The sequence below is a fragment of the Spiroplasma endosymbiont of Nephrotoma flavescens genome, from assembly GCF_964030835.1.
Taxonomy (GTDB): domain Bacteria; phylum Bacillota_I; class Bacilli_A; order Mycoplasmatales; family Nriv7; genus Nriv7.
This window is the reverse complement of record NZ_OZ034982.1, coordinates 980,414-1,038,084: the sequence shown is the minus strand read 5'-3', so window position 1 is coordinate 1,038,084 and position 57,671 is coordinate 980,414. Positions and strand designations below refer to the sequence as shown.

Below are 57,671 nucleotides of genomic sequence, written 5' to 3'. Positions count from 1 at the left end.
TACAGGGGGGAGTTCATCAGGAAGTGCGGCGTTGGTTGCTTTGGGTGTTGTTCCGTTTGCCTTGGCAAGTGATACGGGTGATTCAATTAGAAAACCAGCATCGTATACAGGGATTGTTGGTATTAAACCAACTTATGGGCTTATTTCTCGCTATGGGTTATTTCCCTATGCACCGTCTTTAGATACTGTTGGTGTACTTGCTAATACTGTTCGTGATTGTGCAATTGTTATGGATGCGACAGTTAAGTTTGATGCGAATGATTTGACTAGTCAGCAAGCAAAGGAAAAAGATTATTTGCAAAATCTTAGTCTTGATATTAAAAAATATCGTTTGGCGACTATTAAATCGGTTAATGATGGTTTGCGACCGTTAACGGGAGTTTTGTGGTCTTCGGTAATTAGTAAATTAAAAGAGCAAGGTTTACTTATTGAAGATATTGATTTTCCCCTTGATTTATTAAAGGCATTATTACCAGTTTATATGGTTATTTCGTTTGCGGAAGCTACTAGCTCGCAAAGTAATTTAACAGCAATTAATTTTGGGAAACGAATTAGTAAAGATGATGATTCTTATCAAAATATTATGATTAAAAGTCGTAGTGTATTGGGAAAGACAGTTAAAAGAAGATATGTTATTGGGGCATATGCTTTGGCACAAGCAAATCAACAGGAATTATTTTTGCAAGCAAAAAAGGTGCGACGAAAAATTGTTGATCATTTTGAAAAAATTTTTACTGATTATGATGGACTGTTATTGCCAGCAGCTGGTGGTGATGCTCCGACAATTGAGAAAACTATTAATCATAAATTAGAGTTAAGTGATGTTAATAACTTAACAAATGATGCGTTGTTATTAGCTAATTTTTCGGGTGCGCCTTCAATCACAATTCCTATTGGTTTAGTAAATGAATTGCCATTTGGAATGACAATTAATTGTTTACCATTTGCTGATCAAAAGGCGTTAAATATTGCTTATGGAATTGAAAAAATTATTAACTTTGAAAATTCTTGTCATCATCGAAAGGAAAAATAAATAATGAAATTACAACCTGTTATTGGAATTGAAATTCATATTGAGTTAAAAACAAAAACAAAGATGTTTTCTAATAGTCCGGTGACATTTGCTAGTATTCCTAATAGTCAAGTAAATGAAATTGATTTGGGTTATCCGGGAAGTTTACCTTCTATTAATAAACAAGCAGTAGTATTAGCTATTAGAGCGTGTCAAGCGTTAAATATGAAGATTAATCCAGTATTATCATTTGATCGTAAGAATTATTTTTATCCGGATTTGCCTAAAGGATATCAAATAACCCAACAAAATAATCCGATTGGTAGTAATGGTAAATTAACGATTGCTACTAACAATATGCAACAAGATATTTTGATTACGCGGTTGCATTTAGAAGAAGATACCGCTAAACAAATTCATTTAGATAATATTACTTTGTTAGATTATAATCGGGCGGGAATTGGTTTAATTGAGATTGTTAGTGAACCTGTTATTTATGATGTTGAGACGGCAATTAATTATATTGAAACATTGCGTAAGACATTATTACATTTAGGGGTTAGTAATGCTAAAATGAGTGAAGGTTCATTTCGTTGTGATATTAATATTTCTTTACGACCGATAGAAAGTAAGGATTTTTTTAAACGCGTGGAAGTTAAAAATTTAAATTCTTTAAATAATGTTAAAAGAGCGATTGAATTTGAAATTAAACGACAAACTAATTTAATTAATCAAGGAACACCTTTAAAGAGTAATGAAACACGCAGATTTGATGAAAAAACAAAAACAACAATTTTAATGCGTTCTAAAGAGTCAACGGTTGATTATAAGTATTTTCCCGAACCAAATATAGTTCCGATTAGTTTAGAACAGCATTGAATTGAAGAGATTATTAATACTAGTCCAGAATCGTATCCCCAAAAACAAATTCGTTATGTAGAAACATATGGTTTGCATATTAATGAAGTTAATGTTTTGTTACAAGATATTGAATTAACTAATTTTTTTGAAAAGACAATTGAACATACTAAATATTATCGTTTGGTGTTAAATATGCTTATTGGTGATATTAGTGCTTATTTGAAACAAAAAGATGCTTCTTTATTAGATACTCAGTTAACACCGATTAATTTGGCCCAGATAGTTGATATTTTACAACGAAAGGAAATATCGCAAAGACAAGCCAAGACATTATTATTACATTTGCTAGAAAATAATGTGAGTGTTGAGCAGAGTATTAAGCAACTTAACTTACAACAAATAAATGATGAAAAGATAATTAGGAGTTTAATTAAACCGTTTATTTTGGAAAACTTACAAATATTGAAAGATTATCCTTCTCGTCCTGAGAGAGTGTTAAAGTTTTATATGGGACACTTAATGAAAGTTACTAAGGGACAAGTTAATCCTGAAATAGGACAAAAGATTATTGAAGAAATAATTTCTGAAAATATTAGTAAATAATTAAGTTTACAAAAAAACAGCACAATGTGCTGTTTTTTTAAATATCTTCGGTTTCTTTTGCTCCCGTAATGTATTCGTGAATTTCTTGGATGTATTTGTTTTTAGCAATGAATAGAACTTCGTCGCCGTAGCTAAGAATGGTATCGGCATCGGGCAAGATAATTTTTTTGTTGTGTTTAATGTGAATAATGTTAACTCTTTTGTTGTTAATTAGTTTGATTTCTTCAAGGGGTTTTCCTAAGATAATTTTATTTGTGGCTTCAACTAAACTAATGCTAAATTCACCATCAACATCTTTAATGTCAACTTCTAGACCTCATAGGGCTTTTAGGGCAGTTTGTCTTCCTGAGGAAATATCGGGTTTGACAATTTGATTAATCCCAATTGCTCGTAAAATCTTTTCATGAGGATTATTAATAGCTTTAGCAATGATATTGCTGGTTTCTAATTCTTTTAGGTTAACAGCTACTAGAACTGATGATTGAATATTGCTACCGATAGCAATAATAATGTCATTAATATTTTTAATTCCAATACTTTCTAATGCTTCTAAGTCAGTGGCATCTAATTCGTAGCCGTTAATGTTAGCAAAATTTCCCGTAATTTTTCTGATTTTACTATTATCTTGATCAATAACAACGACATTGTGGTTCATTGATGCTAATGTTTCTGCAACTGCTGTGCCGAAATTACCTAAACCAATTATACAAAATTCTTTTGCTGCCATTATTTAACACCTCTTATATATTTGAAACTATTACCACAAAATTATACTATATTTTATCTTAAAATAATAATCTAAGTATAGTATAATTGGATAATAAACAAGTAATCGGCATCGCGAGGGTCAGAATGAAAGATATTGATAAATTTTCTAATAATAAAAAATATCTTACTTGATTTAAAAAACTTGGTCAAGTTTTTAAAAATATTTTTATTGGTAATACTGTTAATAAGAAAATTTCACGAAATTATTTATATGCTGTTTTGGTGGGAACAATTTTATTAATGACGCCTTGAGCTGTTAGTAAGACTTATCAATGAGATTTTTTAACAGCATTGTTTACTGCTTCAAGTGCATTTTCTGATACTGGATTAAGTTTAATATCGCCAGCTAAAGACTTAACTTTTTTTGGTCAAATTGTTTTATTGTTGCTAATTCAAATTGGTGGTATTGGAATTATGACTTTAAAGATTATTTTGTTTATTGTAATTGGAAAAAATATTAGTATTGAAGAAAGAATGCTTTTGCAATCAGAAAGAGGTAATACTAAACTTGGGGGTACTGTCCAGTTAATTAAAAATGCTTTTTATGTTTTAGCAATTGTGGAAATTACTGGTGGCGTGATGTTATTTTTTTATTTTTATTTTACACCGATTGATTATTTAGATTCTTTAAAATCACAATCAATTAATTCAATTATTGAACTATTAGGAAAATCGTTTAACACGCCAGATAAATTTAAAGAAATGTTAATTACTAAGGTTTCTGATTGAGAAAATTTTGTTACTGCGGGCAAGGAATTTCCTAATGAATTAGCACGAATTATTAATGGTGTTAGTAATAAATATAATAATAATGTTGTAGGGTTTTTACAAATAATTGATAATGATTATTTGCAACAATTAATTACTAAGAATTTTAATGTTACTTATCGAAATTTTGGTAGTAGTTTTTGATCAGGGATTTTTCATTCGGTTTCAGCTACTAATAATGCTGGTTTTGATATTATTGGTCCTAATTCTTTAAGTCCCTATCGGACACAATATTTTGTTCAAGTAGTTTTTTTAGTTCAACTGATTATTGGTGGTATTGGTTATCCTGTTTTTTATGATTTAAAGCAAAAGTCAGTGGCGCGTTATCGTGGTATTAAAGTTAATTTTTCATTTTTTACTAAAATAAGTGTGATATACTATTTTTCAATTTCTTTTATTGGTATTTTAGCAGTAATTTTGGTTGAATATTTTGTGCCAACAAAGCTTAGTAATACTTTTATTAATGGTGGTATTAGAAATGTTACTAATACTAATGCTGAAACTTTAATGGCGATTATTTTTAATACTTTTTCAACAAGAAGTGCTGGATATAGTACGATTGATATTAGTTATTTTAAATCGCCCTCAAAGTTTATTTTTTCGATTTTGATGTGAATTGGAGCGTCACCTAGTTCTACTGGTGGTGGAATTAGGACGACAACGCTAGCATTAGTTATGGTGAGTATTATTGCTAGTGCGACACGAAAAAATAATATTAATATGTTTAAAGCTAAAGTTCCTAATGAGACAGCAAAACGCGCAACAGCAGTTTTTATTATGGCAATTTTAATTGTCTTTTTGGCGTCTTTAATTATTATTAGCGAAAATGTGCAGGTGCCGATTGTTGAGGCTTTGTTTATATCTTCATCGGCATTTGGAACGGCAGGTTTAACAATGATTCCTGATTTTGGCCTAAGTTTTTCTGATTATGGTGTTATCAGTAAATTATTTTTAATTAGTTTAATGTTTATTGGTCAATTAGGAGTATCAAATACTTTATTATTAGCAGCAAGAAAAAATGAAATTGAACGATTTGCATATTTAGAACAAGATGTGCCTATTGGTTAGGAGAAAATATAATGGCAGTTATAATGGATGGAAAAGCGATTGCTAATGAGATTCAAAATAATTTGAAAAACAATATTAGTAATTATTTAGAAAAAAATTTACGAAAACCGCATTTAGTAGTATTTTTGGTGGGAACAGAAGAAGCATCAAAAGTATATGTTAATCACAAAATAAAAGTTTGTGAAAAGTTAGAAATTCAAGTTAGTTTAAAAACTTTTAATGAAAATGTTAGTGAGCAGGATTTATTAACCGTAATTAATAAAGTAAATAATGATGATACGGTTGATGTGATTTTGGTGCAGTTACCATTACCTAAACATCTTAATAAAAATCGGATTTTAGATCATATTAATGCTCGTAAAGATGCTGATGGTTTACATTATATTAATGCAGGTAAGTTATTTCAAGGGTTAAAAACGATTGCTCTTTGTACCCCATTAGGAGTAATTAAACTGTTAGAAGCATATAATATTGATGTTTTTAAAAAAACGGTTACAATGGTGGGGACAAGTAATCTTGTTGGTAAACCTTTGGCTATTATGTTGCATCATTTAGGGGCAACAGTTACATTATGTAATGAAAATACTGTTGATTTAAAAAGGCATACGATTGGTAGTGATATTGTTATTAGTGCTGTTGGTGTTGCTAATTTAATTGATGAAACAATGGTTAAAGCTAATGCGATTGTAGTTGATGTGGCTATTGTTCGTGATTTGGAAACAAATCGGATTTGTGGTGATATTAAGTTTGATACGGTTAAAGAAAAAGTTAGTTATATTACTCCAGTTCCTGGTGGTATTGGGCCAATGACAATTGCAATGTTAGTAACTAATGTTTATGACTTGTATGTTATTAATATGAATAAGAAAAATTTGAATGTTGTTAATATGAATAATAAAAGTTTAATTGTGGAGTAGTAATTTATGTGAAATCATTTAGAAATTGTTAATCAAGCTTTATTTATTCTTATTAGTTTTTTATTAGGGATTATTTTTGTTGCTTATATGATTTTATCTTTATTGTGATTGATATTTTCTTTTATTAAAAAAGGTAATAGTAAAAATCGTGATGGTGGTGAATATTTAGAAGCTATTTTTCGTCAAGAAAAATATCATTTTAAAATTAAAATAACTAAAGTAACGATGCGTTATTTTAATGTTAAATATTATAAACAAGAAGTTAATATTAAAACTAGTGATTATTATAACGATAGTATTTTTCATATTTATAATTGTTTAACTTATGTTGCAAAAATAAAATGAAAACAAAATGGTAAAAGGTATGTATTTTTTATTCATCTAGCAAATTTTATGTTTATTTTTGCATTATTATGTTATTTTGGAATGATAATTTTATTTTTGCAGTTTTATTCACAAGATTTAATTAGTATTACAAATCTTAATTTAATTAGTAGTACGATTGGATATACTAGTTTAGTGGTGCTAATTTTAGGATGAACTTTATGAGTTTATTTTTATGAGTTAATGCGAAAAGATATTTTACTGTTAGCAGAAGATTATTTAAATGAGCAAGAATATGAACGCATTAGAAAAATTACTCTTATAAAAACTATAATTGTGGGTAGTGATTCATTGTTTATATTTACATTTTAAAGAAAGTCCCTTCTTAAAAAAAGAAGGGATTTTTTTAAGAAGGAATTAATTTCTAATATGATAAATATTGAAATAAAATGAAAATAAAATATAATTAAGAATATAATATATAGAATTAGAGAATATTATAAATTAATAAAAGAGTAGAAAGGTGGTAAGATGAGAAATATCTTAAAAAATTTGATTACAATGTTGTTAACTGCTATTCCTGTTTTAAGTGTAGTTGCTTGCAGTAAAAATAATGATGATATATCTGAAAGTTCTGAAGAAAATGCTATAGTAAATCCCCTTGTTCAGGCCAAAAATTTAATTGATGAAGAAGTAATGAATAAACATCAAGAAAAAATTTATACTGCTAATAGTTTAGGGTTAAATGATTCCCAAATTAAAAGTACTATGAATCCATTAGTTAATAAAGCACAAGTTAAAAATTTCGTTGCGTATTTAGAAAATAATGAGCAAATTAGTAAACAGATTTTGCGAATATTGCAAAATGATTTAATTAGTTCTATTAACAGGAAACTTAAAGAAAAAATGATTTATTTTGCAAATATAAACACTCCGATAAGTTTTAGTAAAGATAAGTCTAGATTTATAGTAACAAAAGTATCTTTTGACCAAATGATTAAAATTCTTGGCGATTTAAAAAAGAAGAAATCAAATAGTTTAAATAGTCAATCTGAAGATAATAATAAGCATTATGTTTATAAACTACAATTATCAATTGAACTTGATTTGGCTTTAAAGCAAGGTCAAGCCACACATAATATTTATCTTGATATTTATTTAACACAGGATGAAAAAGCTTTTACGAATAGGATTACTGAGTTAACGGCGTTAGTACAAAAACATATTAAAGAGAATGTTACCTTTGATTTAGAAAAAATAAATTTTCAAGCTTTAAGTGAAACAAATATAAAAAAGCAAATCTTAAACCAAATTAATAGTAATAATGAAGAAAAATTAAGTATTTCTAATACGGGTTTAAAAAGAAATCTATTAATAAATTCTTTAAATTCAACAACAAGTTCTAAGGAATATTTGGAATTTTTGAAAATTTCTAATGGTGTAGAAATGAATACTAAAATAAGTGATTTTATTACTAAAAATAGAGAATTTCAGAAACATAATTCTGATTTTGTTAGCGCACTGGATAATAGAGAAATTTTATTGGGAAGTTTTGATTTTACTTTTTGAAATGCTACTTATTTTGAATTACCATTGCAGAGAATTGAATTAAAAGATAATAAGATTAAAGTTTCTAAAGCATCATTTGAGACACAATTATTGAATATTAGTGAAGTTTTGGTGTATTATTTTTCAAAAGTTTTTTCTGAAAAGAATAAATTTCGAGGTTCTCATAACGATTCTGTATATCTGATAGTTCCTCCATCTGTATGAAAAAAATATGTGAACTTAACTAATGGTGGTGAAGACAATAAGGTTTTTAATACAAGTAAAAAAATGCATAAGATTTTTCAAGATACAATTGAAGAGTATAATAAAAAATTATTGCTAGAAAGTCGCTTTTCAAGTTCTGTCTTTAAGCCTTTGACTGATGAAACTAAAATATTGGTTCAATGGAATCCAAAGAAAACACAGGGTGCTTATCGAGGACATTCGGGGTTAAGTAATGCTTCTGCTCAATTAGAAGTTGGTTTTTTTACTTTAAATATTATCAAAGATGGTATTTTTTGATATGGTTTAGAGAGTTAATGTAGAGACAATAATAATATAATATAAGCCAAATTGTAAAGTTAAGTGCAACTAAATTATTTTTCTAACCAAATATTCGATTGGCGAAAGATAATTTAGTATTTTTCTTGGTCTTTGGTTTAAAGACAATATAAATTTATGAACTGCATTTTTAGTAGTGTTTGAAAAATTAAATTTTTTAGGAAATTTTTCTCTAATTAAACCATTAGTATTTTCATTAGTACCTCTTTGTCAAGGTGAATATGCATCAGCAAAATAAATTTTCACATTTAAATTTTTTTCAAGTTGTTGTCAATTAGCAAATTTTTTACCTCTATCAAATGTTATAGTCTTAACAAGATTATTTGGAAGAATTGATAAATAATGACTAATATTTTTGTTAATAACTTTAGTAGTTCTATTTTCAACTAATATTGCTAAAGTAAATCTTGATGTTCTTTCAACTAAAGTTATTAAACATGATTTACTTTTACCTCGTGATGATACTACAGTATCATCTTCTCAATGGCCAAGAGTTATGCGATTATTAACATTTCGTTCTTTAATGGATTTACCATTAAATTTACCCCGATTTTCTTGAGATTTTCGTTTCTTACCTTTTCTTCTTAAATTTTTACTAGTAACCTTTTCAAGTAATCCAGAATAAATTCAATTGTAAATTGTTTTAAAACTAATAATTCATTCTTGATGAAAATTTTTAATTCTGCCATAAATTTGTTCAGGCGATCAACCTAATAATAATTTTTGTTGTACATATTTTACTAATTCTCTATTTTTAAATTTATGAAAATAAACATGTAATTGTTTTCTATTTTCTGCTTTATTTTGTGCAATTAATGAAAAATAATGATTATTATCTTTATTTCTATTAACTTCTCGATTAATAGTACTAATATTTCGATTAAGATTTTTAGCTATTTCACTAATTTTTACTTTAAATTTCAATTGATTCTCAATATAAATTCTTTCATCTATGCCAAGATGTTTGTATCCCATATAAAAACTCCTTAAATTTACTTTTTCTAAAATAAACTTAGCATCATGAAATTTTTATATGAAATCTTTTGCAATTTTATTTACTTGCACTTACAAGTATAATTCAGCATATAAAAAAATTTACTTAAGGTTTACTTAAGTAAATTTTTTTATTTTTTGTTTAAAATTACAGGAATTATTAAAGGATTTCTTCGTTTTATTTTTGAAATATAAGGACTTAGGGTTTCTTTAATTTCTTTTTTGATTGCTCCAAAAGTAGGATGGTTATTAGCTAATACCTTTTTAATTGCCTTTGTTACAATGTTAATTGATTCTGCAATAAGAGCACTGGAATCTTTAACATAAAATGAGCCACGAGAGATAATTGTTGGATTACATAGTAATTCATTAGTCTGACTATTAATGGAAACAACAACAGCAATTAAACCATCATTAGCAAGAATTTGGCGATCACGAGTTATTCTTGTTGTTAAACCAGAAGTATCTTTACCGTTAACATAAATTGCACTAGCTTCAATTCTTTTTCCAAGAATAGCTTTACCTTTGTAAAGATTAATTTGGTCACCATTGGCACAAATAAAGATATTTTCTTTAGCAACGCCAACGTTTTCTGCAGTTTGTCCGTGTGCTTTTAACATGCGATAATCACCGTGCATTGGCATAAAGTATGTTGGTTTAATTAAGGTTAGCATTAGTTTTTGTTCTTCTTGTGAAGCGTGTCCTGATGTATGTAAAGAATTAAATGAGGAGTTTTCTAAGACATTAGCCCCTAACCGTGATAAGCGGTTAACAACCATTTCAACACTAGCTTGATTTCCGGGGATAGGACTAGAAGAAAAGATAACGGTATCACCAGGAATAATAGAAATTGCTTTATGAGTTCCAGTTGAAATCCGTGAAAGTGCTGCCATTGGTTCTCCTTGGGAACCCGTACAAATAATTAAAATTTCATCTTTATGATATTGATCAGTTTCGTGAGGTTTAATAAATTGTTTGTCAGAAATCTTTAAATGTCCCATTTCACGAATAATTTTAATAATTCGTTCTAAACTGCGACCAAAAATTAAAATTTTGCGATTATATTTTTGTGCTACTTCAATAATTTGTTGAATGCGGTGGACATTAGAAGCAAAAGTAGAAATTAAGATTCGTCCTTTAGCTTTTAAAAAGTAATCACTAATATTTTTAATAATTTTTGTTTCGGTCATTGTATAACCTTCAATTTCAGAATTAGTTGAGTCTGATAAAAATAAGGTAACACCCGTTTGCCCCATTTTTGCCATTTCTTCTAAATCTGCTTTATGACCTAATGGTGTTCAATCAAATTTATAATCACCAGTGGTAACGACTTTACCATTAGGAGTATTAATAGCAATGCCAAAAGCATCAGGAATTGAATGATTAACAGCAAAATATTTCAGTTGAAAGTTTTTTAGCAGACCTTTCATTTTATTTTGATCTTCATTGCTACCATCAATTTCAATAATTTTGGTTTTTTGACCAATATTAAACTCTTTTAATCGTTCACGAATTAAGGCAGCAGCTAGTCTTGGTGCATAAATAAAAGGAATATTAATTTCTTTTAAAAGATAAGGAATACCACCAATATGGTCCTCATGACCGTGAGTAATAAATATTACTTTTACTTTTTTAGCATTTTCTTTTAAATATGTATAGTCAGGAATAATAGCATCAATTCCTAATAATATTCCTTCGGGAAATTTAACACCAGCGTCAATAATGATGATTTCATCATCATGTTCAATACAATAAGTATTTTTACCAACTTCTTCTAAGCCACCAAGGGCAAATACTTTAGTATTTCTAATATCATCAATAATAATTTCATTATTTTTGTTAGATGTTTGATTTTCATTGAAGATTTCAATTTTGTTATTTAGTTTCTTTTTTTGATTTGTTGTCATGAATTTTTACACCTCACTCATTATTAAATAAAAGGTTTACTTAAAATCTTAAAAAATCATTTTTGCAAAATTTTTTTGTAAACATTTTATTTTTTGTTGCCTTTAAGATTTAGGCAATTTTAGTTTATTTATTTCTCAGTTGAAATATTTAGTACTTTGCTTATAAGTATAACCAATTGTCATTCTTTTTTCAAGGTTCATTTTTATCAATTAGGTCATAGTATAAAATACCTTCTAAATGTTTTTGTTCGTGTTGAAAAACAATTGCTTCATAGCCACGAGCAGTAATCGTAACATTTTTTTTCTTTAAATAATCATAACCAGTAACAATAACTTTAAAATAACGCGGAACAAACCCTTCATGATGATTATCAACGCTTAAACAACCTTCGCCACTTTTTAAAGCAATAATTTGTTCACTATGAGCTGTAATTTTAGAATTAATTAAGGCATGTTGAATGATAGTTTTTTGATTATTTTTATCAATTTGTTCAATATGAATGTAATACATTTGCTTATTACAACCAATTTGCGGGGCTGCTAATCCCACAGCAGGAATTAGTTTTAGTGATGTGTTTAATGTTTCATTTTGGGAAGTAATAACAAAATCAATTAGTTTTTGCATTATTAATTCATCATTTTTTGATATTGGAAATAATACAGGTTGACATTTTTCGCGTAATTTAATGTTATTATCTTTAACTAATCATTCATTGCTAGGATTGTTGTCTTGGTACATAATTTACTCCTTATTTTGCTTATTTTTATAGATTATAGCATAAATTTTTAGTATAATTAATGCTGAATTATACTTGTAAGTGCAAGTAAATAAAATTGCAAAAGATTTCATATAAAAATTTCATGATGCTAAGTTTATTTTAGAAAAAGTAAATTTAAGGAGTTTTTATATGGGATACAAACATCTTGGCATAGATGAAAGAATTGGTCGCGTTTAGTTTTCTTAGGTATTTTTTAAAAAAGAAAAAATAGTCATTTACTATAAATTATTTCAATATGCAAATTAAGTATATATTTCTTATGTATGATTTTTGTTGTAAAAAATTATTTTAATGTTGTTTTTATAAGCATTTTACTTAGTTTTTATAACCTTTTATTAAGAATATGTTTGTTAATATTAAATATTTTGTTTTATTAATTATTTTTCAAGTAAAAAGGTAATAAATTTTTAGTTGCTTTTCTTTCAAAATTATTCAAATCTTTACCCACCTAACAAAACTTTATGCGCCCGTAAATCATGTTTAATAACTTTAGTTGAAAGAACATCAAGATTTACTTTAGCAATATTAGTTGAAAATAGAACTACTAAAGTTATTAACAAAAATATTAGTCATTATTTATCAATTCTTCCAAATAATCTTGTTAAGACTATAACATTTGATAGGGGTAAAGAATTTGCTAATTGACAACAACTTGAAAAAAATTTAAATGTGAAAATTTATTTTGCTGATGCATATTCACCTTGACAAAGAGGTACTAATGAAAATACTAATGGTTTAATTAGAGAAAAATTTCCTAAAAAATTTAATTTTTCAAACACTAATAAAAATGCAGTTCATAAATTTATATTGTCTTTAAACCAAAGACCAAGAAAAATACTAAATTATCTTTCGCCAATCGAATATTTGGTTAGAAAAATAATTTAGTTGCACTTAACTTTACAATTTGGCTTATGAAAATAAAGTGGCATTAGATCTTTTTGCTGGTAGTGGCAGTATTGGTCGTCTTGAAGCATTATCAAGAAACATTAGTTATTGTTATTTTAATGATTATGATTCGCAAGCATTAGAATATTTAAAAAAAAATATTGTTAATTTAAAAGTTGCCGATCATAATTATATGATTACTAACTTATCATATTTGTTATGTTTAAAGTTTTTAGTTAATAATAATATTAAAATTGATTTAGTTTTTATTAATCCACCGTATAAAGAAATTAGTTATTATTATGAAACAATAGAATATTTATTGGCACAAAATATTGTTAATAACTATGGTATTATTATCCTTGAATCTAATATTGTATTAGATATTAATTATGAGCATTTAGAATTATTAACAATGAAGAAATATGGTAAAATATTCTTATATTTTTATCGCTACACTATGGAACGGAAGTAATATCTTAAAATGAATAAAAAAATGGGATTATTAATTATTCTTTCTGGACCTAGTGGGGTTGGTAAAGGAACAATTAGAGAAGAATTATTTAAAGACCAAAATTTAAATTTAGTTTATTCTATTTCAATGACAACAAGAAAACCAAGAAGTAATGAATTAAATGAAAAGGATTATTTTTTTGTTAATGAAAATTTTTTTCAAGAGAAAATTGCTAATAATGAGTTATTAGAATATGCTAAATTTGTTGATAATTATTATGGGACAGCAGAAAAATATGTTGATAAATTATTATCACAAGGTAAAAATGTTGTTTTGGAAATTGAGGTTCAAGGAGCGTTACAAGTATTAGCAAAAAGACCAGATGCGATATCATTTTTTATTTTACCCCCTAGTTTTGAAGAATTAACTAGAAGAATTATTGCGCGTCGAAGTGAGTCGGAAGATATTGTTCAGAAACGATTATTAAAAGCTAAAAGGGAAATGAATATTACTAATAAATATAAATATGTTATTGTTAATGATAATTTACAACAAACTGTTTCAGAAATTAGAACTATTATTATGAATGAAATTAATGCTAATAAAAATTAAAAATCTAAGGAAAAATCCTTCCTTAGATTTTTTCTTACTAATTTACGATATAATTATCTTATTAGGAAAATAAAGGATGACTTGATATGAAAGTTAGTTTCCATTTTAATAGTGATATTGGTCAGTTTCGTGCTAATAATCAAGATGCAGTTCAATTTGTAAAAAATGAATATGGGCAATATTTTGGTATTGTTTGTGATGGTTTAGGAGGACATAATGGTGGTGAAACTGCTAGTTGAATGGCTGTTAATTTATATGTTAGCTTATTTGTTAAAACTGACTTTAGTAATTTTGGTGATTATGAAATTAATAACTGACTTCGGCAGGCGACAATATTTGTGCAAGAATCAATGGTTAATTATGTTAAGGAATATCCGCAGTTAACTGATATGGGAACTACTGTTTCTTTAATATTAATAACTAATAACAAAGCTTATTTATTAAATATTGGTGATTCGCGAATTTATGAGTTTTATCAACAAAATTTTCAGCAATTAACAACTGATCATAATGTTCTTAATATGTTACATAATAATAAAACTAATGCTAATATTGAAAAAACATTGTGAAAGGCATTAACTAGTGCTTTAGGACCAAATAAAAAATTGCAAATTGATATTTTCTTAGTTAGCAATATTAAAGGTATAACTTTTATGTTAACTACTGATGGATTGCATGATTATTTAGAAAATTATGAAATGATTGATATTTTACAGAGTAATAATAAGTTGTCACAAAAAGCTAAGAGTCTAGTTGATTTGGCATTAGATAATGTTTCAACTGATAATTTAACAATTCTCATTGTTGAGATTAAGTAAGGAGTTATGACGGATGCAAATAGAAAATGGTATTATTTTACAACAACGATATCAAATAATTAATAAAATTGCTAGTGGCGGGATGGCAGATGTTTATCGGGCTAATGATAGTTTTTTAAATCGGATTGTAGCGATTAAGATTTTAAATCAACAAGCAGCTAATAATTCACAAGTTTTAAAGAAATTTTATAAAGAAGTGGAAGCAACAACGAGAATTCGTCATGATAATGTTGTGGAAGTTTATGATGTTTTTGAGCAAGATAACCGCTGATGTATTGTTTTAGAATTAGTTGAAGGTTATACATTAAAAGATCGATTATTACGAACTGGACCATTATCAATTAAAGAATGTTTACAGATTTTTCAAAGCATTTTAGATGGTGTCACTGTTGCCCATCAAGGAAATATTGTTCATCGTGATTTAAAACCAGAAAATATTTTAATATCTTTTGATGGTAAGATTAAAGTATCTGATTTTGGAATTGCAATTATTACTGATGATGATAAGACAACAACAAGTAAAATTGTAGGAACAGCAAAATATATATCGCCAGAAACTGTCCAGTCATTACAAATTGATCATCGTAGTGATATTTACTCATTAGGAATTGTGTTATTTGAATTGTTAACTGGTTCTTGTCCTTTTAATGGTCAAAATCCAACATTAGTAGCGGTAAAGCAAGTTAGAGAACCGTTGCCAAGTGCAAGAGGGATTAATCCAAATATTTCACAAGCATTGGAAAATATTATTATTAAATCAACGGCTAAAAATTGTGAGGAAAGATATCAAAGTATTAAGGCGTTAAGTCAAGATATTAAAGCATTACAAGCTATTAGTAATGCTAAAATAAAACCTTTAAAATTGAAAAATTGCATTGTTTTAACACGCGATAACCGAAAGCAAAAGATATTTATTAAAAATCGTGAGCAATTAATGTCATATTTTTTAACTCCTAAGTTTCTAATGATGATTGCTATTATTACTAGTTTTATTTTTCTTGTTTTCTTATTATTGGTATTTTATAGTATATGATTGGTTTAGTCATTCGTGTTATTAGTGAGTTTTTTAATGTTATTATCAATAATGAAATTTATCATTGTCAAACAAGAGGAGCTTTAAGATTATCTAATCAAAGAATTCTTGTTGGTGATGTTGTAACTATTGAAGTTATTAATGAACAAGAAAAGCAAGCAACAATTATTGAAATTCACCCCCGAAAAAATCAATTAATGCGACCAGCAGTAAGCAACATTGATCAAGTTATTATTGTTAGTGCTTTAAAACAACCTAATTTTAGTAGTTTTTTACTTAATAAGTACTTAATATGAGTTGAAGCTCACAGTTTGGCAGTAGTTTTAGTTTTTACTAAAGCCGACTTGTTATTGTCTGGTGATAAGGTTTATGATTATATTTCTAGTTATAAAAAATTAGGTTATGAATGTTTAACTTTATCGATTAGTCAGTCAAGTAATCAATGAGAAAAGTTAAAGGAAGTTACAACTGATAAGATTTCAATTTTAAGTGGTCAAACTGGGGCTGGGAAGTCTTCAATTTTAAATATGTTAGATCCACAACTTAAAATTAGAACGCAAGAAATATCTAAGGCTTTAAATCGTGGTAAACATACGACAACACATAATGAATTAATAATTATGGCAAATAATATTAGAATTATTGATTCACCAGGATTTTCATCATTTTCGTTGAATGATATATCATTATCAGAAATAGCGAGTTCATTCCGGTTCTTTAAAAAATTTCTTGTTAATTGTCATTATCGGCAATGCCGACATTGAAAAGAACCAAAATGTGGTGTTAAACAAGCATTAATTAATAAAGATATTTCTCAATTTATTTATGATGATTATATTAAAGTTTTAGAACAAAAACAATTACAAGAAAAAGGAAGGTACTAAATAATGAAAAAACTTATTATTGCTGCTAGTATTTTAGATGCTAATTATTTGTGTTTAAAAAAGCAATTACAACAGTTGCAAGAAGCAAATATTGATTGAATCCATTATGATGTTATGGATGGTAATTTTGTTAATAATTTAAGTTTTGGAGCTAAAATATTACAAGATATTACTAAATATTTTGATATTTTTATTGATTGTCATTTGATGGTAAAAGTTAATTGTAATATGGCAAGATATTTAATGCCATATATTGAAGCTAAAGCTAGTAGTATTACGATGCATTATGAAGCATTAACACCAGAGCAAATAAAAGAATTCATTAGTTTTTGTCAAGATAATAAAATTAAAAAGGCTTTAGCTTTAAATCCAACAACACCAATTGAAGTGTTAGAACCATATTTAGAACAATTAGATGCCGTTCTTTTAATGAGTGTGGTTCCTGGTAAGGGCGGACAAAAATTTATAATGGCATCGTTAGATAAGATTAAAAATTTAAAAACCAAAATTGTTATTAATAACTATCATTGTTTAATTCAAGTTGATGGTGGTATTAATAATGATATTGCTAAATTATGTCAAAAGCAAGGGGCTGATGTTGTTGTTGTTGGTAGTTATTTAATGCAACATTTACATATGAAACAGGCAGTTAAGGAATTAAAAAATGATTAAGCAAAATTGTTTTGTTATTGTTTGTCAAAATATTAATATTGATTTATGGTCGCGTTTAGTTTTCTTAGGTATTGCTTTGAAGAAGTAAAACAATCAGCTAATTATATTATTTAATTACTAAACTAACCCTGCCTTTCTTGTTATTGTCATTTTTATTCATTACCATTTTATCATATTATTGAATTTTTACACAATGAAAAATTATTAATTTTATTAAATTTTAACTAATATTTTTACTTACTTAAATCTATTATATTTATTTGTTACAGCATTACCTTTATAATTAATTCAACTATCATCATTTTTATTATTATATTTATTTCATAATGAATTTTTATATATTTCTTTTCTGATTTCTATTTCTGAATTAATATTTTCATTAATGTAATGTAATACATTTAATTTGTTTAAATTTGCCATTCTTAAATGTAATAGGTTATTTAAATTCTTATGATTATATATTTTTGCCCCATATCCTAATTGTTGTTTTACTAAATGCGATATATCACTTTCAATGCTACAACCGATATTTCATTCTAAATTTTGATTATGAATACCTTGCTTATTATTACTGAAATAATTACTCGCCTTCCTTAAAATTGTTTTAATATCTTTATTTAATTCATTTTTAGCATCATTTCGAATGTTTTTTACCAATTCTTGATGATTTTCCATCCTTATATAATTTAATTCAACTATTTAGTGTTACTTTGCGATTTTCAAAAATAATATTAAATGCCGTTTGTTTTAATTTTTTAATAGCATGATAACCATCTAAAATATATCTAACATTACCAAAACTATTGGCAATTTCTCTAATTCAAGTAGCGTCATCACCACAAACAATTATTCTGTCATAATTAATATTTAGATAATGTTTTTGTAATTCCTTAATTAATAAATCACGATAATCCATTGTATTTATTCGTTTACCAACTTTTAACATTAGAAAATGACCTCGTTTGTTTTCTAATTCTCTACGAGCATTTTTGTAATTTTTTTCTTTATGTCCGGTATGAAAAGTAACTAAACGAATTCTTTGGTCTTGTTTAACTTTATGATCTAATGTCGCTAAAAATGTCTCATCTAGTTGAATATATAAATCCTTATTTTTGACATCAATTCTAGTTGTGGTTTCTTTTTCTGCTAGTTGAAAATATTCAGCAATATCATATTTATTTAAAATATTTGAAATACTAGCTTTTGAAATATAACAATGATTTAGAGCATCTAAAACATCGCGATAGCGTTTACCATCGCCCAAAAGACTTAAAACTTTAAATTGGACATCAAAATAAATGCGTTGTTTCGGTAATAAACCAATTTCTTTATCTAGTAAACATACATATTCAAATTTACCTGATTTTTGATTTCAATATTTATATCGGCGTCGTTTAAAAATAACTTCACCAAAAATTGTAATAATTGTTCTTGTTGCAAAATGAACTACTTTATAACCTTGTTTTAAACGATAATGATATTTATATAAGTATTCATCTAATTTTTCATATTCGTTAGCTAATTGTTCACATTTATCAGTGTACATATTTTTATGGGTTGTAAATAAACTAAACCAATGCTTGTTTTCTGAGGTTTTTACATTATTATTAATTTTTAACATAATAAATTGCCTTTCTTGATAGTAACTTTAACAAATTTTAATATTCAATAAACTGAAAAAATGATAAAAATTCTTATTTGATGATTTATAATTAATTTATATTAATTAAATTTTATAAATTTAAAGTCGGCAACGGGTCGTTACTATAAAAATTTATTAGTTAGCAAAAATTCACGAAAGGAATTTGGTTAGTATGAAAAAACTTTTAGAATTACTAGGGATAATTTTGATAACTAGTAATGCAGCAGGACCATTAATTGCCAATAAGCCTAATAACAATAAAGATAAAATTAAAAATAGTCTAGAAACATTAACTCGCCAAAAAAGACAAGCACCAAAGAAAAGTGTTAATAAAAAAGACAACCCAACAAAAAGTAGTACTGCACAACCACAAAATGAACAACCTGATATTATTGAAAAAGAAATTAATTTAGATGAAAATTATTCTAAAGATATTGAAAATATGTTAAAAGACTTTATGAAAAACAACCAAATTGATCCGTTAAGAATGATAAATAACGAAGGAATTGTTACGACAGATTATTTTGAAACAGAAACAAAAATAAAAGAACGTGCCGCTAATATTAAAATTATAGAGAAATTAGAAAAAATTTTAGAATTAAAAAAATTTGATGCAAACAAAATAAGAATTTTAGTTTTAACTTTAAAAAATAAAAATAATAAGATAAGATTAATAATTAATTTAAGAAATTTTTATGTTCTAGGATTTATCAATAATAAAAATCATTATTTTTATTTTGATGATGAACTTGTAAAAAGAGAAAAAGATAAAAATAAAGAAAAAATTAAAGAACTAGAAAATATAAAAAATGTTTTAGAACAACTTAATAAATTAATAAAAGAAAAAAGCAAAGATAATACGAAAAAAGAAAACTTAGAATGAAAAATTAAAGAACGACTTAATAAATTAAAAATATTAGAAAAATGAAAAGAAGAATTAAAAAAAGCAAAAACCCCAGAAGAAATTAAAAAAATAGAAGAAAACATTAAAAATATAAACAAAATAATCAAAGAAGATGTCAATAAAGCCAAAGAATTAGATAAATTAAAAAAAGAATTAATTGAAGCAAGAAAAGAAAAAAACAAAGATAAAGTTATTGAAATAAATCAAAAGATAAAAGAATTAAACAAAGAAATATTGGTATCTATTCCTGCGGTAAATTATAATAATGATAAAAAATATTTAGATAATAAAATTAAAAATTTACAAGGTGAGGGTTTAAAAAAAGATGAAGATGAAATTAAATCAATAAATGCAAAAGTATTAGAAAAATGTTCAATAAAGGAAGAACAAAAACATAATTTAGATTATACAGGAGCATATCAACCACAAGGTTTAAATGCTGTGAATCAAAATATTATTATTTCGCAAAAGACTTTAAAAGATGCAATTGCAAATTTATCAGATTATACTCATGGTTCAACAAGAACAGAAGAAGAAATTCAAACAATAAAAGATGATTTAGTGCTAGTAATTCTTGTTACTAGTGAAGCCATGCGTTTTGGATCTTATACTAAATATTTTGATCATTATTATGAAGATAAAGACGGCCCAGCAAAAAGTAGTACTCCAAACCCACAAACTGTATTACCTTCAACAAGTACAACAGATAATCAAGTTAAATTTAAAAATATTTCAGAAGATATTCAAAATATTATTAATTTACCAGAATCAAATATTTATACTGACACAGTTACAGTAACATTTGAACTTGCTAAAAATTCATTTGCGGGATTTAAACCTGGTTTTTTAAACCAATCTTCTAAATCTGGCAATAATAATAGCAAATCAAAGAATACTACTTTAAAAAAGGAAGAAAAAAAATTATCAAGGGTTATTACCGAAACTAAGTTAGGAAAAATATCAAATAATAGTTCACAAACAATTTTAAAACATGTTAAGGAACTAAATTCTAATTTAGATATTAATAAAATCAAAATTGAAAGTATTACTAATAACAGTGCAGAAATTAGTTCAAAGTATGAGATTAATTGAAAAAAATATGCACCACAATTAATAGGTGGTTGAATAGCAGCTAGTAAAGATTTAGAACAAAAGAGAAAAAAAATTTTTAAAAAATTAGATTGTGAAATATCTTATTTTGAAGTAATGAATAAGTTTCTTAATGATGAAAAACTTATAGAAAAATATAATTTTAAATTTGTTTATACTGAAGTTGAAATAAAAAAATTAGAAGAAATATGAAAAAAGTATGGACAACAAATAAAAGAAACTAACGAAAGAGAAAATGAATTTGAAAAAATTGGATTAGATAAATTATTATTAAAAGAATTAGAAAAATACGATAAATATATTAATAATGGAGAACTTGAAAAAGTTTTAGCAGAACTTAACCAAAAAAAAGAATTTAAAATTAAAATACAAAAAAAAGAAGAAAAACTAGAACAGAAATATTTAACAAAAGTAAAAATTATTCAAAAAATTAAAGAAGATATTTCTAATGAAATAAAACTAATTTTTGATAAAAAAACAATCGATAAAATTCTGGAAAATGAAATTTTTGAAATTCTAATAAGTAAAGATAAATTCAATAAAATAAAAAATGTTTTAGAAGAACTCATTAAAAAATTAGAATTAGATAAAGAAAAAGAAGATTATATAATAAAAAATTTTATTTTAAATTCTAAAACAGCAATTCTTCAATGTGACTTTTTAATTACGGCAAAAAACCAAATAAATTATAGAAAAATTAATAAATCTTTTGCTCCTAATCAAAGTTTTGATTTTTTTTCAAAAGAAAATTCTAATAAAATTATTGATAAAAATTTTTTAATATCAGTAGTATCATCAGGTAATATAGATATATTAAAATTAATTTTATCAAAAAATGTCAATGTAAATATTAAAAATGAAATTGGATTATCACCTTTAAATGGTGCAATATATGATGATAATTTAGAAATTGTTAAATTATTACTTGCAAATGGTGCTAACCCTAATTTAGTAAATAAAAATGGTTATACATCTTTATTTTTTGCAGCTGAAAGAGATTGTAGTTTAGAAATAGTTGAAGAATTAATTAATAATGGTGCTGATGTAAATGCACAAGATACAAATAGTGATACTCCTTTACACATTGCAATAAGAAACGACCATGAAGCAATTACAAAGCTATTAATTGAAAACTATGCTGATGTAAATAAATTAGGTTTTTCAAATCAAACTCCACTATCAATTGCAACTTTTCAATCTAATAATATTGAGATTGTTAAACATTTATTAAATCATCCTCAAATTGACGTGAATATTTCAGATTTTGCTGTTTTAGAATTATTTTCTTTAAATAATCCTGAATTAACACAAATTTTAAAACAAAAACTTAATTCTAAATGCATTAAAAAAACAGAAGAAGAAATAAAAGAAAAAGTACAAAAATATGAAAAAACTAAAAAACAAATTCAAGATAAATTTAAAAATTTACCATCACCCGTAAATGAAGTAATAAATAAATTTATTTCAAATCCCGATTTACTTAATTTTATTATTCAAAACCAAGACATGTTTAATGATATGAATCAAAAATTTTCAACCAAAATTACCAAAACTTCTTTCAAACAAAATCAAAAAGATAAATCAGGTTTTGGAGGACTTAAACGTGGTTTTTTAAACTCATCTCCTAAATCTAATAGCAATATTAATACAAATTCTGGCGGAAGTCAATCACAAGGTATCAGTAGTAAAAGAGTGAGTGTTGGTGAACAAGCTGGAACTAGTGGAACGCAAAACAAAAATACTAAAACAACAAATCAAAATAATCTGTATGATGTTCCGGCGGATGGAAGTTGTTTATTTTGATCGGTAGCAACAGCTTATTTATTGCCGGTGAGAAATAATAATGAAGAATTTAGAAACCGATTTATCCAGTTATTTGGTGAAGAAAATTTAAAATATATATTACATATTCAAAAATTACTACAACAATATGATTTAGAAGATAATAGAAATCTAAATCAATTATGATATCAAGATCAAACAGCAAATAATTTAGTTATAAATTTCTTTCGTAATCGTGTTGTTGATTATATACAATCACATTTAGATACAATTTCAAATCGCAATGGTCAATTAACATTTAGAAACCTTATTCAAGATAACAATGATATTGATATTAATTACTTAGAAATAATGAGGCAATCTTCAACGTGAGGGGGCACACCAGAAATAATAGCAATGAGTAATCTTTTAAATGCTAATATTAGTGTAAATAATAATGGTTCTTATCAACCAGTTAATCAAAATTCAAATAATAATAACATCGCGATATCTTATGTTGAACTTGAAAAAGGTTCGGGTATTCAGAATCATTATAATTTTTCTTTAACATCAGAAGAAGATCGAACAAATTATGCTGTTGCTATTAATTACAATCAGGGAAATGTCCCGGTCGTTGATATAACCAAGAGACCAGATAATTTACTACCAATCACGCCAAAACCAGAGGCGAACGCAATTCAATTAGCAGTTGATGATCATGGTCAACGCCACGCCACTTTGGCTAACAATAATGAAGATGATGATGCTAATCAAGGTAATAATATTGCCAAGGCACCAAAACCAACAGTAACCCCATTACAAAAAGATGAATATCATTTTGTAGATAAAAAAGCAGAAGATGATAGTTTAAAAAATGATGAAAATTTAGAAATTAACTTAATTAAAAACAATAAAGACGAAATAAAACAAAATGCCCCGGTAGTAAATCAACCCATCAATACAAATATGGAAAATTTACAAACAACAACCGCTAAGGCAATAAATCAATATAACGCTCTTTCAAAAGAAGAAAAATTAAAAAGATTAAATGAAATTAATCGTTATTATCAAACATTACCGGAAAACGATAAAAAAGCTTTTAAAGAAAAATTAACAAATACTGGATTAGCAGCTTTAAGTGGGGGTGCATTAACAGCTTATGGAACAAAAATGACTGTTAGTGGTACCGCTGCCACTAGTGTCACAAATGCAGAAGCAATGGAAATGACTCCGTTCTTATCAACAAGCACAACAGAAAGCTTAGCCGCTGCAGAAACAATTACTGTTGCCGAAACAGCAGCGGTTGAAGGCGGAGTTATAGCTGGAGAAACTGGTACTGCTGCCGCTCTGGCTCCGGAAACTCTAGGGCTATCTTTAGTAATTGGAGGATTAGCAATTGCAGGAACATGAATGTATTTTGCTTTTCATCATCATTCAACATCTGATATTGCGTTGCCAGCTTCAATTCATCATAATGTTTATGATAACATTGAAAAATGATATAAATTTCTAGCCCATGATAAATTAAAAATTAAAATTAACAAAAACACATGAAATGAAATCAAACAAAATAAAAATTCACAAGCAAACATTACTAAAATTATTAAAAATAAATTTGTTATAAGTGATCATTCTGGCTGAGGCGGAAGTGTCACAAATGAAGATTTCAATACTCTCGTAAAAGTAATATTGCTTCATTTTGAACAAATAAATGGTTATTTTGAAATATTAGATAATGAAAATGATGGTTTTGTCATTATAACCAACACTGAAGGTGATTGACTAGGAATAGAATAAATTTTAACATTATTAATTAAAAGAGAAAAATATTTCTTATATGTGTTATGTACAATAACCTAACTTCAAATTTAATATATTTGTTAATTATTTAAATTAAGATTAAAAATATTTTTACTAAAGCAGTATTTAAATTTAAATACTGCTTTTTTATTTTGACAAAATAAAAAAAATGAAAAAGTTGTTTAAGAAGAGTATTGTCATAATTAAAAACCATCTTTCTCTAGGTAGTAATTTTAATATTTTATATATTTTTATTAATTAAATAATGAATTAATTGTTGTCTTTTTTTGTATGAAATTTTTTAATATGAAATTTGTTTGAACCGGGATAACTATATTCTTGTATTGTTATTTTTACATCTTTAATTTTTTTAGCAGTATAAAAATATTCAATATTTGTTTTTTGAAAATCTTTATCAAAAAATTCTCTTTCTTCTGGGGTGCTGTTTTCTTTTTTATAGCTGAATTATACTTGTAAGTGCAAGTAAATAAAATTGCAAAAAATCTCATATAAAAATTTCATGATGCTAAGTTTATTTTAGAAAAAGCAAAGCAAGGAGTTTTTATATGGGATATAAACATCTTGGCATATATGAAAGAATTTATATTGAGAATCAATTGAAGTTTAAAGTAAAAATTAGTGAAATAGCTAAAAATCTTAATCGAAGTATTAGTACTATTATTCGAGAAGTTAATAGAAATAAAGATAATAATCATTATTTTTCATTAATTGCACAAAATAAAGCAGAAAATAGAAAACAATCACATGTTTATTTTCATAAGTTTAAAAATAGAGAATTAGTAAAATATGTACAACAAAAATTACTATTAGGTTGATCGCCTGAACAAATTTATGGCAGAATTAAAAATTTTCATAAAGAATGAATTATTAGTTTTAAAACAATTTACAATTGAATTTATTCTGGATTACTTGAAAAAATTACTAATAAAAATTTAAGAAGAAAAGGTAAGAAACGAAAATCTCAAGAAAATCGCGGTAAATTTAATGGTAAATCAATTAAACAACGAAATGTTAATGTTAATAATCGTATAACTGTTGGCCATTGAGAAGGTGATACTGTAGTATCATCACGAGGTAAAAGTAAATCATGTTTAATAACTTTAGTTGAAAGAACATCAAGATTTACTTTAGCAATGTTAGTTGAAAATAGAACTACTAAAGTTATTAACGAAAACATTAGCCATTATTTATCAATTCTTCCAAATAATCTTGTTAAGACTATAACATTTGATAGGGGTAAAGAATTTTCTAATTGACAACAACTTGAAAAAAATTTAAATGTGAAAATTTATTTTGCTAATGCATATTCGCCTTCACAAAGAGGTACTAATGAAAATACTAATGGTTTAATTAGAGAAAAATTTCCTAAAAAATTTAATTTTTCAAATACTACTAAAAATGCAGTTCATAAATTTATATTGTCTTTAAACCAAAGACCAAGAAAAATACTAAATTATCTTTCACCAATCGAATATTTGGTTAGAAAAATAATTTAGTTGCACTTAACTTTACAATTTGGCATAATTATAAATTTCTTTAATTTTTTTAAATACTGGTTCATTGGTAAAGACAGCAAACCCTCTAGTATTTTCTCCATAATTTTTTATTTCTAAAGGTAATTGCTCTTTTACTGAGTCAATATTAATATATACTGGGTCACTGCCTTTTTTATACAATGATTGTAAATAACTGTTATTTATTTCTGAAAATTTTAAGTCATATGTTTTATATTGAACTTGTTGTGTTTCGCTTTCTTTTTTAGAACAGCCAACTATTGGTAATATTGTTAATGTCGAAAGAGTTATTATATGCCAAATTGTAAAGTTAAGTGCAACTAAATTATTTTTCTAACCAAATATTCGTTTGGCGAAAGATAATTTAGTATTTTTCTTGGTCTTTGGTTTAAAGACAATATAAATTTATGAACTGCATTTTTAGTAGTATTTGAAAAATTAAATTTTTTAGGAAATTTTTCTCTAATTAAACCATTAGTATTTTCATTAGTACCTCTTTGTCAAGGTGAATATGCATCAGCAAAATAAATTTTCACATTTAAATTTTTTTCAAGTTGTTGTCAATTAGCAAATTCTTTACCCCTATCAAATGTTATAGTCTTAACAAGATTATTTGGAAGAATTGATAAATAATGACTAATATTTTTGTTAATAACTTTAGTAGTTCTATTTTCAACTAATATTGCTAAAGTAAATCTTGATGTTCTTTCAACTAAAGTTATTAAACATGATTTACTTTTACCTCGTGATGATACTACAGTATCACCTTCTCAATGGCCAAGAGTTATGCGATTATTAACATTTCGTTCTTTAATGGATTTACCATTAAATTTACCCCGATTTTCTTGAGATTTTCGTTTCTTACCTTTTCTTCTTAAATTTTTACTAGTAACCTTTTCAAGTAATCCAGAATAAATTCAATTGTAAATTGTTTTAAAACTAATAATTCATTCTTGATGAAAATTTTTAATTCTGCCATAAATTTGTTCAGGCGATCAACCTAATAATAATTTTTGTTGTACATATTTTACTAATTCTCTATTTTTAAATTTATGAAAATAAACATGTAATTGTTTTCTATTTTCTGCTTTATTTTGTGCAATTAATGAAAAATAATGATTATTATCTTTATTTCTATTAACTTCTCGATTAATAGTACTAATACTTCGATTAAGATTTTTAGCTATTTCACTAATTTTTACTTTAAATTTCAATTGATTCTCAATATAAATTCTTTCATCTATGCCAAGATGTTTGTATCCCATATAAAAACTCCTTAAATTTACTTTTTCTAAAATAAACTTAGCATCATGAAATTTTTATATGAAATCTTTTGCAATTTTATTTACTTGCACTTACAAGTATAATTCAGCATATTTAAAATTTTCATTATTTTAATTCCTTTATTATTTTATTTTTTCAATATATATATATATATATATATTACACGAAAATCCTTAATATCATTAGAAAAATGGCAAAACCGATTAAAAATTGAAAGGTATAGTAAAAAGCTGGTACTGTTTTAAAAACTGGAAAAATCGCGGTTGAAAAGTTAACTGTTGCTTTTGCAATAATTGCTAACGGGCGTAAAATTGTAATGATTCGTGACGCTGTCAGCATTCAGTTTATCATTTTGATACCAGCATTTTGAATGGCACATCCAATATCATTAAAAGTTGGTATTCATCGTCCAGAATATTTGCAATTTGCTGGTGGAATTAAATCGTCTCATTCACTGTTATTTGAACCATCAGGGATAAAGGCTGTTGAATTTAAGACATTAAAGTCATAAATTTTAAAATTGTAGTTAGAGATATTATCTTTGTGATAAAGTGGAAAGGTTAAGGTAAAAATATTAATACCATAACGAATATCAATATCAGTATTGAGGTAATTGATGCTGTTAGCGGTCTTGCTGGTTGGCAAGGTAATTAGTTTATTATCATAGGATTTTAAGACATTAAAATTAATTTGGTAGATACTATTATTGTTTTTAAAGGCATCATAATTCTCTTGATGCGTTTTTTTGTCAAAAGTAAAGAAATAACTTCTTAGTAATAATTCTGAGTTTCCTATAATATTTACTAAGTATTTTTTGGGATAAAAGGTAATTAATGAACGGTAAAAGAAACCGATTTGAATAAAGTAATTTTTGTTGTAATTATCTACACCCTTAAAATCAATTTCGGTGTAAGTTTTTTCGTCCATATCAAAAGTAGCATAAAATAAACTGGCAAAGAAGTTACCAAGGATTTCATAGATTTCGTCAAAAACATTTTTGTAATCGCTGTTGTTAATACTAGGAATGTTATTTTTAAAATATAGGTAAATATCATTTCGTAAATCTGGGTCATAGCGTAGAAAACTAAATCTAACATTAAGGTAATTTAAAGTACCAAAAAGATACTTAATTAGGTAATAATCGTTAGCGTTTGCAGTATCATATTTTCAGATTTCCTTTTCGCCGTGTATCAATTGTAAATACTTATTTCCGGCAATTATAGTTTTGTTAAATGCCTGAATTTTTAAAACATTCTCATTTACTACATTTTTATTACTAGAAGTCTTGTGATAAAAATAGCTCTCGTCTTTAAAACCATGATTTTTAATGGTGAATTTTTTATAGTAACCTTTTTCTAAAGTGTCAATGAAATTAAATACCGGTGTTCAATAGAGATAAGAGTAATTAAATTTATCAAAATCACCACGGTGAATCATTAAATAATCAAGATTATCAATAACATCACTATAGTTATGGTTGCCGTCAAATTTGGTGGTTGTTTCTGGCAAATCAATGTCCGTACTTGGTTTAGTTTCTAATTTTGCTAAAAATTTTTTAATATGAAATTTGTTTGAACCGGGATAACTATATTCTTGTATTGTTATTTTTACATCTTTAATTTTTTTAGCAGTATAAAAATATTCAATATTTGTTTTTTGAAAATCTTTATCAAAAAATTCTCTTTCTTCTGGGGCGCTGTTTTCTTTTTTATAATTATAAACTTCTTTAATTTCTTTAAATACTGGTTCATTGGTAAAGACAGCAAACCCTCTATTATTTTCTCCATAATTTTTTATTTCTAAAGGTAATTGCTCTTTTACTGAGTCAATATTAATATATACTGGGTCACTACCTTTTTTATACAATGATTGTAAATAACTGTTATTTATTTCTGAAAATTTTAAGTCATATGTTTTATATTGAGTTTTTCTTTTATTTCTAACTAATTGCACTGCTGTTTTCTCGTTGTTAATGTTTGGTGGAATAGTAAAAATGTTATTGAAACTAATAGTTAGCACGGTAAATATTTTCATAAACATTTTTATCACTCCTTTTTAAAATATTTTATTTTTCATTATTCTTTTAGCTTTAATTTTTTTAATAAGTCACTCAATGATACAGTTCATAATTACCGCTATTGTAATGCATATATCTAAATATCCTAGTATCATAAGTGAAATTAATGCTTCAAATTTTTCATATGATAATTTCAAATCATTAATTTCCAATTTTAAAAAGGGAGCGAAAAAGATAATAATCATAAAAATGTAAGGCAAAATTCTCCATCAATATTTTTTTAAAGAATTAATTAGTTTGTTTGATTTCATTTTTCAAGGCTCTTTTTGCTTTAATTTTTTGAATAGTAAAGCGGATTAATTTTTCAAATTTAATTGCAAAATATATTGCTCCGCCTCATCAAAAAACAAATATTCCTGCCAGCATAATACCACTATTAAATTTGCCAAAGAAATCAACCATCTGTTCATTCATAAAATCATTAAATTCTTTACTTGTTCCAGTTATTCATTTAGTATCGATTGCTGTTAATGCACAAATTAATAAGCTTATAAAGATGAAAATGATACTTAATGATACTTTTAACCACTGCTTTTTAAAAGAATTTTTAATTCTTAATTTTAATGGCATTTTTTCTTTTGAATTATCTTTTTTAAATAATTTTCCTAAAAGTTTTTTCATTTCAATTCTCCTTTCATATTTTTATCGTCCTTTAATCACAATAAATAAAGCAATAAGTACACAAGTGACACCAAGAATGGTAAAGATTGGATGTTGCGAAAATGTTCGTGCCATTGGTTTAAATAGTTCTAAAATTGTTAAATTGCTAGTAATAAACTTTTGGAAATTGGCAAGCCCTTCGCTAATATAGTTTGTTAAAGTTTCAAAATGACTACCAGCTAATAACCCAAGAACAGTTATTAAGATAAAAATAATAATTAGTTTAAACATTGTTAGTTACCTTGTTTTGTTTTTATTGGTTTTATTTGTTTTTTAGCTTTTCCTCACGCACTTAAACGACCCTTATTTTTAACAGCATATTGGCGTTGTTTTTCTAAATTAACTTGTTGACTACCAAACCCAAGAATAATTGCCATAAGAAATTCTACAGCCAGTGTTAAGAATAAAGGAAATATTAGTTGAATATTCGTTCCCGGCACTTCTAAACTTCAAATTAAGTCAAAAACCTTATAAAGCATTTGAGCGAGAAAGTCCGCCATTTTTGCAAGATTTTCCATTTTTTATTGTTCCTTTTCTTTCGTTTTTCTTAAAAATTTGCTAAATTTATCCATTTTTAAGTATTCCAAGTCTTCTAAATCAATTGCTGTGTCAGTATAGTATTTGTCTTCATAGTCGGGATTTACTTTTGAATTTAAGTAATCTCTTAAAAATGCTAGGTAAAAAGAATTGTAAGTGTTAAGTATTGGTAGAGGAATTTTTAGTTTAAAAAAATAAATATCAAGTTCAGGAATATCACGATATTTAATGCGACGACCTTTTTTGCTATTTTTCGCATCAATTAAGGTGTTTCGTCAGCGTTCATATTCTTCAATGCTCGTAAAGGTGCCATAGATGACTTTTAAGTAGGGGCGAAACATATTAACGGGTTTTTTGCGAATTCCCACAATCACATTATTGGCAATATCACGAACTTTAACTCAAATATGTTTATCTCTTTGACCGCTAGCGAGAACAATATGACCAAAATGCCGTGCCAGAGCGAAATATTCTTGAATACCGCTTTCTTCGTTTTTAGTATTGTTTTTTTCTCAGTCAGTTCCTTCTAAAAATAGATTGGTTTCATCTCACAACAGTAAGGTTTTGTCTGGCAATACTGGGTAATCAAAGTCTAACAATCCCATATGTCCTAAATTTAATTTTTGGGTTTCTAGTAATGGGAAGGTTGAGGCGATGTGATATTTCTTCTTTTTTAGTAATTTTGATGCGTATACTAGAAAAGCGGTTTTTCCAGTTCCTAATGAACCAATCACAATATTTAATGGTGAATTTTTTAAAAAATTAATAACTTTGTTAATTTGTGTTAAATTACCGATTTTAAAAAGGAAAATTAAAATACAACCTGCTAAAAATAAATAGCTTACAATGTTTTTAAAATAACCGTTGTAAATATATCAAATTGCTCCCCAATGTCATAAAATTAAAAATGAGGTGCGATTTAATTCAATAAAATGGTTATTTTTTTCTATTATTCATTTGCAAAATTTCATCTTGCACCTCACTTTATTTTTTTATTAGCGTACTGCTCCAAGTAATTTTTCAAACATTTTAAAACAAATAAAGAATATTGCCAAAATAAATGGAAAAATGAATATTCAGTAGTCAGCAAAGAAGTTACCGACTTGTGGCATATTAACAGCAATAATTTCTCACATTTTAGTAAACGCCGTTATAATTGCATTTCATAATTTAGTCATCGCGTCACTAGCTGTTATTTTTTCTACTGTTGCTGGTGCATCGGCCAAGAAAGTTCCAATCATATAATCACCCCCTTTCTTTTTAAAACATTCATCATTTATATTCAAAGTTTTTCTTAAGTTTGTTAAAACCACGATTAACCTTAACACGATTGTATTTTTTCCTAATTAATTTTGAATTTCTTTGTGAATGCATCAAAATGTAACTTCGCGACATTACTTTTGTTTCTATCTAAATACCGATATGGTTTTTCAAAGTAGCATTAGAATAAATCACACCATAATTGCTGTCAATAATCAAAAAGCAATGTTTGCTATTAAAAGCCAAAGTGTTTCTTGGGTTAAATCAATTTCTTTGCCACCACTAATATGATCCGGAATAGTTGTAATTTGAATAAATAAATCTCAGAAAGTTTGTTTAATTTGTTCTCAATTAAATTCTTTTAAATTTACTGTCATTTTTTATCTCCCAAAAATCATTTTTATTGGTAAATACATAATTGAAATTAACGCGAAAAGAAAAGTAATAATAATAATTAATCCGGCAATAAACGCAACTTGTGCAGGCATTTTTTCTATCGGAACAAACAGTTTTAAGAATTCCATAATAATTTCTCAAAACATTATTTTTTATTCTCATTATTTTCTTTTGAATTAGGAGCTTTAACTCATTCTTCAAAGCGAGCAATAAATACTTTTTCATCTTTTGTGAAATTACCAGTATTATTTTTAATGGCATTTTTATATTTAATTCGCATTTTTATTTTGGCATAAATTTTATAAGCAAAATACGCCAATAGCATTATGCAAATGATAATAAATATTATTCCAATCGCAATATTCATTTTTAAACTCCTTTAAAATAGTTATAATTTATATCTTTTTTGTTATTTTCTTTTTCGGCAATGAAGAAGCCTAATAATTCTTGTCCCTTAATTAATTTGGTTTCATTTTCTTTTTGATTAATTGAAATTACTTGATATTTATTATCTTTTATTATTCCGATACAAATAGAATTTTCATATTTTCCTTTATAAACAAATCGCTTTGGAAACCAAATGCCGATTTGTTCATTAAATCACGGAATTTTTGGTGCTTTAATAAGCATTGCGTTTTGCGTTTCTTTTAAAAGATATTTTTTAGTATTTAAGAAAATGTTTTCAATGTTTTTCATAATAAATTACCTTTCTTATTTGTTATAAACTAAGTTATATTAACTAAGTTAGTTAACTTAGTTTTTTAAACACTTATATATCGCAGATTTAAGTGTTTAACAAGCTTTGTTATTGAATTTTGTTTTTTAATTAGATAAAGATTTTAATAATTTTAAACTTAGCATACCCCTATATAGAAATTTTTACACTTTAACATCCGCATCCTACCCTTGGAACTAATTTAATAGCGTGTATATTTTTAGGAAATCCACCCATTCATTTTTTTATTGCAAAACGAAACAAATTGCTATAGTTAATAGGATGTTATCTATTAACTGGTAAACTTCTTTTGGTTATGGCGACCACCCACAATTTATCGTGCTTTAATGCATACCAACATTATTAACTCACTTGTATTTAATTTTCAAAGAACAAACTTTTAACACCTTATAAAATAAAAAGACAATCATTGCTGACTGTCTTAATACTTATTCAAATCTTTTCCCACCTAACAAAACTTTATGCGTCCTGATTTATCAAAGTGAAAAGATTGTCAATTTATTGCTGTTGAACAAGGAGCCATAAAGCTAATTAATGAAAATTATCCGATTGTTTTAGCTTGTGCTGATTTTGACCACACTAGTAAGGAACAGTTAGAAATAATAAAAAAGCATGTTAAAAATATTGAAATATTACCACAAGATAAAGATATTTTAGATAGCGAATATGCTATTAAAAAAGCGATTGCAATGCAGGCTACTAGTATTAAACTAATAGTTAGTGGGCATCGTTGAGGAATGATTTATGGTTTGATTAACTTATTAATTAAGTATCATGATTATAATTTAGAAATATATAATGAAACGAATATTTTAAAATTTATTAATACTCCCACATTTTTTTAAAAACTGAATATCTTGAATATCGTTATTTTGATTTTTTACCGTTGATGGGGATACTAAATTAAATTTAAAAGGTTTTAAATATCCTTTAAATGAAAATTATGAATTAAAACCATATGATAATTATTTTATTAGTAATGAATTAGAAGCTCTTAGAGGGGAAATTAATATTAAACAAGGTTGTGGTATTTTAACAATTAGTAAAGAATATGAAAAAAAATGACTAAATAATATTAGTCATTTTTTTTATGTAGTATTAAATTCCTTTGCGTTTTAATGTTCTTAAAGCACGAGTTGACATTTTAACTTTTTTTACTTGGCCATCAATTTCCACTTTTACAGTTTGTAAATTAACATTTCATTTTCTTCTTGATGCATTCAGGGCATGAGAACGCTTATTACCAGACAGAACACTTTTACCAGTTATTTTACATTTTCTTGACATTTTAGTTCTCCTTTATAAAATCAATATCACAACAATAATAATATCATACTTATTGAGCTTTTCAACAATTAAAAGGACGCATAAAGTTTTGTTAGGTAGGAAAATATTTGAATAAGTATTAAGACAGTCAGCAGTGATTGTCTTTTTATTTTATGAGGTGTTAAAATTTTGTTCTTTGAAAATTAAATACAAGTGAATTAATAATGTTGGTATGTATTAAAGCACGATAAATTGTGGGGGGTCGCCATAACCGAAAGAAGTTTACCAGTTGATAGATAACACCCTATTAGCTATAGCAATTTGTTTCATTTTGCAATAAAAAAATGAATGGGTGGATTTCCTAAAAATATACACGCTATTAAATTAGTTCCAAGGGTAGGATGCGGATATTAAAGTGTAGAAATTTCTATATAGGGGTATGCTAAGTTTAAAATTATTAAAATCTTTATCTAATTAAAAAACAAAATTTAATAACAAAGCTTGTTAAACACTTAAATCTGCGATATATAAGTGTTTAAAAAACTAAGTTAACTAACTTAGTTAATATAACTTAGTTTATCTATAAGAAAGGTAACTTACTATGAAAAACATTGAAAACATTTTCTTAAATACTAAGAAATATCTTTTAAAAGAAACACAAAACGCAATGCTTATTAAAGCACCAAAAATTCCGTGATTTAATGAACAAATCGGTATTTGGTTTCCAAAGCGATTTGTTTATAAAGGAAAATATGAAAATTCTATTTGCATCGGAATAATAAAAGATAATAAATATCAAGTAATTTCAATTAATCAAAAAGAAAATGAAACCAAATTAATTAAGGGACAAGAATTATTAAGCTTCTTCATTGCCGAAAAAGAAAACAACAAAAAAGATATAAATTATAACTATTTTAAAGGAGTTTAAAAATGAATATTGCGATTGGATTAATATTTATTATTATCAGCATCATGCTATTGGCATATTTTGCTTATAAAATTTATGCCAAAATAAAAATTAGTGAAATAGCTAAAAATCTTAATCGAAGTATTAGTACTATTAATCGAGAAGTTAATAGAAATAAAGATAATAATCATTATTTTTCATTAATTGCACAAAATAAAGCAGAAAATAGAAAATAATTACATGTTTATTTTCATAAATTTAAAAATAGAGAATTAGTAAAATATGTACAACAAAAATTATTATTAGGTTGATCGCCTGAACAAATTTATGGCAGAATTAAAAATTTTCATCAAGAATGAATTATTAGTTTTAAAACAATTTACAATTGAATTTATTCTGGATTACTTGAAAAGGTTACTAGTAAAAATTTAAGAAGAAAAGGTAAGAAACGAAAATCTCAAGAAAATCGGGGTAAATTTAATGGTAAATCCATTAAAGAACGAAATGTTAATAATCGCATAACTCTTGGCCATTGAGAAGGTGATACTGTAGTATCATCACGAGGTAAAAGTAAATCATGTTTAATAACTTTAGTTGAAAGAACATCAAGATTTACTTTAGCAATATTAGTTGAAAATAGAACTACTAAAGTTATTAACAAAAATATTAGTCATTATTTATCAATTCTTCCAAATAATCTTGGTAAGACTATAACATTTGATAGGGGTAAAGAATTTGCTAATTGACAACAACTTGAAAAAAATTTAAATGTGAAAATTTATTTTGCTGATGCATATTCACCTTGACAAAGAGGTACTAATGAAAATACTAATGGTTTAATTAGAGAAAAATTTCCTAAAAAATTTAATTTTTCAAACACTACTAAAAATGCAGTTCATAAATTTATATTGTCTTTAAACCAAAGACTAAGAAAAATACTAAATTATCTTTCGCCAATCGAATATTTGGTTAGAAAAATAATTTAGTTGCACTTAACTTTACAATTTGGCATAAAAATGCCATTAAAAATAATACTGGTAATTTCACGAAAGACGAAAAAGTATTTATTGCCCGCTTTGAGGAATGAGTTAAAGCTCCTAATTCAAAAGAAAATAACGCGGATAAAAAATAATGTTTTGAAAAATTATCATGGAATTCTTAGAACTGTTTATTCCGATAGAAAAAATGCCTGCACAAGTTGCGTTTATTGCCGGATTAATTATTATCATCACTTTTCTTTTCGCATTAATTTCAATTATGTATTTACCAATAAAAATGATTTTTGGTAGATAAAAAATGACAGTAAATTTAAAAGAATTTAATTGAGAACAAATTAAACAAACTTTCTGAGATTTATTTATTCAAATTACAACTATTCCGGCTCATATTAGTGGTGGTGAAGAAATTGATTTAACCGAAGCACCACTTTGACTTTTAATAGCAAACATTGCTTTTTGATTTTTAACAGCGATTATGGTGTGATTTATTCTAATGTTACTTTGAAAAACCATATCAGTATTTAGATAGAAATAAAAGTAATGTCGAGAAGTTACATTGTGATGCATTCCCAAAGAAATTCAAAATTAATTAGGAAAAATACAATCGTGTTAAGGTTAACCGTGGTTTTAACAAATTTAAGAAAAACTTTGAATATAAATGATGAATGTTTTAAAGAGAAAGGAGGTGATTATATGATTGGAACTTTCTTAGTGGATGCACCAGCAAAAATAACAGCTAGCGATGCGATGACTAAATTATGAAATGCAATTATAACAGCGTTTACTAAAATGTGAGAAATTATTGCTGTTAATATGCCACAAGTCGGTAACTTCTTTGCTGATTACTGAATATTTATTTTTCCATTTATTTTGGCAATATTCTTTATTTGCTTTAAAATGTTTGAAAAATTACTTGGAGCAGTCCGCTAATAAAAAAATAAAGTGAGGTGCAAGATGAAATTTTGCAAATGAATAATAGAAAAAAATAACCATTTTATTGAATTAAATCGCACCTCATTTTTAATTTTATGACATTGAGAATCAATTTGATATATTTACAACGGTTATTTTAAAAACATTGTGAGCTATTTATTTTTAGCAGGTTGTATTTTAATTTTCCTTTTTAAAATCGGTAATTTAACACAAATTAACAAAGTTATTAATTTCTTAAAAAATTCACCATTAAATATTGTGATTGGTTCATTAGGAACTGGAAAAACTGCTTTTCTAGTATACGCCTCAAAATTACTAAAAAAGAAGAAATATCATATCGCATCAACCTTCCCATTACTAGAAACCCAAAAATTAAGTTTAGGACATATGGGATTATTAGACTTTGATTATCCGGTATTGCCAGATAAGACCTTACTTCTATGAGATGAAACCAATTTATTTTTAGAAGGAACAGATTGAGAAAAAAATAATACCAAAAACGAAGAAACCGGTATTCAAGAATATTTCGCTCTGGCACGCCATTTCGGTCATATTGTGCTGGCTAGCGGTCAAAGAGATAAACATATTTGAGTTAAAGTTCGTGATATTGCCAATAATGTAATTGTGGGAATTCGTAAAAAACCCGTTAATATTTTTCGCCCCTACTTAAAAGTCATCTATGGGACCTTTACTAGTATTGAAGAATATGAACGCTGACGAAACACCTTAATTGATGCTAAAAATAATAAAAAGGGTCGTCGCATTAAATATCGCGATATTCCTGAACTTGATATTTATTTTTTTAAACTAAAAATTCCTCTACCAATACTTAACACTTACAATTCTTTTTACCTAGCATTTTTAAGAGATTACTTAAATTCAAAAGTAAATCCTGACTATGAAGATAAATACTATACTGACACAGCAATTGATTTAGAAGACTTAGAATATTTAAAAATGGATAAATTTAGCAAATTTTTAAGAAAAATGAAAGAAAAGGAATAATAAAAAATGGAAAATCTCGCAAAAATGGCCGACTTTCTAGCTCAAATGCTTTATAAAGTTTTTGACTTAATTTGAAGTTTAGAGGTGCCAGGAACGAATATTCAACTAATATTTCCTTTATTCTTAACGCTGGCTGTAGAATTTCTTATGGCAATTATTCTAGGTTTTGGTAGTCAACAAGTTAATTTAGAAAAACAACGCCAATATGCCATTAAAAATAGTAGTCGTTTAAGTGCGTGAGGAAAAGTTAAAAAACAAATACAACCAATAAATCCAAATAAAATTAATTGAAAAGCTGAATTATACTTGTAAGTGCAAGTAAATAAAATTGCAAAAGATTTCATATAAAAATTTCATGATGCTAAGTTTATTTTAGAAAAAGTAAATTTAAGGAGTTTTTATATGGGATACAAACATCTTGGCATAGATGAAAGAATTTATATTGAGAATCAATTGAAATTTAAAGTAAAAATTAGTGAAATAGCTAAAAATCTTAATCGAAGTATTAGTACTATTAATCGAGAAGTTAATAGAAATAAAGATAATAATCATTATTTTTCATTAATTGCACAAAATAAAGCAGAAAATAGAAAACAATTACATGTTTATTTTCATAAATTTAAAAATAGAGAATTAGTAAAATATGTACAACAAAAATTATTATTAGGTTGATCGCCTGAACAAATTTATGGCAGAATTAAAAATTTTCATCAAGAATGAATTATTAGTTTTAAAACAATTTACAATTGAATTTATTCTGGATTACTTGAAAAGGTTACTAGTAAAAATTTAAGAAGAAAAGGTAAGAAACGAAAATCTCAAGAAAATCGGGGTAAATTTAATGGTAAATCCATTAAAGAACGAAATATTAATAATCGCATAACTCTTGGCCATTGAGAAGGTGATACTGTAGTATCATCACGAGGTAAAAGTAAATCATGTTTAATAACTTTAGTTGAAAGAACATCAAGATTTACTTTAGCAATATTAGTTGAAAATAGAACTACTAAAGTTATTAACAAAAATATTAGTCATTATTTATCAATTCTTCCAAATAATCTTGTTAAGACTATAACATTTGATAGGGGTAAAGAATTTGCTAATTGACAACAACTTGAAAAAAATTTAAATGTGAAAATTTATTTTGCTGATGCATATTCACCTTGACAAAGAGGTACTAATGAAAATACTAATGGTTTAATTAGAGAAAAATTTCCTAAAAAATTTAATTTTTCAAACACTACTAAAAATGCAGTTCATAAATTTATATTGTCTTTAAACCAAAGACCAAGAAAAATACTAAATTATCTTTCGCCAATCGAATATTTGGTTAGAAAAATAATTTAGTTGCACTTAACTTTACAATTTGGCAAAACAAAAAAATAAAAAAATAAAACAAGGTAACTAACAATGTTTAAACTAATTATTATTTTTATCTTAATAACTGTTCTTGGATTATTGGCTGGTAGTCATTTTGAAACTTTAACGAACTATATTAGCGAGGGGCTTGCCAATTTCCAAAAATTTATTACTAGCAATTTAACAATTTTAGAACTATTTAAACCAATGGCTCGGACATTTTCGCAACAGCCAATTTTTACCATTCTTGGTGTCACTTGTGTACTTATTGCTTTATTTATTGTGATTAAAGGACGATAAAAAATATGAAAGGAAAATAAAAATGAAAAAACTTTTAGGCAAATTATTTAAAAAAGATAATTCAAAAGAAAAATTGCTATTAAAAATAAGAATTAAAAATTCTTTTAAAAAGCAATGGTTAAAAATAGCATTGAGTATCATTTTTATCTTTATAAGCTTATTAATTTGTGCATTAACAGCAATCGATACTAAATGATTAACTGGAACAAGTGATGAATTTAATAATTTTATGAATAAAGAAATGGTTGGTTTCTTTGGCAAATTTAATAGTGGTATTATGCTGGCAGGAATATTTGTTTTTTGATGAGGCGGAGCAATATATTTTGCAATTAAATTTGAAAAATTAATCCGCTTGATTATTCAGAAAGTTAAAGCAAAAAGAGCCTTAAAAAATGAAACTAAACAAGTTAATTAATTTTTTAAAAAGATATTGATGAATAATAATTAATTACAGGGCGCATAAAGTTTTGTTAGGTGGGTAAAGATTTGAATAATTTTGAAAGAAAAGCAACTAAAAATTTATTACCTTTTTACTTGAAAAATAATTAATAAAACAAAATATTTAATATTAACAAACATATTCTTAATAAAAGGTTATAAAAACTAAGTAAAATGCTTATAAAAACAACATTAAAATAATTTTTTACAACAAAAATCATACATAAGAAATATATACTTAATTTGCATATTGAAATAATTTATAGTAAATGACTATTTTTTCTTTTTTAAAAAATACCTAAGAAAACTAAACGCGACCTAATCATAAGAATTTAAATAACTTATTACATTTAAAAATGGCAAATTTAAACAAATTAAATGTATTACATTATATTAATGAAAATATTAATTCAGAAATAGAAATCAGAAAAGAAATATATAAAAAGTCATTATGAAATAAATATAATAATAAAAATGATGATAGTTGAATTAATTATAAAGGTAATGCTATAACAAATAAATATAATAGATTTAAGTAAGCAAAAATATTAGTTAAAATTTAATAAAATTAATAATTTTTCATTGTGTAAAAATTCAATAATATGATAAAATGGTAATGAATAAAAATGACAACAACAAGAAAGGCAGGGTTAGTTTAGTAATTAAATAATATATAATTAGCTGATTGTTTTACTTCTTCAAAGCAATACCTAAGAAAACTAAACGCGACCACTATGGCATTTTTAGTTGCAAAAAAATTAAAAGTAGATATAATTTAAAATGATTGAATTAAACAATTGCCTAGTTAGCTCAGTTGGTAGAGCAACCGGCTGTTAACCGGTAGGTCGTAGGTTCAAGCCCTACACTAGGCGCCATTTTAGGGCCCGTTGGTGAAGCGGTTAACACACACGCCTTTCACGCGTGCATTCACGGGTTCAAATCCCGTACGGGTCACCATTAAGTGATATAAATAATCTAACTTTACAATTTGGCATAATAATTAACTTGTCCAAAAAAGGTATTAATAAAATCTCCTCCAAAACTTGTTTGCGAGCCAGATTTTCAAAGCGATTTACCATTTTCTAAAAACTCATTATAGCTCACAATGCTACCATGCTCAGTTTTTATAATAATAACATCACCAAGGGCGCATAAAGTTTTGTTAGGTGGGTAAAGATTTGAATAATTTTGAAAGAAAAGCAACTAAAAATTTATTACCTTTTTACTTGAAAAATAATTAATAAAACAAAATATTTAATATTAACAAACATATTCTTAATAAAAGGTTATAAAAACTAAGTAAAATGCTTATAAAAACAACATTAAAATAATTTTTTACAACAAAAATCATACATAAGAAATATATACTTAATTTGCATATTGAAATAATTTATAGTAAATGACTATTTTTTCTTTTTTTAAAAAATACCTAAGAAAACTAAACGCGACCACCTATGTTATTTAGTTTGACTTAATAAGGATATGTCTGTAAAATTAATTGGAACTATAATTACTTTTTTAAAGTTTTTTTATTTTAGTTTAAAAACAGTAACTTATTTTTAAAGAGGAGAATGACAATGAAAAGAACCTATCAACCATCAAAAGAAAAAACAAAAAAAGTTCATGGTTTTCGTTCAAGAATGGCAACAGTTGCAGGAAGAAAAGTTTTACAAAACCGACGCAGAAAACAACGCGCTAAGTTAACAGTATAAAAGGATTTAAATACACCTTGCAAAAGAAATTTCGTTTAAAAAAGAATTATGATTTTCAAAGAATTATTAATGGAAAACAAAAAATTCATAATAATTCATTTGTTATTTATTATGCAAATAATTCATTAGATCATTGTCGTTTTGGAATATCAGTTAGTAAAAAAAATGCGAATGCTGTTAATCGTAATCGGATTCGTCGCCAAGTTCGTTCAATGTTACAAAAGGTTTGATGCTTAAAAAATAATAATATGGATATTATTATTTTAGTAAGACCACCTTATTTAAAACAGGAATATAGTAAAAATCAAAGATTTTTAGATATTTTGTTAAAAAAAATTATTAAATAATGGAGAAAAATTATGGACTATAAAAAATATTTATTTGCGCCTAATAAGCCACAAACTCCATGGTGAAAACAAGTTTGAAAATTTGGTAAAATTTTCATTTATACCTTTTTTATTGTTACCTTTTTATGAGGTTGTGGACAGATGTTTGATCCTAATGTGTCAACAAGTGGAAAAACTACGGGTGCAGGTTCAATATTTGGTACTTATTTTGAATTACTTTTCCCTGGTGATGGCAATAAGACACATTTTATAAATGGTGAAGAAGAATTACCTTTTAATGGTATTTCTAGTTGAAGTGAAGCTTGAACAGTTACTAAATCACCATTTTTTGGTTTATTTGTTTATCCAATTGCTGCATTATTATGAGTATTACTAAAAGGTTTTAGTGGTGGAATTGCTGCTGAACCAACAGCAGCTGCAGCAATTGGAGCAATGTTTGTTACCGCTTTAATAATTAAATTAATTACTTTAGCCTTTTCTTGAAAATCGCAAAAAAATCAAGAGAAAATGCAAGCAATTCAATTAAAACAAGGCGAGATTCAAGCAAAATATAAAGGTTCAACTGATCCCCAAGCAAGACAAAAAATGCAATTAGAATTAATGGGATTATATAAAAAAGAAGGGGTTAAACCTTTAGCATCATTTGCAAGTTTATTTTTATCAATGCCATTTTTATATGCGATGTTTATGGTTGTTCGTTCAATGAGAATTTTGAAAGAACAAGAGTTTGGGGCAATTTCTTTTACAATAACACCGTGAGAAGGATTAAAAGCAGGAGACTGAGCATATTTAGCAATTGTTTTTGTTTATTTACCAATTCAAATTATTTCAATGTTATTACCAATGTATTTAAATCGTGGTAAGAAAAAAGTTTTTACTAAAGAATCGAAAGCAGCACAAAAGAAACAATTAATTACACAGTTAATTATGACGGGGGTGTTTATGTTACTGGTCTTTACAATTGGTTCAGGAGTTGCGATATATTGAATTTTTTCTGGGGCGTTGCAAATTGGACAAACAGTTTTATTTCATTATATAAATAAGAATGCTAAGTATAAAAAGAAAAAATAAATTTGGAGTTGAATTAAATGGAACAAAAAATATTTAAGAAACGCGAAGATTTAAAAACTTTTATTGAGCAACAAGATGAACCCCATTTTTACATTATTAAAGAAGAAATTAAAACATTTTTAAAAAAACAAGTGATTGCCTTAATATATAATATGAGTGATGTTAAAACCTATTTAGTTGGTGTTTTGCAAGGACTTTTAACAGAGTTAGACTTTAATGATATTGAAATTAAAATTTCACAAATTAACTATGAAACGATTAAAGTTAATATTAATTGTGATAATAATGCGTTATTAATTGGTAAAAATGGTTATGTATTAAGTTCTTTACAAAATTTATCTAACTGTTATTTATCAAGTAAGTTTCATCGTCGTTATATTGTTAAAGTTGATGTTAATGACTATTTTCAAAGACAAGAGAGTAATTTTTAATTAATTTAGCAAAAAACACTGCTAAAAAAGTATTTTTTACTAAAAATGATATGGCATTATTACCAATGCCTAATAATCAGCGAAGAATTATTCATAATGAATTAAAAAAATTCGATAAGGTTATTAGTGAATCTCAGGGTTCAGGTAATAAAAGACATATTGTTATTAAATATCTTGAAAGCAGTGAAATCTAGTCGTTAATGTCTAGATTTTTATTTTTAAAAAAGAAATTTGGTGATATTTATGATTAATGATACGATTATTGCTTTAGCAAGTGCTCCTCTTAAACAAGCCATTGCTATTATTAGAGTTAGTGGTCCAGAAACATTTTCACTTATTAATAAAGTATTTAGTAGAAATATTTTAAATGTTTCAAAAGAAAAATATTTCGGAAGGATTATTAATCCTAATACAAAGATAATTATTGATGAAGTAGTTTTAGTTTGCTACTATAAAAGTAGTTCATTTACTGGTGAAGATACTATTGAAATTAATTGTCATGGTAGTATGTTAATTGTTAATAAAATTATTCATTTATTATTAACAATTATGAAAAATGATAATATTCGGTTAGCAACTGCGGGCGAATTTACAAAAAGAGCATTTTTAAATGGAAAAATTGATTTATTACAAGCACAAGCGGTTAATGATTTAATTAATGCGCCTAATGATGAAGCGTTAGCATTAGCAATGAATAGCTTAAATGGTAATAATAGCAAATTATTAAAAGAACTTGAAACAAGATTATTAGAGTTAATAGCTAATATTAGTGTTAATATTGATTATCCTGAATATGATGGGGTTGAAAACTTAACCCAAAAATTAGTTTTAACTCGTACAAATGAACTTTATAGTGAGTTATTAACCATTACTAAACAAAGTAAAATTGCTCAGGTTATTAATGATGGCATTGATACTGTAATTATTGGTAAACCTAATGTAGGAAAATCAACTTTATTAAATGCTTTATTAAAAGAAAATCGCGCGATTACTTCAACAATTGCTGGAACAACCAGAGATATTGTTACGGGAAAAATAAATATTGATAATATTTCTTTAAACTTAATTGATACCGCAGGAATTAGAAATACTAATGATATTATTGAACAATTAGGAATTCAAAAATCAAAACAGTATTTAGAAAAAGCCCAGTTAATTTTATTAGTGCTTGATGGTAGCAATATTTTAGATGATAATGATATGTTATTATTAGAACTAGTTAAAGATAAAAATTGTATTATTATTATTAATAAAGTTGATTTACAACAAAAACTATCTGTTTCGCTTTTGCTATTAAGTTCAGTCCCAATAAGTGCTTTAAACAATGATTTTAATCCCTTAATAGATAAAATTAAAGAGATGTTTTTACAAGAAAAAATTAATTATCATAATAATTTAATTTTGACATCAACCCATCACCAAATGTTATTAGATAAAATTACAATGACAATTGATGAAGCAATTCAAGCTTTAAACAATAGTATGCCGTTAGATTTAGTAATCCTTCATTTTCAAGAAGCGTGAGATTATTTACAAGAAATTAATGGTAAAATAATTAAAGATAATCTCTTAGATGAAATGTTTAGTCGCTTTTGTCTAGGTAAATAAGGAGTTTAATTAGTGAATGGTTTATTTGATACGCATTGTCATTTAGTCTCAGATTCATATCAAGATGAAGATATAAATAATATTTTAGAAGAAGCGAAATTAATTGGTGTTAATTTAATTTGTAATGTTGGTTATGATTTAAAAACTAGTAAATTAGCAGTTGACCAAGCATTTTCTTCACCCGATGTATTTGCAGCTGTTGGCATTCATCCTAACGATGTTAGTAATCATCAAGAACACCATCTTTATGAATTGGAAGAACTAATTAAAACAGGAAATGTTTGTGCTATTGGTGAAATTGGATTAGATTACTATCGCAATCAAGATAGTAGTGATTTACAAAAAGAATGATTTATTAAACAAATTAAATTAGCTAAAAAATATCAATTACCAATTTTAGTTCACATTCGTGATGCTTTTGATGATGCTTATGAAATTTTAAAACAATATGATGTTGTTGGCATTATGCATTGTTTTTCAGCAAATACAAAAACTGCTAATAAGTTTATTGAATTAGGATATTATATTTCTTTTTCAGGAATTCTTACTTTTGAAAATACTAAAGATTTGCAACAAGTTGCTAAAGATATTCCCTTAAATAAAATTGTTTTAGAAACTGATGCTCCGTATTTAACACCTGTTCCTTATCGGGGAACAAAAAATTATCCAAAAAATATTATTTTTACTGCTAAAAAATTAGCAAGTTTAAAAAAAATATCCTTAAATGATGTTATTATCACAACAACAAATAATGCGAAACGAATTTTAGGAATTAAATAGCCAAATTGTAAAGTTAAGTGCAACTAAATTATTTTTCTAACCAAATATTCGATTGGCGAAAGATAATTTAGTATTTTTCTTGGTCTTTGGTTTAAAGACAATATAAATTTATGAACTGCATTTTTAGTAGTGTTTGAAAAATTAAATTTTTTAGGAAATTTTTCTCTAATTAAACCATTAGTATTTTCATTAGTACCTCTTTGTCAAGGTGAATATGCATCAGCAAAATAAATTTTCACATTTAAATTTTTTTCAAGTTGTTGTCAATTAGCAAATTCTTTACCCCTATCAAATGTTATAGTCTTAACAAGATTATTTGGAAGAATTGATAAATAATGACTAATATTTTTGTTAATAACTTTAGTAGTTCTATTTTCAACTAATATTGCTAAAGTAAATCTTGATGTTCTTTCAACTAAAGTTATTAAACATGATTTACTTTTACCTCGTGATGATACTGTAGTATCATCTTCTCAATGGCCAAGAGTTATGCGATTATTAACATTTCGTTCTTTAATGGATTTACCATTAAATTTACCCCGATTTTCTTGAGATTTTCGTTTCTTACCTTTTCTTCTTAAATTTTTACTAGTAACCTTTTTAAGTAATCCAGAATAAATTCAATTGTAAATTGTTTTAAAACTAATAATTCATTCTTGATGAAAATTTTTAATTCTGCCATAAATTTGTTCAGGCGATCAACCTAATAATAATTTTTGTTGTACATATTTTACTAATTCTCTATTTTTAAATTTATGAAAATAAACATGTAATTGTTTTCTATTTTCTGCTTTATTTTGTGCAATTAATGAAAAATAATGATTATTATCTTTATTTCTATTAACTTCTCGATTAATAGTACTAATACTTCGATTAAGATTTTTAGCTATTTCACTAATTTTTACTTTAAATTTTAATTGATTCTCAATATAAATTCTTTCATCTATGCCAAGATGTTTGTATCCCATATAAAAACTCCTTAAATTTACTTTTTCTAAAATAAACTTAGCATCATGAAATTTTTATATGAAATCTTTTGCAATTTTATTTACTTGCACTTACAAGTATAATTCAGCAATAAAAAAATGCTCTTATAAAATTTAAGAGCATTTTTTTATGTTTGTAATTTTATTTTTTTATAAAAATCTTAGTAAGAATTTTGAATTTGTTCAAAAATATCAGTTTCAAACTTTTTAGTACCATTAATAACTGCTAATAAAGGATATTCACCAATTTTAGTTGGTAATTCTAACTTTTCTGTAATGTATTTATCCATTCCTTTTAATAATGCCCCACCACCACAAATCGTAATGCCATTTTTATAAATATCACCAGATAGTTCCGCTGGAGTTATTTCTAATGTTTGAGTAATTACTTCAATAACTGGTAGCATAGCTTGTTGTAAAACTTGCCGAATTTCTTCTGGTTTTAAGATTGCTGCTTGGGGTCTACCATTAACATAGTGCCGACCATAAATTTTAAAATTATTTTCATCATCATATTGTGTTAAAGAACCAATTTTAATTTTAATATTTTCTGCTGTCGTGCTACCAATTTCAATTCCATATTGAGTACGAACATATTTTTGAATTTCATTATTAAAATAGTTTCCTGCAATTTTAATAGATTTAGATAATACAATGTCACCAGATGCAATAACGGCAATATCAGTAGTTCCGCCTCCCATATCAATAATTAGTTGCCCGTGAGGACTATTAATATTTACGCCACCACCAATGGCCGCCATTTTTACTTCTTCTTCAATAAATACTTTTTTAGCACCTAGATTGTGACCAATTTGTTTTAAAGCTTTCTTTTCTAAATCAGTAACGGCTGAAGGACAAGCCAGTAATAATGCTGCGTCATTAATACGGTTTAAAATTTTTAAATTCATAAAAATATATTGTAATTGGGCTTCTGTAGCTTTAACATCACTAATAACCCCATTGGTCATTGGTTTGATAACACGAATATTTTTATTACCTTTTCCTACCATTTTTCTAGCAGCTTCGCCTACTGCAATAATTTCATTACGATTAATATTGTATGCAATAATTGAAGGTTCATTATAAACAATACCTTCTCCTGAAATATAAATTAATGTATTTGCTGTGCCTAAATCAATTGAAATATATTTAGGTTTTTGCCTTTTTCCTTTGAAACTAAGTATGTTCATACGATTTATTTCCTTTCTTACGATCCATTTTCTATTAAAACTAAAATGCTATTTAAATAGCATTTTAACCTATAATACATTTTAACAAAGTATTTAGTAATATGCTATTAGATTTGCGATATTATTAGCAATGATATTAGCATATTACACTGATAGTAGTATTTTAGTTTTAAAGGTAAATTACCGTGAATAATAATTTTTCATAATTAAACTGATAAATAAATGAAGGCAATGATTTGTAACTCATTGCCTTTTTAAAAAATTAACTAATTTAAAATATCAAGTTTAAACTGCTATTAATAAATATTTATTATTATTTTAATTTTGTAAAAATAAATTAAAAATGTCAATTATTTTGATATTTTTTAACCAAAACGACGATTTCGCCCTTGAAATTCAATTTCTTCACGAATTGAATTTTCTCAAGATTTAGTACCTTCAATAACACATAGTAATGGATTATTAGCAATATTAACAGGAATAGTAAATAAAGCTTTAAAATGTTTTTCAATTCCTGGGATTAAAGCACCACCACCACAAAAGTAAATTCCATTGCGGAAAATGTCACCAACTAATTCTGGATCAGTTTTTTCTAATACTTCAGCAATTAAGTCAGCAATATTGTTAAAAAATGGTAGTAAGATTTCTCTGATTTCACTATTATTTACGCGAATTTGTTTTGGCATTCCGTCAACCATACCTCGGCCATAAACTTCTAAATAGACTTCACTAGCATCTTTATGTAATGTTCCTAAGGTTCTTTTTAAGGTTTCACCAGTTTTTTCACCAATAATAATATTATGGCGAGCTCGTAAATATTTTTGAATTTCAGTTGTCATATGTCTCCCAGCAACTTTAATTGAACTAGAAACAGCAATATCTCCTGATGAAAGAACAGCACAATCGGTAGTCCCCCCACCAATATCAACAACAAGATTACCTTCAGGATTACTAATATTAATACCAGCGCCAACAGCTGCCATTTTTATTTCTTCTTCAATAAAGACACTTTTAGCACCTAATTTACTTGCCATTTCTTTTAAAGAATTATGTTCTAATTCCGTAACTGATGAAGGGGCTGCTAATAAAACAATGGCATTTTTTCATATTTTAAATAATTTAATTTTTTCAAAAATCGCCTTTAATAGTTCTTGAGTTGCTTTTAAATCACTAATAACCCCATCACTAATCGGACGCACTAAGCGAATGTTTTTATGTTCCTTACCAATTAAACTATAAGCATCATTTCCTAAAGCGACTAAGGATTTCTTTTTAATGTCATATGCCATTACTGAGGGTTCGTTAAAAACAATTCCACGGTTTGATGAATATATGACAAGGTTTTCTGTGCCGAGATCAATTGATACATAGTTTTTAATCATACAATTCTCCTTTTTTATTTTTTACTTATTTTTAATTTTATCATTAAATAAAATTAAGTATATATTTTTGTAAAAACTATTTATAACCCTTGATAAATTTCTTTTTCAATCCGTTTTGTACCCTCAATAACACATTTTAAGGGGTCATTAGCAACTTTAACTTTAATATTAAACTTACTACTAAAATATTCATCAATCCCTGCTATTAGGGCACCACCGCCACAAATTGTAATGCCATTTTTAATAATATCCCCAGCTAATTCTGGCGGGGTTGATTCCAAAACTTCAGTTAAAACTTCTGAGATGCGATTAAATTGGGTAATAATTACGGGTCTAATTTCGTCAGCAGTAATATTAATTTCTTCGGGTCTTCCCGAAAGAACATTACGACCATAAGCAATGAATTTTTTATTTTCTTTCGTTTCACTTAAAGAACTAATTGCATGTTTTAATTCAATAATACTTTTAATACCAATAGAAATATTATATTGACCACGAATATATTTTTTAATTTCATCATCTAATAAGTTACCTGCTACTTTAATACTCCGAGAAATAATAACGCCTTTTGATGCAATAACGGCAATATCAGTAGTTCCGCCACCAATATCTAATATTAAGTTACCACTTGGCAAATTAATATTAATGTCAGCCCCAATGGCCGCCATTTTTACTTCTTCTTCAACAATAACAATTTTTGCTCCCATATTGTAAGCAACTTTTTTTAAACCATCGCGCTCTAATTGTGTAACCCCCGATGGGCAAGCTAAAACAACAATGGCATTTTTTCACATATTTGATAATTGCAATTTTTTAAAAATAGCTTGTAGTAAATCTAAAGCTGCGTCTAAATCAGAAATAACTCCATCAACTAGTGGTTCAATAATTTTAATATTGTCATTAGTTTTACCAATAATTTCAAAGGCTTCGTGTCCTAAAGCAAATAATTGGTTATTTTTTGATAAATCATAAGCAATCATTGAAGGTTCGTTATAAACAATTCCTTGTCCTGCGATATAAACTAATGTATTTGCTGTTCCTAAGTCTAAAGCAATATAATTACGCTTTGTGCCTTTAAGGAAGCGCTTAAATTTTTCTAAAATGTTTGTCATATCGATACTCCTTTTCTTCTGAATTTATTTTATCAAATTTTAAAGTAATTCTAACGGCAAAATGTCCTATTTTATAAAATAGGACATTCAAAAGTTTTTAAACATTAATAATTTTAATTTTGTAATAATAAATTAGAAATATCAATTATTTTGATATTTTTTAACCAAAACGACGATTTCGTTTTTGTGACACTTGAAATTCAGTATCATTTTGGTTTTCTTCAATAATTGCTCTTGCTAAAGTATCACTAAGTTTTTTTTCAAAACTTTTTGTACCATTGATTACCGACATTAATGGATCATTAGAAATCCTTACAGGAAATTCAAAAATACTTTCAAAGTATTTATCAATTCCTTTAATTAATGCACCACCGCCACAAATGGTAATACCATTTTTAATAATATCACCAGCTAACCCAGGAGGGGCACTTTCTAAAACATTAATTGTTAAATCAATAACTTTAGAAAAAACATGTAGCATTACATTGCGAATTTCTTCAGGATTAACAAGAATTCTTTTCGGTAAACCAGAAACAATATCACGACCATATTTTTCAGTTTTCTTTTCATTAGGAAATTTAATTAAAGAGCCAATTTCACATTTGATTTCTTCAGCAGTTTTTTCACCAATAACAACATTTTGTTCTGATCTTAAATATTTTTGAATTTCTTCATCAATGTATCTGCCAGCAACTTTAATCGAACCAGAAACAATAATGTCACCAGAAGCAATAACGGCAATATCAGTAGTTCCCCCACCAATATCTAATACTAAATTACCAACAGGTAAATGAATGTTTATTCCAGCCCCAATGGCCGCCATTTTTACTTCTTCTTCAACAAGAACATGACTTGCGCCCATTTCTGATGCAACTTTTCTTAAAGCTGTTCGTTCTAATTCAGTAACACCAGATGGACAAGCCAATAGGACAATAGAATTTTTTCAAACATTAGTTAAACGAATGCGATCAAAGATGTAGCGCAGTAAATCTGTTGTTGCTCCTAAATCAGAAATAACACCATCAACTAATGGTGTTACCATACGAATATTGCTATGAGTTTTTCCCACCATTTCGTATGCGGCACTTCCAACAGCAATTAATTTATTAGTACGAACATCATATGCCATTACTGAAGGTTCGTTATAAATAACACCTTGTCCAGATACGTATGCTAATGAATTAGCCGTTCCCAGATCTAGTGATAGGAAGTTAGCTTTTTTTTGATTAAACATCAACTTAAATCCTCCTTTTTAAATTTAGATAATCACAGTAATTATAGTATATAAAATTTATTTTTCAATCAATATAATTTCTTTTTAAAAGTTAAATGACTATTTTGTGAAATTATCATCATCTTTATTTTAATTATGAGATATTTTAAGAAACTAAGTCAACATAAAATTAATAAAAATTTTGTAAAAATCACAAATAGTTAGGACATTTGATTTTTAACTAGTTGTTGCAATTGGTAAATTAAGTAATATTGTTGTTTTACCTTTTAGTGGTTGATAACCTAAAATCGTTATTTTAACAATTTTGTTAGTAGTTGATAAGTCAATATATCTAGGTTTTCCTCAACTAAAATATTCATCAAAACCAATAACAAAATTATTTTCAGTTACTGAACTTTCTCGTTCTTTTAATATTTTTAATATTTCTGGTTTGATTGCTAAATTTAATTCATATTCTTTAACTTGTTGAGGATTTGTTGCCTTAATTTCGGTAATTGTAATTGAAGTAATATAGCGAACATCTTTATTTTTAAAGTATCTTAATATTTCATTTTCTTTGATGATTTGAGCATCGTTATTATTTTTATTAGGTTGCAAATTTGGTTTATTTATAGTGAAGCTATTATTTTTTTTATTCTCACAAGAAATTAAATTTACTGTTCCAGCGACTGTTAAAATAGTTTCTCCTAAAATTATCAAAATTTTTTTCATATTTTATTATCCTTTATTTTATTTTTTACTTGATATTGTAATAAGAATAATGCTGATTTGTTGTAAGACTTTAAACTTTTATTATGCTTTATTCGGTTTTAATTAATTATAAATTGCATTTTTAACACTAATATTATTTTCTTCATCAACTTGTTTTAAAAATTGATATTAATAATACCATACCATAGAGTTATGAGAAGGTACAAGTCTTTTTATAAAAATGGTCAAGGCAGATTTAATGGTGATTTTAATATTTTTTTAATTGTGCAAAGTATTGGGGATGGTAAATTTTTAATAAGCCAAATTGTAAAGTTAAGTGCAACTAAATTATTTTTCTAATCAAATATTCGATTGGCGAAAGATAATTTAGTATTTTTCTTGGTCTTTGGTTTAAAGACAATATAAATTTATGAACTGCATTTTTATTAGTGTTTGAAAAATTAAATTTTTTAGGAAATTTTTCTCTAATTAAACCATTAGTATTTTCATTAGTACCTCTTTGTCAAGGTGAATATGCATCAGCAAAATAAATTTTCACATTTAAATTTTTTTCAAGTTGTTGTCAATTAGCAAATTCTTTACCCCTATCAAATGTTATAGTCTTAACAAGATTATTTGGAAGAATTGATAAATAATGACTAATATTTTTGTTAATAACTTTAGTAGTTCTATTTTCAACTAATATTGCTAAAGTAAATCTTGATGTTCTTTCAACTAAAGTTATTAAACATGATTTACTTTTACCTCGTGATGATACTACAGTATCATCTTCTCAATGGCCAAGAGTTATGCGATTATTAATATTTCGTTCTTTAATGGATTTACCATTAAATTTACCCCGATTTTCTTGAGATTTTCGTTTCTTACCTTTTCTTCTTAAATTTTTACTAGTAACCTTTTCAAGTAATCCAGAATAAATTCAATTGTAAATTGTTTTAAAACTAATAATTCATTCTTGATGAAAATTTTTAATTCTGCCATAAATTTGTTCAGGCGATCAACCTAATAATAATTTTTGTTGTACATATTTTACTAATTCTCTATTTTTAAATTTATGAAAATAAACATGTAATTGTTTTCTATTTTCTGCTTTATTTTGTGCAATTAATGAAAAATAATGATTATTATCTTTATTTCTATTAACTTCTCGATTAATAGTACTAATACTTCGATTAAGATTTTTAGCTATTTCACTAATTTTTACTTTAAATTTCAATTGATTCTCAATATAAATTCTTTCATCTATGCCAAGATGTTTGTATCCCATATAAAAACTCCTTAAATTTACTTTTTCTAAAATAAACTTAGCATTATGAAATTTTTATATGAAATCTTTTGCAATTTTATTTACTTGCACTTACAAGTATAATTCAGCATAAAAAGTTAATAATATTTTATTTACTATGTTATAATTATATGATATGAAAAACTATTATAGGATTTAAAAATGAAACCACAAGCAGTACTTTTAAAATATAATTTACATCCGATGAAAAAATGAGGACAGAATTTTTTAAATAATGAACAAATAGTTAATCAAATTACGAATAGTTTTAGATGTGAGAATACTGATGGCATTTTAGAAATTGGAACCGGATTAGGAATAATGACAGTTAGTCTTTTAAAAAAGGCACAAAAAGTAGTTAGCATTGAAATTGATAAAAAATTAATTCCAATTTTAAATGAACATTTTAAAAATGAAGCAAATTTTAAACTTATTAATGATGATTTTTTAAATGTTAATTTACCATTATTAATTAAAGAACATTTTGTTAATATTAAACGAGTTCATATTGTTGCTAATTTACCATATTATTTAACTTCACCAATTTTATTTAAATTATTAGATAATGTTCAATATTTTACGAGTTTTACATTAATGATGCAAAAGGAAGTAGCTCAAAGAATTACTAGTTTACCAAATAATAAAGCATATAGTAATTTAAGTGTAATTTGTCAGTATTATAGTAAAGTGAGTATTCCTTTAAAAGTAAGTCGTCATAATTTTTTTCCTGAACCTAATGTTGATAGTTGAATTGTTCATTTTGCTTTACAAAAAAATTATCAAGTTGATAATGAAAGAGAATTTAATGATTTTGTTCGCAAATTATTTGCTATGAAAAGAAAAACTTTACTTAATAATTTAAATCTGATTACTAATAATAAACAAATTTCTGAATCATTAATTTTAAAATTAAATTTACCTTTAACCATTAGAAGCGAACAGTTAACAATTGAACAGTTTATCAATTTATACCATTTTGTTAAAGATAATGGTAATATAATATTAACGAGGAGGTCATTTAATGACAAATAATAGTTATGAGCATGTTGCTTTTTTTGGATTGAATGCCAGTAAAAAATTAGCACAAGAAATTTGTAATATTCTTAAAGTTCCTTTACAGGAAGCAAAAGTAAATAATTTTGCAGATGGTGAAATTTCTGTTGAATCTTTAATGTCAGTTCGTGGTAAAGATGTTTATGTAATTCAATCAACATCATTTCCAGTTAATGAAAATTTAATGCAATTATTAATTTTTATTGATGCTTTAAAACGAGCATCAGCTAATAAAATTAATGTTGTAATTCCATATTTTGGTTATGCACGACAAGATCGGAAAGCAAAAGGGCGACAACCAATTACTGCCAAATTAGTAGCTAATATGTTAACTGGTGCTGGTGCTGATCGGATTATGTTAGTAGACATTCATTCATCACAAATTCAAGGTTTTTTTGATATTCCTGTTGATGATTTACGATCAAGTCATGATTTTGCGGAATATTTTTTAGAAAAAAAACTTAATAATGTTGTTGTAGTATCGCCAGATCATGGTGGTGTTACCCGAGCGCGACAGTTAACAACTTATTTACCTGGCGAATTAGCAGTTGTTGTTAAAAAACGCCCTGAACCTAATGTTAGTGAAGTTGAATTTGTGCTTGGTGATATTAAAGATAAAAACTGTATTATTATTGATGATATGATTGATACGGGTGGTACCATTGTTAATGCAGCGAAAGCATTAAAAGATGCTGGTGCCAAAACTGTTTATATTGCTGCCACGCATCCAATATTTAGTGGTAAAGCTGTGGAACGGTTAAAAAATGCGGTCGCTAGTGGTATTGTGAATGAAGTTGTTGTTACTAATTCAATTGAATTGTTAGAAGCAAAAAAATTTACTGGTTTAAAAATAATTTCTATTGCTGGTTTTTTAGCGAAGATGATTAATGCTTCTATTAATTGTGAATCATTGTCAGAAATATATGCTACTCGTTCAAAAAAATTATCAAATTTACAGGAGTAATAGTTAATTAACTCGCATTCTAGCGAGTTTTGTTTATTTACTGAATTTTTTGCGAAAGGTTAAAAAAATGAAATTAATTGTAGGTCTAGGAAACCCTGATAAAAAATATGTCCATACGCGACATAATATTGGTTTTCAAATTATTGATGCTTTAGTTAAAAAATGAAATATTAAGTTAGATAGTAAAAAAATGGATGGTCAATATGGTAAAACGATTAAAAATAATGAAAGTATTATTTTGTTAAAACCATTAACATATATGAATTTATCAGGATATAGTGTTTCATCAATAACTAATTATTTTAAAATTGCAATATCCGATATCATTGTTATTTATGATGATGTTGATTTACAACTTGGAGTTATAAAATTACGGCATAGCGGTAGTAGCGGTGGTCATAACGGTATTAATAGCGTTATTAATAGTTTAAATAGTAATAAAATTAAACGGATTAAAATTGGTATTGGTAAAGATAATGCTTATGATACTAGTTCTTGGGTTTTAGGTAAATTTACTAATAAAGAACAACCAATTATTGATGACACCGTTAATAAAGTTTTAAATATTATTGATGATTTTGTTGTTGATTTTAATTTTGAAAGAGTTATGAATATTTATAATTAAGTTTTGTAGTAAAATATAAGTAATAATAAAATAATTAAAGGAAGTAATGAAATGAGAAATACATTAGCAATTATTGGTAGTCAATGAGGTGATGAAGGAAAAGGCAAAATAAGTGATTATTTTGCGCAAAATAGTGCCGTTATTGTTCGCTGAGCTGGTGGTGATAATGCTGGTCATACAATAGTTTTTAATAATGAAAAATATAAGTTAAATTTAGTTCCGTCAGGGATATTTAATGAGCAAGCAATTAATATTATTGCTAATGGTTGTGTTATTAATTTAGAAAAGTTAATTATAGAAATTAAAAGCTTACAAGATAAGGGTTTTTCGTGTCGTAACTTAAAAATTTCAAATCGTGCCCATATCATTATGCCATATCATTTAAAAATTGATGAATATCAAGAAGCAAAGCGAAAACATATTATTGGGACAACTAAAAGAGGCATTGGGCCCACATATGAAAATAAAATCGCAAGAGTAGGCATTAGAATTTGTGATTTAGAAAATCCATTAACATTAAAAGCAAAATTAGAAAATGTTATTGCGATTAAAGAAGATATTTTAAAACAAATATATCAAGATAATTTGCATATTATAGTAGATGATTTATTAAAACAATGTCAAGAGTGATATGCGGTAATTAAACAATATGTTTGTGATACTTCATTATTATTAAATAATTTAATTAAAGCAAATCAAAAAGTATTATTTGAAGGTGCCCAAGGAGTAATGCTAGATATTGACCACGGAACATATCCTTTTGTTACTAGTTCTAATCCCTCAGCATCATCAATTGCTGTTGGGG

Annotated in this window: 67 protein-coding genes and 2 tRNA genes (2 of these 69 running past the window's edge); 42 read left to right on the top strand and 27 right to left on the bottom strand. The window is 26.2% G+C overall.

What is annotated here, in order from left to right:
- Window positions 1–1,033, top strand: partial view of an amidase family protein gene (locus AAHN02_RS06055; RefSeq protein ID WP_342277678.1) — the 3' portion only. It extends 431 nt beyond the left edge of the window; 1,033 of the gene's 1,464 nt are visible here — the last part of the coding sequence; its start codon lies beyond the left edge, outside the window; the stop codon is at window positions 1,031–1,033.
- Window positions 1,034–2,476 (top strand): Asp-tRNA(Asn)/Glu-tRNA(Gln) amidotransferase subunit GatB, encoded by a 1,443-nt coding sequence (gatB, locus tag AAHN02_RS06050; RefSeq protein ID WP_375315774.1) that lies wholly within the window; start codon window positions 1,034–1,036, stop codon window positions 2,474–2,476. It begins immediately after the preceding gene.
- A gap of 37 nt (window positions 2,477–2,513) precedes the next feature.
- Here gatB and AAHN02_RS06045 read toward each other — a convergent pair whose 3' ends face one another.
- Window positions 2,514–3,203, bottom strand: coding sequence for a TrkA family potassium uptake protein (locus tag AAHN02_RS06045; protein WP_342277677.1), 690 nt, complete (start codon window positions 3,201–3,203; stop codon window positions 2,514–2,516).
- A 125-nt stretch (window positions 3,204–3,328) separates the two neighbouring features.
- Here AAHN02_RS06045 and AAHN02_RS06040 point away from each other — a divergent pair, with 125 nt between their 5' ends.
- From AAHN02_RS06040 to AAHN02_RS06025, 4 genes are all read left to right on the top strand, one after another.
- Window positions 3,329–5,080, top strand: coding sequence for a TrkH family potassium uptake protein (locus tag AAHN02_RS06040; RefSeq protein ID WP_342277676.1), 1,752 nt, complete (start codon window positions 3,329–3,331; stop codon window positions 5,078–5,080).
- 11 nt (window positions 5,081–5,091) lie between these two features.
- Complete coding sequence (locus AAHN02_RS06035) at window positions 5,092–5,997, top strand: bifunctional 5,10-methylenetetrahydrofolate dehydrogenase/5,10-methenyltetrahydrofolate cyclohydrolase (protein ID WP_342277675.1); 906 nt, start codon at window positions 5,092–5,094, stop codon at window positions 5,995–5,997.
- Window positions 5,998–6,003: 6 nt separating this feature from the next.
- On the top strand, window positions 6,004–6,693 hold the full coding sequence (locus AAHN02_RS06030; protein ID WP_338967356.1) for a hypothetical protein: 690 nt from the start codon (window positions 6,004–6,006) through the stop codon (window positions 6,691–6,693).
- Window positions 6,694–6,852: 159 nt separating this feature from the next.
- Window positions 6,853–8,409, top strand: coding sequence for a hypothetical protein (locus tag AAHN02_RS06025; protein ID WP_342277674.1), 1,557 nt, complete (start codon window positions 6,853–6,855; stop codon window positions 8,407–8,409).
- Window positions 8,410–8,460: 51 nt separating this feature from the next.
- On the opposite strand, the gene AAHN02_RS06020 is transcribed toward AAHN02_RS06025, so the two are convergent.
- The 3 genes from AAHN02_RS06020 to def all read right to left on the bottom strand — a co-directional run bounded on the left by AAHN02_RS06020 (window position 8,461) and on the right by def (window position 12,069).
- Complete coding sequence (locus AAHN02_RS06020; protein WP_342277673.1) at window positions 8,461–9,405, bottom strand: IS30 family transposase; 945 nt, start codon at window positions 9,403–9,405, stop codon at window positions 8,461–8,463.
- A gap of 149 nt (window positions 9,406–9,554) precedes the next feature.
- A complete protein-coding gene (locus AAHN02_RS06015) occupies window positions 9,555–11,330 on the bottom strand; it encodes a ribonuclease J (RefSeq protein ID WP_342277672.1) in 1,776 nt (591 codons plus the stop codon).
- Between the two features lie 160 nt (window positions 11,331–11,490).
- On the bottom strand, window positions 11,491–12,069 hold the full coding sequence (gene def, locus AAHN02_RS06010) for a peptide deformylase (RefSeq protein ID WP_342277671.1): 579 nt from the start codon (window positions 12,067–12,069) through the stop codon (window positions 11,491–11,493).
- Window positions 12,070–12,520: 451 nt separating this feature from the next.
- Between def and AAHN02_RS06005 the strand changes: the two genes are divergently transcribed.
- The 7 genes from AAHN02_RS06005 to rpe all read left to right on the top strand — a co-directional run bounded on the left by AAHN02_RS06005 (window position 12,521) and on the right by rpe (window position 17,467).
- Window positions 12,521–12,994 (top strand): IS30 family transposase, encoded by a 474-nt coding sequence (locus AAHN02_RS06005; RefSeq protein WP_342277670.1) that lies wholly within the window; start codon window positions 12,521–12,523, stop codon window positions 12,992–12,994.
- Between the two features lie 37 nt (window positions 12,995–13,031).
- A complete protein-coding gene (locus AAHN02_RS06000; protein WP_342277669.1) occupies window positions 13,032–13,469 on the top strand; it encodes an RsmD family RNA methyltransferase in 438 nt (145 codons plus the stop codon).
- Window positions 13,470–13,490: 21 nt separating this feature from the next.
- Complete coding sequence (gene gmk / locus AAHN02_RS05995; protein WP_342277668.1) at window positions 13,491–14,060, top strand: guanylate kinase; 570 nt, start codon at window positions 13,491–13,493, stop codon at window positions 14,058–14,060.
- Window positions 14,061–14,146: 86 nt separating this feature from the next.
- Window positions 14,147–14,878, top strand: a complete 732-nt coding sequence (locus AAHN02_RS05990) for a protein phosphatase 2C domain-containing protein (RefSeq protein WP_342277667.1) — start codon at window positions 14,147–14,149, stop codon at window positions 14,876–14,878.
- Window positions 14,879–14,891: 13 nt separating this feature from the next.
- Complete coding sequence (locus AAHN02_RS05985) at window positions 14,892–15,920, top strand: protein kinase domain-containing protein (RefSeq protein ID WP_338967341.1); 1,029 nt, start codon at window positions 14,892–14,894, stop codon at window positions 15,918–15,920.
- Entirely contained in the window at window positions 15,908–16,795 is an 888-nt protein-coding gene (gene rsgA, locus AAHN02_RS05980) for a ribosome small subunit-dependent GTPase A (protein WP_342277666.1), read from the top strand. The genes AAHN02_RS05985 and rsgA overlap by 13 nt, the downstream gene beginning before the upstream one ends.
- A gap of 3 nt (window positions 16,796–16,798) precedes the next feature.
- The gene (gene rpe, locus AAHN02_RS05975) at window positions 16,799–17,467 is read left to right on the top strand and encodes a ribulose-phosphate 3-epimerase (protein ID WP_338967337.1); all 669 of its coding nucleotides are present in this window, start codon (window positions 16,799–16,801) and stop codon (window positions 17,465–17,467) included.
- A gap of 237 nt (window positions 17,468–17,704) precedes the next feature.
- On the opposite strand, the gene AAHN02_RS05970 is transcribed toward rpe, so the two are convergent.
- Both AAHN02_RS05970 and AAHN02_RS05965 read right to left on the bottom strand, forming a co-directional pair.
- Entirely contained in the window at window positions 17,705–18,142 is a 438-nt protein-coding gene (locus AAHN02_RS05970) for a hypothetical protein (protein ID WP_342277665.1), read from the bottom strand.
- Complete coding sequence (locus AAHN02_RS05965; RefSeq protein WP_342277664.1) at window positions 18,096–19,088, bottom strand: Mbov_0401 family ICE element transposase-like protein; 993 nt, start codon at window positions 19,086–19,088, stop codon at window positions 18,096–18,098. The genes AAHN02_RS05970 and AAHN02_RS05965 overlap by 47 nt, the downstream gene beginning before the upstream one ends.
- A gap of 193 nt (window positions 19,089–19,281) precedes the next feature.
- Here AAHN02_RS05965 and AAHN02_RS05960 point away from each other — a divergent pair, with 193 nt between their 5' ends.
- Window positions 19,282–24,681, top strand: a complete 5,400-nt coding sequence (locus AAHN02_RS05960; RefSeq protein ID WP_342277663.1) for an ankyrin repeat domain-containing protein — start codon at window positions 19,282–19,284, stop codon at window positions 24,679–24,681.
- A 356-nt stretch (window positions 24,682–25,037) separates the two neighbouring features.
- Here AAHN02_RS05960 and AAHN02_RS05955 read toward each other — a convergent pair whose 3' ends face one another.
- Window positions 25,038–25,193, bottom strand: a complete 156-nt coding sequence (locus tag AAHN02_RS05955; RefSeq protein WP_342277662.1) for a hypothetical protein — start codon at window positions 25,191–25,193, stop codon at window positions 25,038–25,040.
- Window positions 25,194–25,250: 57 nt separating this feature from the next.
- Between AAHN02_RS05955 and AAHN02_RS05950 the strand changes: the two genes are divergently transcribed.
- Entirely contained in the window at window positions 25,251–26,201 is a 951-nt protein-coding gene (locus AAHN02_RS05950) for an IS30 family transposase (protein ID WP_342277661.1), read from the top strand.
- A gap of 12 nt (window positions 26,202–26,213) precedes the next feature.
- Here the strand turns inward: AAHN02_RS05950 and AAHN02_RS05945 are convergent, their stop codons facing one another.
- The 12 genes from AAHN02_RS05945 to AAHN02_RS05890 form a co-directional block, all read right to left on the bottom strand.
- On the bottom strand, window positions 26,214–26,381 hold the full coding sequence (locus AAHN02_RS05945) for a hypothetical protein (RefSeq protein ID WP_342277660.1): 168 nt from the start codon (window positions 26,379–26,381) through the stop codon (window positions 26,214–26,216).
- Between the two features lie 158 nt (window positions 26,382–26,539).
- Window positions 26,540–27,484, bottom strand: a complete 945-nt coding sequence (locus AAHN02_RS05940) for an IS30 family transposase (protein WP_342277659.1) — start codon at window positions 27,482–27,484, stop codon at window positions 26,540–26,542.
- Window positions 27,485–27,662: 178 nt separating this feature from the next.
- Window positions 27,663–29,537, bottom strand: coding sequence for a hypothetical protein (locus tag AAHN02_RS05935; RefSeq protein ID WP_342277658.1), 1,875 nt, complete (start codon window positions 29,535–29,537; stop codon window positions 27,663–27,665).
- 271 nt (window positions 29,538–29,808) lie between these two features.
- Window positions 29,809–30,201 carry a hypothetical protein gene (locus AAHN02_RS05930; RefSeq protein WP_342277657.1) on the bottom strand — a complete coding sequence of 131 codons (393 nt, stop codon included), beginning with the start codon at window positions 30,199–30,201 and terminating at the stop codon, window positions 29,809–29,811.
- 21 nt (window positions 30,202–30,222) lie between these two features.
- The gene (locus AAHN02_RS05925; protein ID WP_215826579.1) at window positions 30,223–30,471 is read right to left on the bottom strand and encodes a hypothetical protein; all 249 of its coding nucleotides are present in this window, start codon (window positions 30,469–30,471) and stop codon (window positions 30,223–30,225) included.
- Window positions 30,472–30,473: 2 nt separating this feature from the next.
- Window positions 30,474–30,758, bottom strand: a complete 285-nt coding sequence (locus AAHN02_RS05920) for a hypothetical protein (RefSeq protein ID WP_338968736.1) — start codon at window positions 30,756–30,758, stop codon at window positions 30,474–30,476.
- Window positions 30,759–30,761: 3 nt separating this feature from the next.
- The gene (locus AAHN02_RS05915) at window positions 30,762–31,748 is read right to left on the bottom strand and encodes a hypothetical protein (protein WP_342277656.1); all 987 of its coding nucleotides are present in this window, start codon (window positions 31,746–31,748) and stop codon (window positions 30,762–30,764) included.
- Between the two features lie 24 nt (window positions 31,749–31,772).
- A complete protein-coding gene (locus AAHN02_RS05910; protein ID WP_338967504.1) occupies window positions 31,773–32,018 on the bottom strand; it encodes a hypothetical protein in 246 nt (81 codons plus the stop codon).
- Between the two features lie 165 nt (window positions 32,019–32,183).
- Window positions 32,184–32,414 carry a hypothetical protein gene (locus AAHN02_RS05905; RefSeq protein ID WP_342277655.1) on the bottom strand — a complete coding sequence of 77 codons (231 nt, stop codon included), beginning with the start codon at window positions 32,412–32,414 and terminating at the stop codon, window positions 32,184–32,186.
- Between the two features lie 3 nt (window positions 32,415–32,417).
- Entirely contained in the window at window positions 32,418–32,579 is a 162-nt protein-coding gene (locus AAHN02_RS05900; protein WP_338982040.1) for a hypothetical protein, read from the bottom strand.
- Entirely contained in the window at window positions 32,579–32,800 is a 222-nt protein-coding gene (locus AAHN02_RS05895; protein WP_342189410.1) for a hypothetical protein, read from the bottom strand. Before AAHN02_RS05895 ends, AAHN02_RS05900 begins: the two co-directional genes overlap by 1 nt.
- 2 nt (window positions 32,801–32,802) lie before the next feature.
- Window positions 32,803–33,129, bottom strand: a complete 327-nt coding sequence (locus AAHN02_RS05890; protein WP_342277654.1) for a hypothetical protein — start codon at window positions 33,127–33,129, stop codon at window positions 32,803–32,805.
- 501 nt (window positions 33,130–33,630) lie between these two features.
- Between AAHN02_RS05890 and AAHN02_RS05885 the strand changes: the two genes are divergently transcribed.
- Together AAHN02_RS05885 and AAHN02_RS06450 are read left to right on the top strand one after the other, a co-directional pair.
- Window positions 33,631–34,014 (top strand): hypothetical protein, encoded by a 384-nt coding sequence (locus tag AAHN02_RS05885; RefSeq protein ID WP_342277653.1) that lies wholly within the window; start codon window positions 33,631–33,633, stop codon window positions 34,012–34,014.
- Window positions 33,989–34,288: a hypothetical protein gene (locus AAHN02_RS06450; protein ID WP_425289515.1), complete on the top strand. Its 300-nt coding sequence runs from the start codon at window positions 33,989–33,991 to the stop codon at window positions 34,286–34,288. Before AAHN02_RS05885 ends, AAHN02_RS06450 begins: the two co-directional genes overlap by 26 nt.
- Here the strand turns inward: AAHN02_RS06450 and rpmB are convergent.
- A complete protein-coding gene (rpmB, locus tag AAHN02_RS05880; RefSeq protein WP_342277652.1) occupies window positions 34,268–34,456 on the bottom strand; it encodes a 50S ribosomal protein L28 in 189 nt (62 codons plus the stop codon). The two genes, AAHN02_RS06450 and rpmB, sit on opposite strands and share 21 nt — an antisense overlap.
- Window positions 34,457–35,036: 580 nt before the next feature.
- Between rpmB and AAHN02_RS05875 the strand changes: the two genes are divergently transcribed.
- From AAHN02_RS05875 to AAHN02_RS05775, 21 genes are all read left to right on the top strand, one after another.
- A complete protein-coding gene (locus tag AAHN02_RS05875; protein ID WP_342224312.1) occupies window positions 35,037–35,363 on the top strand; it encodes a hypothetical protein in 327 nt (108 codons plus the stop codon).
- Between the two features lie 2 nt (window positions 35,364–35,365).
- Entirely contained in the window at window positions 35,366–35,578 is a 213-nt protein-coding gene (locus AAHN02_RS05870) for a helix-turn-helix domain-containing protein (protein WP_342277651.1), read from the top strand.
- Entirely contained in the window at window positions 35,579–36,328 is a 750-nt protein-coding gene (locus AAHN02_RS05865) for an IS30 family transposase (RefSeq protein ID WP_342278191.1), read from the top strand.
- A gap of 145 nt (window positions 36,329–36,473) precedes the next feature.
- Entirely contained in the window at window positions 36,474–36,635 is a 162-nt protein-coding gene (locus tag AAHN02_RS05860; protein WP_342277345.1) for a hypothetical protein, read from the top strand.
- A 3-nt stretch (window positions 36,636–36,638) separates the two neighbouring features.
- Entirely contained in the window at window positions 36,639–36,869 is a 231-nt protein-coding gene (locus tag AAHN02_RS05855; RefSeq protein ID WP_342277650.1) for a hypothetical protein, read from the top strand.
- A 164-nt stretch (window positions 36,870–37,033) separates the two neighbouring features.
- Entirely contained in the window at window positions 37,034–37,270 is a 237-nt protein-coding gene (locus AAHN02_RS05850) for a hypothetical protein (RefSeq protein ID WP_342224377.1), read from the top strand.
- Window positions 37,271–37,294: 24 nt separating this feature from the next.
- On the top strand, window positions 37,295–38,278 hold the full coding sequence (locus AAHN02_RS05845) for a hypothetical protein (protein ID WP_342277649.1): 984 nt from the start codon (window positions 37,295–37,297) through the stop codon (window positions 38,276–38,278).
- Between the two features lie 6 nt (window positions 38,279–38,284).
- Window positions 38,285–38,590: a hypothetical protein gene (locus AAHN02_RS05840; RefSeq protein ID WP_342277648.1), complete on the top strand. Its 306-nt coding sequence runs from the start codon at window positions 38,285–38,287 to the stop codon at window positions 38,588–38,590.
- 90 nt (window positions 38,591–38,680) lie between these two features.
- Window positions 38,681–39,625, top strand: a complete 945-nt coding sequence (locus AAHN02_RS05835) for an IS30 family transposase (RefSeq protein WP_342277647.1) — start codon at window positions 38,681–38,683, stop codon at window positions 39,623–39,625.
- A 63-nt stretch (window positions 39,626–39,688) separates the two neighbouring features.
- Window positions 39,689–39,937, top strand: coding sequence for a hypothetical protein (locus AAHN02_RS05830; RefSeq protein WP_342277646.1), 249 nt, complete (start codon window positions 39,689–39,691; stop codon window positions 39,935–39,937).
- Window positions 39,938–39,959: 22 nt separating this feature from the next.
- Window positions 39,960–40,352 carry a hypothetical protein gene (locus AAHN02_RS05825; protein ID WP_342277645.1) on the top strand — a complete coding sequence of 131 codons (393 nt, stop codon included), beginning with the start codon at window positions 39,960–39,962 and terminating at the stop codon, window positions 40,350–40,352.
- A 379-nt stretch (window positions 40,353–40,731) separates the two neighbouring features.
- The gene (locus AAHN02_RS05820; protein WP_342277644.1) at window positions 40,732–40,914 is read left to right on the top strand and encodes a hypothetical protein; all 183 of its coding nucleotides are present in this window, start codon (window positions 40,732–40,734) and stop codon (window positions 40,912–40,914) included.
- Between the two features lie 260 nt (window positions 40,915–41,174).
- Window positions 41,175–41,250, top strand: a tRNA-Asn gene (locus tag AAHN02_RS05815).
- A gap of 6 nt (window positions 41,251–41,256) precedes the next feature.
- Window positions 41,257–41,332: transfer RNA gene (locus tag AAHN02_RS05810), tRNA-Glu, on the top strand.
- A 620-nt stretch (window positions 41,333–41,952) separates the two neighbouring features.
- Window positions 41,953–42,087 (top strand): 50S ribosomal protein L34, encoded by a 135-nt coding sequence (rpmH, locus tag AAHN02_RS05805; protein ID WP_215826699.1) that lies wholly within the window; start codon window positions 41,953–41,955, stop codon window positions 42,085–42,087.
- A 17-nt stretch (window positions 42,088–42,104) separates the two neighbouring features.
- Entirely contained in the window at window positions 42,105–42,434 is a 330-nt protein-coding gene (rnpA, locus tag AAHN02_RS05800) for a ribonuclease P protein component (protein WP_338967806.1), read from the top strand.
- 141 nt (window positions 42,435–42,575) lie between these two features.
- Window positions 42,576–43,505 carry a membrane protein insertase YidC gene (gene yidC, locus AAHN02_RS05795; RefSeq protein WP_342277643.1) on the top strand — a complete coding sequence of 310 codons (930 nt, stop codon included), beginning with the start codon at window positions 42,576–42,578 and terminating at the stop codon, window positions 43,503–43,505.
- 17 nt (window positions 43,506–43,522) lie between these two features.
- The gene (locus tag AAHN02_RS05790) at window positions 43,523–43,936 is read left to right on the top strand and encodes a KH domain-containing protein (RefSeq protein ID WP_342277642.1); all 414 of its coding nucleotides are present in this window, start codon (window positions 43,523–43,525) and stop codon (window positions 43,934–43,936) included.
- A 50-nt stretch (window positions 43,937–43,986) separates the two neighbouring features.
- Window positions 43,987–44,130, top strand: coding sequence for a R3H domain-containing nucleic acid-binding protein (locus tag AAHN02_RS05785; RefSeq protein ID WP_342277641.1), 144 nt, complete (start codon window positions 43,987–43,989; stop codon window positions 44,128–44,130).
- 49 nt (window positions 44,131–44,179) lie between these two features.
- A complete protein-coding gene (gene mnmE, locus AAHN02_RS05780) occupies window positions 44,180–45,544 on the top strand; it encodes a tRNA uridine-5-carboxymethylaminomethyl(34) synthesis GTPase MnmE (protein WP_342277640.1) in 1,365 nt (454 codons plus the stop codon).
- 12 nt (window positions 45,545–45,556) lie between these two features.
- Window positions 45,557–46,324 (top strand): TatD family hydrolase, encoded by a 768-nt coding sequence (locus tag AAHN02_RS05775; RefSeq protein WP_342277639.1) that lies wholly within the window; start codon window positions 45,557–45,559, stop codon window positions 46,322–46,324.
- Window positions 46,325–46,347: 23 nt separating this feature from the next.
- Here the strand turns inward: AAHN02_RS05775 and AAHN02_RS05770 are convergent, their stop codons facing one another.
- From AAHN02_RS05770 to AAHN02_RS05740, 7 genes are all read right to left on the bottom strand, one after another.
- Window positions 46,348–47,292 carry an IS30 family transposase gene (locus AAHN02_RS05770; protein ID WP_342277638.1) on the bottom strand — a complete coding sequence of 315 codons (945 nt, stop codon included), beginning with the start codon at window positions 47,290–47,292 and terminating at the stop codon, window positions 46,348–46,350.
- Between the two features lie 179 nt (window positions 47,293–47,471).
- Window positions 47,472–48,500, bottom strand: a complete 1,029-nt coding sequence (locus AAHN02_RS05765; RefSeq protein ID WP_338967797.1) for a rod shape-determining protein — start codon at window positions 48,498–48,500, stop codon at window positions 47,472–47,474.
- A 365-nt stretch (window positions 48,501–48,865) separates the two neighbouring features.
- Window positions 48,866–49,882 (bottom strand): rod shape-determining protein, encoded by a 1,017-nt coding sequence (locus AAHN02_RS05760; RefSeq protein WP_342277637.1) that lies wholly within the window; start codon window positions 49,880–49,882, stop codon window positions 48,866–48,868.
- Between the two features lie 80 nt (window positions 49,883–49,962).
- A complete protein-coding gene (locus AAHN02_RS05755) occupies window positions 49,963–50,994 on the bottom strand; it encodes a rod shape-determining protein (protein WP_342277636.1) in 1,032 nt (343 codons plus the stop codon).
- Window positions 50,995–51,154: 160 nt separating this feature from the next.
- A complete protein-coding gene (locus AAHN02_RS05750; protein WP_338967792.1) occupies window positions 51,155–52,228 on the bottom strand; it encodes a rod shape-determining protein in 1,074 nt (357 codons plus the stop codon).
- A 216-nt stretch (window positions 52,229–52,444) separates the two neighbouring features.
- Window positions 52,445–52,939, bottom strand: coding sequence for a hypothetical protein (locus AAHN02_RS05745; protein ID WP_342277635.1), 495 nt, complete (start codon window positions 52,937–52,939; stop codon window positions 52,445–52,447).
- A 322-nt stretch (window positions 52,940–53,261) separates the two neighbouring features.
- Complete coding sequence (locus AAHN02_RS05740) at window positions 53,262–54,206, bottom strand: IS30 family transposase (RefSeq protein WP_342277634.1); 945 nt, start codon at window positions 54,204–54,206, stop codon at window positions 53,262–53,264.
- 180 nt (window positions 54,207–54,386) lie between these two features.
- Here AAHN02_RS05740 and rsmA point away from each other — a divergent pair, with 180 nt between their 5' ends.
- The 4 genes from rsmA to AAHN02_RS05720 form a co-directional block, all read left to right on the top strand.
- Window positions 54,387–55,256 (top strand): 16S rRNA (adenine(1518)-N(6)/adenine(1519)-N(6))-dimethyltransferase RsmA, encoded by an 870-nt coding sequence (gene rsmA / locus AAHN02_RS05735; RefSeq protein WP_342277633.1) that lies wholly within the window; start codon window positions 54,387–54,389, stop codon window positions 55,254–55,256.
- Window positions 55,246–56,241 (top strand): ribose-phosphate pyrophosphokinase, encoded by a 996-nt coding sequence (locus AAHN02_RS05730; RefSeq protein WP_342277632.1) that lies wholly within the window; start codon window positions 55,246–55,248, stop codon window positions 56,239–56,241. Before rsmA ends, AAHN02_RS05730 begins: the two co-directional genes overlap by 11 nt.
- A 67-nt stretch (window positions 56,242–56,308) precedes the next feature.
- Entirely contained in the window at window positions 56,309–56,866 is a 558-nt protein-coding gene (pth, locus tag AAHN02_RS05725; protein WP_338967788.1) for an aminoacyl-tRNA hydrolase, read from the top strand.
- 51 nt (window positions 56,867–56,917) lie between these two features.
- A protein-coding gene (locus tag AAHN02_RS05720; protein ID WP_342277631.1) for an adenylosuccinate synthase crosses the window boundary here: on the top strand, window positions 56,918–57,671 show its 5' portion. Its footprint extends 533 nt past the window's final position; the window shows 754 of its 1,287 coding nt (coding positions 1–754); the start codon lies at window positions 56,918–56,920; its stop codon lies off the right edge, out of view.